Annotated in this window: 43 protein-coding genes and 2 tRNA genes (1 of these 45 running past the window's edge); 23 read left to right on the forward strand and 22 right to left on the reverse strand. The window is 71.4% G+C overall.

Annotated features, from left to right (window positions below; translation table 11 throughout):
• Nucleotides 1–471 precede the first annotated feature (471 nt).
• The 5 genes from BCD49_RS06545 to BCD49_RS06565 form a co-directional block, all read right to left on the reverse strand.
• The gene (locus BCD49_RS06545) at nt 472–1,116 is read right to left on the reverse strand and encodes a hypothetical protein (RefSeq protein WP_071041277.1); all 645 of its coding nucleotides are present in this window, start codon (nt 1,114–1,116) and stop codon (nt 472–474) included.
• Nucleotides 1,117–1,543: 427 nt separating this feature from the next.
• Nucleotides 1,544–1,780 (reverse strand): hypothetical protein, encoded by a 237-nt coding sequence (locus tag BCD49_RS06550; RefSeq protein ID WP_007510984.1) that lies wholly within the window; start codon nt 1,778–1,780, stop codon nt 1,544–1,546.
• Between the two features lie 297 nt (nt 1,781–2,077).
• Nucleotides 2,078–2,164, reverse strand: a tRNA-Ser gene (locus tag BCD49_RS06555).
• Nucleotides 2,165–2,427: 263 nt separating this feature from the next.
• On the reverse strand, nt 2,428–3,243 hold the full coding sequence (locus tag BCD49_RS06560; protein ID WP_241832271.1) for a hypothetical protein: 816 nt from the start codon (nt 3,241–3,243) through the stop codon (nt 2,428–2,430).
• 281 nt (nt 3,244–3,524) lie between these two features.
• Nucleotides 3,525–4,451, reverse strand: coding sequence for a class II glutamine amidotransferase (locus BCD49_RS06565; RefSeq protein WP_007510988.1), 927 nt, complete (start codon nt 4,449–4,451; stop codon nt 3,525–3,527).
• Between the two features lie 403 nt (nt 4,452–4,854).
• Between BCD49_RS06565 and BCD49_RS06570 the strand changes: the two genes are divergently transcribed.
• From BCD49_RS06570 to BCD49_RS06595, 6 genes are all read left to right on the forward strand, one after another.
• Nucleotides 4,855–5,835 (forward strand): AfsR/SARP family transcriptional regulator, encoded by a 981-nt coding sequence (locus tag BCD49_RS06570; RefSeq protein WP_007510989.1) that lies wholly within the window; start codon nt 4,855–4,857, stop codon nt 5,833–5,835.
• A 514-nt stretch (nt 5,836–6,349) separates the two neighbouring features.
• Nucleotides 6,350–6,535 carry a lasso RiPP family leader peptide-containing protein gene (locus BCD49_RS06575; RefSeq protein WP_007510990.1) on the forward strand — a complete coding sequence of 62 codons (186 nt, stop codon included), beginning with the start codon at nt 6,350–6,352 and terminating at the stop codon, nt 6,533–6,535.
• A gap of 369 nt (nt 6,536–6,904) precedes the next feature.
• Nucleotides 6,905–9,004 (forward strand): asparagine synthase-related protein, encoded by a 2,100-nt coding sequence (locus BCD49_RS06580; RefSeq protein ID WP_007510991.1) that lies wholly within the window; start codon nt 6,905–6,907, stop codon nt 9,002–9,004.
• Between the two features lie 43 nt (nt 9,005–9,047).
• Complete coding sequence (locus BCD49_RS06585; RefSeq protein WP_083401336.1) at nt 9,048–9,521, forward strand: lasso peptide biosynthesis PqqD family chaperone; 474 nt, start codon at nt 9,048–9,050, stop codon at nt 9,519–9,521.
• Nucleotides 9,518–10,132 carry a lasso peptide biosynthesis B2 protein gene (locus tag BCD49_RS06590; RefSeq protein WP_007510993.1) on the forward strand — a complete coding sequence of 205 codons (615 nt, stop codon included), beginning with the start codon at nt 9,518–9,520 and terminating at the stop codon, nt 10,130–10,132. Before BCD49_RS06585 ends, BCD49_RS06590 begins: the two co-directional genes overlap by 4 nt.
• 281 nt (nt 10,133–10,413) lie before the next feature.
• Nucleotides 10,414–12,276: an ABC transporter ATP-binding protein gene (locus BCD49_RS06595; RefSeq protein ID WP_241832272.1), complete on the forward strand. Its 1,863-nt coding sequence runs from the start codon at nt 10,414–10,416 to the stop codon at nt 12,274–12,276.
• Between the two features lie 138 nt (nt 12,277–12,414).
• Here the strand turns inward: BCD49_RS06595 and BCD49_RS06600 are convergent, their stop codons facing one another.
• Nucleotides 12,415–13,056, reverse strand: a complete 642-nt coding sequence (locus BCD49_RS06600) for a DinB family protein (RefSeq protein ID WP_198939426.1) — start codon at nt 13,054–13,056, stop codon at nt 12,415–12,417.
• 241 nt (nt 13,057–13,297) lie between these two features.
• Between BCD49_RS06600 and BCD49_RS06605 the strand changes: the two genes are divergently transcribed.
• The 5 genes from BCD49_RS06605 to BCD49_RS06625 all read left to right on the forward strand — a co-directional run bounded on the left by BCD49_RS06605 (nt 13,298) and on the right by BCD49_RS06625 (nt 20,065).
• Nucleotides 13,298–16,192 carry a molybdopterin oxidoreductase family protein gene (locus BCD49_RS06605; RefSeq protein WP_007510996.1) on the forward strand — a complete coding sequence of 965 codons (2,895 nt, stop codon included), beginning with the start codon at nt 13,298–13,300 and terminating at the stop codon, nt 16,190–16,192.
• A gap of 174 nt (nt 16,193–16,366) precedes the next feature.
• Nucleotides 16,367–18,886, forward strand: coding sequence for an FAD-dependent oxidoreductase (locus BCD49_RS06610; RefSeq protein WP_027140350.1), 2,520 nt, complete (start codon nt 16,367–16,369; stop codon nt 18,884–18,886).
• Nucleotides 18,883–19,311, forward strand: coding sequence for a Rieske (2Fe-2S) protein (locus BCD49_RS06615; RefSeq protein WP_007510998.1), 429 nt, complete (start codon nt 18,883–18,885; stop codon nt 19,309–19,311). Before BCD49_RS06610 ends, BCD49_RS06615 begins: the two co-directional genes overlap by 4 nt.
• 159 nt (nt 19,312–19,470) lie before the next feature.
• Nucleotides 19,471–19,878, forward strand: a complete 408-nt coding sequence (locus BCD49_RS06620; protein ID WP_007511000.1) for an MmcQ/YjbR family DNA-binding protein — start codon at nt 19,471–19,473, stop codon at nt 19,876–19,878.
• Between the two features lie 116 nt (nt 19,879–19,994).
• Nucleotides 19,995–20,065 (forward strand) — tRNA-Gly (locus BCD49_RS06625).
• 262 nt (nt 20,066–20,327) lie between these two features.
• On the opposite strand, the gene BCD49_RS06630 is transcribed toward BCD49_RS06625, so the two are convergent.
• Nucleotides 20,328–21,446 carry a DUF692 domain-containing protein gene (locus BCD49_RS06630; protein WP_157845187.1) on the reverse strand — a complete coding sequence of 373 codons (1,119 nt, stop codon included), beginning with the start codon at nt 21,444–21,446 and terminating at the stop codon, nt 20,328–20,330.
• A 58-nt stretch (nt 21,447–21,504) separates the two neighbouring features.
• Nucleotides 21,505–22,779 (reverse strand): hypothetical protein, encoded by a 1,275-nt coding sequence (locus BCD49_RS06635; protein WP_157845186.1) that lies wholly within the window; start codon nt 22,777–22,779, stop codon nt 21,505–21,507.
• 434 nt (nt 22,780–23,213) lie between these two features.
• Between BCD49_RS06635 and BCD49_RS06640 the strand changes: the two genes are divergently transcribed.
• Together BCD49_RS06640 and BCD49_RS06645 are read left to right on the forward strand one after the other, a co-directional pair.
• Nucleotides 23,214–24,926, forward strand: coding sequence for an amidohydrolase (locus tag BCD49_RS06640; RefSeq protein WP_071041278.1), 1,713 nt, complete (start codon nt 23,214–23,216; stop codon nt 24,924–24,926).
• A 155-nt stretch (nt 24,927–25,081) separates the two neighbouring features.
• Nucleotides 25,082–25,834, forward strand: coding sequence for an SDR family NAD(P)-dependent oxidoreductase (locus BCD49_RS06645; protein ID WP_007511005.1), 753 nt, complete (start codon nt 25,082–25,084; stop codon nt 25,832–25,834).
• Between the two features lie 10 nt (nt 25,835–25,844).
• On the opposite strand, the gene BCD49_RS06650 is transcribed toward BCD49_RS06645, so the two are convergent.
• The 6 genes from BCD49_RS06650 to dcd all read right to left on the reverse strand — a co-directional run bounded on the left by BCD49_RS06650 (nt 25,845) and on the right by dcd (nt 32,725).
• Nucleotides 25,845–26,717 (reverse strand): FG-GAP repeat domain-containing protein, encoded by an 873-nt coding sequence (locus BCD49_RS06650; RefSeq protein ID WP_027140346.1) that lies wholly within the window; start codon nt 26,715–26,717, stop codon nt 25,845–25,847.
• A gap of 161 nt (nt 26,718–26,878) precedes the next feature.
• Nucleotides 26,879–27,229 carry a cupin domain-containing protein gene (locus tag BCD49_RS06655; protein WP_007511007.1) on the reverse strand — a complete coding sequence of 117 codons (351 nt, stop codon included), beginning with the start codon at nt 27,227–27,229 and terminating at the stop codon, nt 26,879–26,881.
• Nucleotides 27,230–27,421: 192 nt separating this feature from the next.
• Nucleotides 27,422–27,712: a hypothetical protein gene (locus tag BCD49_RS06660; protein WP_007511008.1), complete on the reverse strand. Its 291-nt coding sequence runs from the start codon at nt 27,710–27,712 to the stop codon at nt 27,422–27,424.
• Between the two features lie 138 nt (nt 27,713–27,850).
• Nucleotides 27,851–30,922: a helix-turn-helix transcriptional regulator gene (locus tag BCD49_RS06665; protein WP_007511009.1), complete on the reverse strand. Its 3,072-nt coding sequence runs from the start codon at nt 30,920–30,922 to the stop codon at nt 27,851–27,853.
• A 301-nt stretch (nt 30,923–31,223) separates the two neighbouring features.
• Nucleotides 31,224–31,985, reverse strand: a complete 762-nt coding sequence (locus BCD49_RS06670) for a hypothetical protein (RefSeq protein ID WP_007511010.1) — start codon at nt 31,983–31,985, stop codon at nt 31,224–31,226.
• Between the two features lie 131 nt (nt 31,986–32,116).
• Nucleotides 32,117–32,725, reverse strand: a complete 609-nt coding sequence (dcd, locus tag BCD49_RS06675; RefSeq protein WP_027140345.1) for a dCTP deaminase — start codon at nt 32,723–32,725, stop codon at nt 32,117–32,119.
• Nucleotides 32,726–32,883: 158 nt separating this feature from the next.
• Between dcd and BCD49_RS06680 the strand changes: the two genes are divergently transcribed.
• Both BCD49_RS06680 and BCD49_RS06685 read left to right on the forward strand, forming a co-directional pair.
• Nucleotides 32,884–33,801, forward strand: coding sequence for a beta-phosphoglucomutase family hydrolase (locus BCD49_RS06680; protein ID WP_071041279.1), 918 nt, complete (start codon nt 32,884–32,886; stop codon nt 33,799–33,801).
• Nucleotides 33,798–36,167 (forward strand): glycoside hydrolase family 65 protein, encoded by a 2,370-nt coding sequence (locus BCD49_RS06685; protein WP_007511015.1) that lies wholly within the window; start codon nt 33,798–33,800, stop codon nt 36,165–36,167. The genes BCD49_RS06680 and BCD49_RS06685 overlap by 4 nt, the downstream gene beginning before the upstream one ends.
• Nucleotides 36,168–36,361: 194 nt before the next feature.
• Here the strand turns inward: BCD49_RS06685 and BCD49_RS06690 are convergent, their stop codons facing one another.
• The 5 genes from BCD49_RS06690 to BCD49_RS06710 all read right to left on the reverse strand — a co-directional run bounded on the left by BCD49_RS06690 (nt 36,362) and on the right by BCD49_RS06710 (nt 43,062).
• Nucleotides 36,362–37,264 (reverse strand): IclR family transcriptional regulator, encoded by a 903-nt coding sequence (locus tag BCD49_RS06690; RefSeq protein ID WP_007511016.1) that lies wholly within the window; start codon nt 37,262–37,264, stop codon nt 36,362–36,364.
• A 186-nt stretch (nt 37,265–37,450) separates the two neighbouring features.
• Nucleotides 37,451–38,596: an ABC transporter substrate-binding protein gene (locus BCD49_RS06695; RefSeq protein WP_007511017.1), complete on the reverse strand. Its 1,146-nt coding sequence runs from the start codon at nt 38,594–38,596 to the stop codon at nt 37,451–37,453.
• 195 nt (nt 38,597–38,791) lie between these two features.
• On the reverse strand, nt 38,792–39,655 hold the full coding sequence (locus tag BCD49_RS06700) for an ABC transporter permease (RefSeq protein ID WP_007511019.1): 864 nt from the start codon (nt 39,653–39,655) through the stop codon (nt 38,792–38,794).
• Nucleotides 39,656–39,657: 2 nt separating this feature from the next.
• Nucleotides 39,658–40,557 carry an ABC transporter ATP-binding protein gene (locus BCD49_RS06705; protein WP_007511021.1) on the reverse strand — a complete coding sequence of 300 codons (900 nt, stop codon included), beginning with the start codon at nt 40,555–40,557 and terminating at the stop codon, nt 39,658–39,660.
• Nucleotides 40,558–40,830: 273 nt separating this feature from the next.
• Nucleotides 40,831–43,062 (reverse strand): (Fe-S)-binding protein, encoded by a 2,232-nt coding sequence (locus BCD49_RS06710; RefSeq protein WP_007511023.1) that lies wholly within the window; start codon nt 43,060–43,062, stop codon nt 40,831–40,833.
• A 981-nt stretch (nt 43,063–44,043) separates the two neighbouring features.
• Between BCD49_RS06710 and BCD49_RS06715 the strand changes: the two genes are divergently transcribed.
• The 6 genes from BCD49_RS06715 to clpB all read left to right on the forward strand — a co-directional run bounded on the left by BCD49_RS06715 (nt 44,044) and on the right by clpB (nt 53,083).
• Nucleotides 44,044–45,294, forward strand: a complete 1,251-nt coding sequence (locus tag BCD49_RS06715; protein WP_007511024.1) for a nuclease-related domain-containing protein — start codon at nt 44,044–44,046, stop codon at nt 45,292–45,294.
• 518 nt (nt 45,295–45,812) lie between these two features.
• Nucleotides 45,813–47,645 carry a molecular chaperone DnaK gene (dnaK, locus tag BCD49_RS06720; RefSeq protein ID WP_007511025.1) on the forward strand — a complete coding sequence of 611 codons (1,833 nt, stop codon included), beginning with the start codon at nt 45,813–45,815 and terminating at the stop codon, nt 47,643–47,645.
• A gap of 53 nt (nt 47,646–47,698) precedes the next feature.
• Complete coding sequence (grpE, locus tag BCD49_RS06725; RefSeq protein ID WP_083401304.1) at nt 47,699–48,370, forward strand: nucleotide exchange factor GrpE; 672 nt, start codon at nt 47,699–47,701, stop codon at nt 48,368–48,370.
• Nucleotides 48,371–48,400: 30 nt separating this feature from the next.
• Entirely contained in the window at nt 48,401–49,567 is a 1,167-nt protein-coding gene (gene dnaJ, locus BCD49_RS06730; RefSeq protein WP_007511027.1) for a molecular chaperone DnaJ, read from the forward strand.
• Nucleotides 49,568–49,704: 137 nt separating this feature from the next.
• On the forward strand, nt 49,705–50,310 hold the full coding sequence (locus BCD49_RS06735; RefSeq protein WP_007511028.1) for a heat shock protein transcriptional repressor HspR: 606 nt from the start codon (nt 49,705–49,707) through the stop codon (nt 50,308–50,310).
• Between the two features lie 127 nt (nt 50,311–50,437).
• Nucleotides 50,438–53,083: an ATP-dependent chaperone ClpB gene (clpB, locus tag BCD49_RS06740; protein WP_007511029.1), complete on the forward strand. Its 2,646-nt coding sequence runs from the start codon at nt 50,438–50,440 to the stop codon at nt 53,081–53,083.
• A 151-nt stretch (nt 53,084–53,234) separates the two neighbouring features.
• Here clpB and BCD49_RS06745 read toward each other — a convergent pair whose 3' ends face one another.
• Nucleotides 53,235–53,987, reverse strand: coding sequence for a hypothetical protein (locus BCD49_RS06745; RefSeq protein WP_007511030.1), 753 nt, complete (start codon nt 53,985–53,987; stop codon nt 53,235–53,237).
• A 375-nt stretch (nt 53,988–54,362) separates the two neighbouring features.
• On the opposite strand from BCD49_RS06745, the gene BCD49_RS06750 reads away from it, so the two are divergent.
• A complete protein-coding gene (locus BCD49_RS06750) occupies nt 54,363–55,349 on the forward strand; it encodes a pseudouridine-5'-phosphate glycosidase (protein ID WP_007511031.1) in 987 nt (328 codons plus the stop codon).
• Nucleotides 55,350–55,401: 52 nt separating this feature from the next.
• On the opposite strand, the gene BCD49_RS06755 is transcribed toward BCD49_RS06750, so the two are convergent.
• Nucleotides 55,402–56,268 carry a hypothetical protein gene (locus BCD49_RS06755; RefSeq protein ID WP_007511032.1) on the reverse strand — a complete coding sequence of 289 codons (867 nt, stop codon included), beginning with the start codon at nt 56,266–56,268 and terminating at the stop codon, nt 55,402–55,404.
• 15 nt (nt 56,269–56,283) lie between these two features.
• Nucleotides 56,284–57,078: a hypothetical protein gene (locus BCD49_RS06760; RefSeq protein ID WP_007511033.1), complete on the reverse strand. Its 795-nt coding sequence runs from the start codon at nt 57,076–57,078 to the stop codon at nt 56,284–56,286.
• Nucleotides 57,079–57,333: 255 nt separating this feature from the next.
• On the opposite strand from BCD49_RS06760, the gene BCD49_RS06765 reads away from it, so the two are divergent.
• Nucleotides 57,334–57,671, forward strand: partial view of an MMPL family transporter gene (locus BCD49_RS06765; protein ID WP_083401305.1) — the 5' end (the start) only. It continues 1,933 nt past the right edge of the window; 338 of the gene's 2,271 nt are visible here — the first part of the coding sequence; the start codon lies at nt 57,334–57,336; the stop codon falls past the right edge of the window.

A 57,671-nucleotide genomic window follows, 5' to 3' on the forward strand; every position in this document is an offset into this window, starting at 1 on the left:
GGTTTCACCTTCTAGAACTGGCCCCGGCTATCACCAGGATCGGGAGGGTTGGCAAGGTATGTGCGTCCTGTGGGCCCACACTCGGTCAGCAGCCGGCCTTGCCGCCAGGAGCCGCGCGGGTCGACCTGCCCGTGCCACCAGGTCCAGCCGGGAAGCGGTGCGCGTCCGACTGCCGGTGAGCGCGCCGCCCGCCGACCTTTCCGATCTTCGTTCCCTCCACGGCGCAGTTTCCTTCGCCGTCCGGGTCGCCGTAGTCGCCGGATTGCGCGGCAACGGACGGGAGGGGAATTCCTGAGCGCTTGTGGCTTCGCCACAAGCGCCATGTGTGCCGGAATAGATGGGCCTGGACACCCGGCAAGCGACAACCGATCACTGTGTCTTGCCTCGGCAAACGTAAGTGGTCAGCGCACCAGCGGGACACCAACCTATTGGAGAGGCTGTCGACGCGAGTCCGCTGGCTGTCCGCAACGGTCAGAGATCGTCCCCGTCACCGGTCGGCCGTCCGAGGTGACGGTCCGGATCCTGGAGAGCGAGTAGCGAGGGCGTGATCCCGAGGGCGTAGAAGCCGTATTCCAGCTGCTGGTACCAGGTGCGTTCCCGCTCGAGTTCCCTCGACACCTGGACGGGAACACCGAACCGCTGGTCCCCTGTCGACACCATGACCACGAAGGATTTCCCCGTGTCGGCCGGGTCGGACGGTCTGGAGAGTGCGCTGAACTCCCAGGCCGCCGCGCCTGGAACGTCCTGGCCGGAGTGGAGATCGCGCAGGACGAACGTCGGCTGTCGTAGCAGCACCACGGACTGGACGCGGATCGCGAACGCTCGCCGTTCGACGACGCGCCAAGGCGGCTCCGGACGGGCGTGGTGGAGGTCGGAAAACAGCTGTTCACGCAGCTCGGAGTAATCGGCCGCCRCCCTGGCCACTCCTCTGCTGTCCGCGGCCAGCTCACGGCTTGTGTCACAGCTCGCGAAAACCCCGGCGAGCCGGTCGAACCTGCTCCGGATCCACGGCTTGAGGAAACCGTCCAAGGCACCCAGCCGGTAGGCGTCCTCAGCGGACTCGGCGACCAGCGTCGCGCCGTGCATCAGGGCCTGGTAACGCTCCGCGAGGTCCATGGGTTCCTTCCGGATTGGCACCTGGCCCAGCATCGCCGACACGCCGCGGGCGTGAGTGCCTTTCTCACAAGGATTCAAGGAGGCTGCTGATGGTGAGGGCACGGTCGGCGGTCTGGGTCGCTAGCCGGGCCAGGACGTGTTCGTCCTGCTGCCGGCGAGGTCATCAGCGGTGAGGCCGACCAGCTCGCGACCGATCGGGCGACGCTGGCCGGTCGGGACACTCCAGCTGAAGGTTGCCCTCGTCCATGAGACGGCGATCAGGCGGCGGTGATGTCCGGCGGCGGAACTCGACGATGCGGCGGTGTGCGGTGCCTCCGTGGATTTCGGCGGCCGGTGCCTGGCCGCCGGTAGCTGGTCACCCTGAACAGGCTCTCGCCCGGCGGTCAGCCGGGCTCGGCCCGCCGGGACTGACAGCATCGGCTCGGCCTCAAGGGGACGACGCCCCGGTCGAGGGGTGGGTGCGGGCGGGACTCACCGTACGGATCTCGTGCACCACGCTGGTGAGCCACTCGTCGGACGGCACCCCGGCGGCCGGCCCGGTGGGCAGGTGCGACAGGTCGGGGATCATGAGCAGCGCGTTCGGGTGAAGGGTGATCGCGTCGACAGTGAGGGCCAGGCCGTGCCTGTCGCTTTGGCTAGCGGTCGTGTCGCGGTCGACGAACACCTCGACCAGGTCGAGGCCGGTCCGGTGTGCGTGGGCGGCGAGCTGGCCGTCCAGACCGTTGCCCCCGGTTCGCAGGCCTGCCCCGTTGTCGACCTATCTGGCGACCCACGGGGGATGGTGGTGGCGGTACGCGCAGCTCAGGTCATGGTGGTCGGTCAGATGATGGGCGACGCGCCACCCTCGCCGTGGCGAACGCAATCCCGCGTTCGACGCACACTCCCACGCCCACCTGACACCCACAACGATCTTCAGGGCGCCGAGCCGGCCTCGCAAGAACGCAAACGTGCAGGTCACGAGCGGAGGGCGTGGGATTCGAACCCACGATGAGGTTGCCCCCATAGCGGTTTTCAAGACCGCCGCCATCGGCCACTAGGCGAGCCCTCCCGACCGGCGGTCCGACGGTACCGGCGCCGAGCAAGCTCGGGCATGGCCGCCTTCGTCCCGCGACACCGTCGGCACGGCGGCCGACGGCTGGTCGTCCACCAGTATTCCAGTCAGCGTTCCGGTTCGTCCGCCGGCCTCGGCGCGGTCCCGTACGCGTTCCGGTTCACGCCGCCGCGCCAGCCGCCCTCCCGACGCCGGTGGCGGCACCCAGGGGCCGCCACCGGCGCTTCGCTCGGGAGTCATCTGAAGATCAGGGAGCCGGATCAGGGAGCCGGGCAGACAGCTCCCAGCAGGCTCGCCACCGAGCAGTACGTGGCCCGGCTGACCTTCCAGTGGCCGTCGGAGATCACCGCAGTGCCGGTGCTGCCGAGGCCGCCGCCCTGGTAGCTGATGTGGTAGCGAACCCACGCATGCCACGGATCGGTGAAAACGATGTCGCTTGTGGTCACCGTGGACGAGGCGACGATGTCGGGATAGTTCTGGGCCGCCTGTGCCAGTGTTCCGGCCAGCCCCTGGCCGCCCTCGATCGCCGCGAGCACGACCGCCGGGTCCTGGCCGCCGGTGAACGCCTGCGCGTAGGCCTGCCGGATGGCGTTCTGTGCCGCGGCCGGATTCAGCGGCGGAAGTCCAGCCCTGGGCGGGCAGGTGGCGCCGGCCCAGCCCATCACGGTGCAGTACGTTTCCCGACTGACCTTCCACTTGAGGTTGACGAACACGGCGGTGCCGTCCCGCTCGCCGAAGTCGGCGCCACCCTGGTAGGTGATGTGGAAACGCACTTTCGCGTTGAACAGGTTATTGAAGGTGACGTTGCTGACGGTCACCTGCGCGGTCTCGACAGCCTGCGGGAAGTTCTGCGCCGCCAGTGCCAGGGTGCCGGCCAGCGCCGGGCCGTCATCCACCGCGGCGAGGGCGTGCGCCTGGTCCCCACCACCGGTGAACGCCTGCGCGTACGCCGCCCTGATTGCGGACTCCGCTCCCGGGAGTGTCGGCTGGAATGCATTGTCGGCTGCCAGCGCCCCCTCCATCGGAACCAGGGCCACGGCGCCGACGATCAGCAGAACAAGCCCGGTCAGGCGCATTCTCCAGCGGGTTCGAGCGGTTCGGATGGTTCGACCGTTGGCCGACTGTCGCCCCGGTAGGTCGGACATCGTCATTGCGTCCTCCTCTGCGGCACGGTTGCCACACTCGTATCAACGCGCCATTCGTCTGGGGACGTTGAGACGAAACAGGAGAAACTCGGAAGAAACTTCTGAGCGCGCGCCGACGGCCGGTCCGAGCAGGCTCGGACCGGCGGCGGGGCGGCGACGGGACGGCGGGCGGCAGGCGACGCGCGGCGGGGCGGGGCGGCGGCGGGTATCCGCTATGCCGTCGCCGCCGACTCGACCTCGACCTCGACGTCGGCGTCGACGTCGGCCGGCGAGACGTTGATGGTCTGGGACAAGGCGGCCTCGGGGCGCAGGTCGTCGAGGGAGAGCTGGTGGGCCGGCGGGATCGCCAGGACCACCCGGGAGGTGACCGTCAGGTCGGGGGCGACGTGGAGCAGCTCGCCGGACGCCATCAGGCGCCAGGAAGGGTCCTCGTCCATCCGCTCGCTTTCCACCGCCACCGCCGGCCGGTCGGCCAGGTCGAAGGACCGGGCCCTGATCTCGCTGAACGGGCTCGCGTGGTCGAGGTGGCGCTGGTGGCGACCGCCCGGCTCACGGCACAGCGCGTAGAGCCGGTTCGTGTCCGGGTAACGCAGCGCCCAGAGCTCGTCCGCGGTGGCCATCACCATGTTGATCGAGTAGAGCGGCAGGTTCGCCGCGATCCACCGGGCGGCGGCGACGATGCCCGATCCGACGTCGCCGTCCGCGGCCGCGATCTCCCGGTTGATCAGCGCGAAGTATCGCTCCGAGTCGGTGTCGCCCTGGACCAGCGCACGGTCGTTGCCGAGGTGAGCGTCCAGTCGGCCCAGGTCCTCGATCACCCCGTTGTGGGCGAAGACCCGGTTCCCGTACTGAAAAGGGTGGGTGTTGGCCAGGTTGGCGCGTCCTGTGGACGCGTGCCGCACGTGGGCGATGAACGTCGACGAGACGACGGTTCGCGGCTGGTGGGCGAACTCCGCGCCGGCGCGCTCGGTGATCGGTTGTTTGATGACGCGGGGGGTGCCATCCGGCGCGAACGTCGCGATGCCGGCGCCGTCAGGGGATCGCGACGTTCGCGCCCGCTCGCTGTCCGGAGCGTCGAGCAGCCAGAACGTTGCTTCGATCGGCTGCGCTCCGCTGGTCAGCGCGAACATCTGGCACATCTTGCCTCCACCACCCGCCGTTACCGTCATGGCCCGCCGCCACCTGTCACCACCCGCCGAGGCGCCTGACGGCGCGGGGCGGAACGGGGCCTAGTGGGGCGGAGCGGGGCGAACTCCGCCCACCGGCGACCCGCCCCGCGCGGTGCCCGCCTAGCGAACCGCCGCTCACCCACCAGCATGCAACCTCTGACGGCTCGGGCGCCTGGCAGTCGATGTGCCCGGACCTGTCCGGTGTCACCCACCCTGTTACCGGGACCACTTGGTCACCCTCTGCGGGGGATGGTCGTTTCGAGCCGAGGCGGCCGTCTGGCGGAGATAGGAGCGGGTAGACAGCGCAACATGGCCACAGTGCGTGACCAGTCGTGTGCGCGCCATCATCGGTGCGGGTTGGGGGACAGCGTCGATGCATACAGCCGCGACCGCAGCCGCTGTCATCGCCGGCGATCATCGCGATGACGGCGGCGCGGAGGTGGGTCTGGACGTGGCCCGGTTCGGCGCCCTGGGGCCGCTGGAGGTCTCGGCGGCCGACGGAACGCCCGTGTTCATCGGCCAGCGCAAGAGACGTCGCCTGTTGTCCCTGCTCCTGTTGCACGCGGGCTCCTGGGTGGGCACCGAGCAGATCGGCGTGGCGCTGTGGGAGGACGACCCCCCACGCTCCGCGCTCGGCAACATCAAGACGTACGTCTCCGAGCTGCGCCATGCGTTGCCCTCACCGCCGCCGACGGCGAGCACGTCGGCGGGTCACGATCCGCCGACCGCGGCGCACAGGCCCGGCCGCATAGCCAGCCGGGACGGCGAGTACGCCATCCGGCTGGCACCTGGCGAGCTGGACGTCGACCTGTTCGACGCGGGGGCCCGTGCTGGCGACGATGCCCTCGCCGAAGGAGATCCGGCCCGGGCCGTCCGGCTGCTCGAGCAGGCGCTGAAGCTCTGGCGTGGCCGGCCGTATGACGACCTGCCCGCCGACCTCGCGGTCGCCGAGACCGCCCGGCTCGAGGAGCTGCGCTGGAACGCCTGGGAGAACCTGGCCGACGCCCGCCTGCGGCTCGGCCAACACGGACTGGTGCTGCCGGCGCTGCGCGCGCTGACCATCGAGCACCCGACCAGGGAGCGGCTGTGGGGCCAGCTCCTGGTCGCGCTCGACCAGGACGGCCGGCGGGCCGAGGCGTTGCGCGCCTACCAGGCGGTCTACCGGACCCTCACCGAGCGGCTCGGCATCGAGCCGGGCGAGGACCTGCGTGCCCTGCACCAGCGCATCCTGCGCGGCACCGGCGGGCCGGCCGCCACGGAGCTGTCCGGCCCGCGGCCCGCCCACGCCGACGCGCGGCCCGCCCACGCCGGCCCGCCGCCGGCCAGGCGGCACCGCCGCGGATCGCCACGGTGAGCGATGAACCGGGGCTGAACCGATGCTGGGCAGTGCCTAGCTAGGCCGCCGACGTGGCGATCTGGACGCGGAACTCACGAGAGATTCTGGAGGCAAGGGCGCAGGAAGGGCACGGCGAGCGCCGCTGATGCCCCGGGGCTGCCGGAGAGGCGAGCGGAAAGCCCACTCGCCGACATCGGGGCCAGGGCGCGGCGGACGCGGCGGGCATCGACGCCCACGCCGAGCCGGACCGTCGCCGCCGGTTCAGTGACCGGCGTTCTGGCGAACGGCCCGGGCGAACGGCCCTTCGAGCCAGCGGGCGCAGGCCCACCGCTCCGGTGAACCCGCCCGGCGGCCCCGAATATGCGACTCACGAACAAGCGGCTCACGGCTCACGAACATGTCGACGAAGCACCGACCAGGCTTTGGCCGCCCACCGCGGCCATGCCACCGGCGCGGCCCGGACACCACTGGGTACAGCCCGGACGACATGCGCCCGATGGGCCCCGACAGCGACCGATGGGAGTTTTGCCCTATGAAGGCTCGTTACGAGATGCCCGAACTGGACGGTGCCGGCTCGTTCGCCGAGGTGACCGGTGGCCGGTTTGGCTGGGGTCGTGACTGGCTTTGGCGCAGCTTCTGGGGTGGCTACCCCCGCGGCCCCGGCGGCGGTGGAGGCGGCGGTGTGATCATCATCGGCGGAGGCGGAGGCGGCTGGTGACGGACCTCGTCGACGCCATCGACGCCTGAACCCTGGCATCGGGCATCTGGCGCCTGACACCTGACACCTGACACACCACGGAACCTGCCACGAACTGGCGGGCCGGCCATCGCGGCCGGCCCGCCAGTTCTTTTCACGCCGATTCCACCGAAACCAGGATTCGTCCTCAGGGCCCGAAGGCCCCTTCCTCCATGGAACGGAAGATTCCAGCGGGCCACGCGAGCTCTCCGTTGAACTAAGGGGAAAGAAGGAGTTGGCACCAAGAACGCGAAGAAGAGGACGGACAGGAGTACGAGCTGTTAGCGACCCGGGGACAACAGCCTCCGGCCCTCTAGGCACCTGGCCCGGAAAGGATCGGCTGACGAGCAGATGACGACTCTGACCCGCGCGATGCCGCGGACGCCTCGGGTGCTCGCGCCGGGCGCGCCGTGGTTCGCCGTCCTTCCGGACACGCCCGCCGGCGGCGCCCTCGGCGCCGCCGTGCTGGCCGCGGACGACACCGTCGCGGCAGTGCGACGTGGCTCCGGCCGACCCTGGCTGATCGGCCGATGGGCCGCCAGCGCGACCACCACGGCCGACAGCGCCACCGCGGCCACCGGCACCGGCACCGCTGCTGGCACCCGCGCCGGCAGTGTCACCGCTGCTCGCACCGGCGCCGCCGCCAGCACCGCTGCTGGCATCGTGCACGCGGCCGTCGGCCGGTCGCGGCTCGCACTGATCGGCGACGTTCCGATCGGCCCCGGTGAGCTCGCGGACCGGCTCGCGCGCGTCAGGGACGTCGCCGACCTCGACCAGCTGGCGAACGAGCTGCCCGGCAGTTTTCACCTGGTCGCGGAGATCGACGGCCACGGCCGGGTCCAGGGCACGGCCTCCGGCCTGCGCCGCGTCTTCCATGCCGGGCTGAGCGCCTCCCCCGTCCCAGGCTGCCCCGGCGGAAACCGTCTCGACGGCAGCCGTCTCGACGGCGCGGTCGTCGCGGGAGACCGCGCGGACGTCGTCATGGCCCTCAGTGGGGATCGCCCTGATCTCGATCTCACCGCGCTCGCGCTCTGCCTGGTCGATCCGGTCGCCCCGCACCCGCTCGACGACCGGCCGCTGTGGCTGGGCCTGACCGCCGTCCCGCCCGACCACTGGCTACGCGTCGACCCGCCGGGCACCGCCGGGCCGGCCGCGACCCATCGGCGCTGGTGGCACGCGCCGAAACCGGAGCTCGACGGCCGCGTGGGCGCGGCGGCGCTGCGCCGTGCCCTGGTCGAGGCCGTGGGTTTCCGTACGGCGGCTGGCGGCACCGTCACCGCCGACCTGTCCGGCGGGCTGGACTCCACCGCCCTGTGTTTCCTCGCCGCCGCCGGGGCGGCGACGGTCGTCCCCTACACCGGGGTGGGACGTGACCCGGCGGACGAGGACGCCGCCTGGGCCGCCCTCGCGCGCGCGGCGTTGCCCGGCGCCGCCGACGGCTCGCCAGGCGCCTTCGAGCTGCTCCCCCGCGAGCGCGTCCCGCTGGTCTACGACGGGATCGGCCTGGCCGGCGAGCCGCTCGACCGCCCGTTCATCGGGGTGATCGACCGCGCGAAGCTGCTCGCCGGGCTCCGCCTCGCCGGCCGCCACCGACCCAGGCTGCACCTGTGCGGCCTCGGCGGCGACGAGGTGGCGCAGGGATCGCCGAACTGCCTGGCCGGCCTCGCTCTCGGCCACCCACTGGCCGCGTACGCGCGGCTGCGCGCCCTGCGCGCGCAGGGCCGCTGGCCACTCGCCGCCAGCGTCTGGACGCTGCGCCCGCGTTCCTACCGGACCTGGCTCGCCGACCTGCTCGCCCCCGCGTCCCGCCCGGACCGCCGCCGCGCCCGCGCCCATCCCCGCCGGCGTCTTCGGCGCCTGTCGCCGCGGCCGGTCGCCGAGCTCGACTGGTCGATTCCGCCGCGGATTCCGGCCTGGCTTACCCCCAGGGCCGTGGAGCTGCTGCGCGCCGCGCTCACCGAAGCGGTCGAGGAGGCCGAGCCGCTCGGTCCCACCCGGGACAGGCACGCCGATCTGTTCGCGATCCGCGCCGGCGCGGCCGTGGCACGTGGCTTCGCGCAGCTCGCCGCCCCTACCGGACCACCGCTGACCACACCGTTCTACGACGACCGGGTGGTCGAGGCGGCGCTCGCCGTGCGGACGGCCGAACGATGCACGCCCTGGGAGTACAAGCCGCTCCTGAAGGCGGCGATGCGCTTCCACGTGCCGGCGGACTGTCTGCGGCGGCAGACGAAGGCGGAAGGCTCGGTCGAGGAGGAGGCGGGGCTGCGCACCAACCAGGACGCCCTGCGCGCCCTGTTCACCGGGTCGCGGCTGGCCGCGCTCGGGCTCGTGGACGAGGAGGCGCTGCTGCGGGCCTGCCGATACACCCCGGCGCCCGACCTGCCGCACCTGGCGCTGCAGCAGACCGCCGCCGCCGAGGTCTGGTTACGCGCCTGGGACATCCCGTAGCCGTCGGACTGCCCATCGGTGGGGAAGGAGCGCTGGAGTGGACATGTTGACGTTGAGCCGGTCGGTCGTCTCGACCGACACCGACTACGGGACGGCGCTGTTGGATCAGCGTTCCGGCCGGTACTGGACGCTGAACCCTACGGCCACTCTCATCCTGCGCGTGCTGCTCGACGGCGGAGACCGGCCGAGCGCCACGCGTGCCCTGCTCGACCACTTCGACGTCGAGCCGGACACAGCACGCGCCGACGTCGACCGGCTGGTCGAGCAACTGTGCTCGGCGGGCCTGCTGACCGACTCCGCGTCGGCTGCCGAGCCGGTCACCGGCCAGGAGGCCGTTCGACGGGCCAGCCGGCGGGCCAGCGCCCCACGAGGGGTCCGACTGCCGTTCCGCCGTCGTCCAGGCGAGGCCCCAGCCGGCCGGCACAGCAGACGAAACGGCGGCCCGCGGGGCAACCAGCAGCTGGACGACCGGCGGCCGATCGACCGGCGCGACGACCGCCGCGAGGGAGGTCGATGACAGTGCCGATGCCGACACCGATGTCGATACCGATGTCAGCGCGCCGACGACCGCCGCCACCGCCACCGCTGCCTCGCCGCCTGCGCGCGCACCTCGCGGTCGCGGCCGCCCGGGCACTCGCCACCCAGCCGCCGGCCAGGATCCGCGCCTTCCTCTCCGCGGCGAGCCACGGCGCCGAGGCGGCCAGCCGGCGCCGAGCTCAGATGGCCAGGGACGACGTGACCACCGTCAGCCTGGTCTGTCGCGGGTCCCGCGGCTGCGTCCCCCGGTCGGTGGCGACGGCGCTGCTGTGCCGGATGTCAGGCACGTGGCCAACGTGGTGCGTGGGCGTGCGCACCATCGCGCCGTTCGCCGCGCATGCCTGGGTCGAGGCGGACGGGCTGATGGTGGGCGAGGACGAGCCCGCGGGCTACTTCCGCCCACTGCTGGCGGTGGAGCCGCGCCGAACGGCGCGGTCGGCGGCCAGGGTGACGACGGTGACCAGCAGGCCGGCCTCGCCGGCCGCCGTTCCCACCGCGAGCACGGCCAGGCCGGCTACGGACGCGCCGGCGACACCGACCGGATCAGCGGCGGGACCGTCCGCCGGCGACCTCCCGGCGGCCACGCGATGACCGGCATGGTGTGGGGGCGGCCTCGACCGGGCGGCACGCCCGAGCCGCCGGGACCGCCAGGATCGCCGGACCTGTTTGGACCGCCTGGACCGCAGGGCTCACCGAGACCCCCGAGACCCCCGGGGCCGCTGGGGCCTCCAGGACCACTGGGGCCCGCGGGACCGCTCGGGCCGCCAGGATCGCTGGGACCGCCAGGACCGCTGGGACCGCCAGGACCGCCGCCGCCCGGTACCGGCGGCCGGCGGCCGGGCGGCCTCGGGCTCGGGCGGCTGTGGCAGCTGATGCGCGGGCACAGCCGGACCGTCATGATCGGCGTCGCCCTCACCGCCCTCGGCACGCTGTTCGGGGTCGTCCAGCCGCTGCTGGTCAAGCGGGTGATCGACGGCGCCCAGCACGGCGGGATCTCCGCCTGGTTGCTGTGCACCCTGCTGGGGCTGTTCGTCGGCCAGGCCTTCGTCGACACGCTTGGCCACTACCTGCTGGAGCGCACCGGCCAGGGCATCATCCTCGGCCTGCGCACCCGGCTGGTCGGCCACCTGCTGCGGCTGCGGGTCAGCGTCTACGACGAGCGAAGGATGGGCGATCTCATCTCCCGGGCGAACACCGACACGGTGGTCGTCCGAGAGGCCGTCGCCTACAGCTTCGCCGCGTTCCTGACCAGCCTGATCGGCGCCGCCGGCGCGATCGCGCTGATGATCTACATCGACGTCCGGCTCTTCCTGCTGGTCGTCGTCGCCGTGCTGGTCGCGAGCGTCGGCGTGCTGTCGGCCCTGCGCCGGATCCGGGGAACCTCGGAGGAGGGCCAKGCGAGCGTCGGGCGGATGACCGCCGACCTGGAACGCTCGCTGTCCGCGATCCGCACCGTCCGGGCGAGCCGTGCCGAGGAGCGCGAGGCCGAGCGGATCGCCGTGCACGCGCGCGACGCCTACCGGCTCGGGGTGCGAATGGCGCGGCTGAACTCCGTCATCGCGCCGGCGATGGAGCTGGCCGTGCAGGGATCGGTGCTCGTCGTCCTGCTGGTCGGCGGCGTGCTCGTCGCGCACGGCGTGACGTCGTTGGGCTCGCTGGTCGCGTTCCTGCTCTATGCGACCTACCTGGTCGTGCCGCTCTCGCAGCTGATCGAGGCCTCCGGGATCATGCAGCGCGGGATGGGCGCGCTGGACCGCGTCGACGCCGTCTTCGACCTGCCGTGTGAGGCCGACCTCGATACCGCCCTCGACACCGACCGCGGCGCCGACCTCGACGCCGGCCTTGCCGACGAGGCGACCAGGCCGCTGGTCCGCGTCATCCCGGCGGTCGAGACACCCGCGACGGCGCGGGTCACGGATCCGGAGACGCCGGCGAGCACACCCGACGCCGAGCAGGCGGAGGGCCACGCCGAAGCGCCGGCCGTCGAGTTCCGCGACGTGTGGTTCGGTTACACGCCGGACCGGCCAGTGCTGCGCGATGTCTCATTCACGATCCCGTCGCGCGGACACGTCGCGCTGGTCGGGCCGTCCGGCGCGGGCAAGTCGACGACGTTCGAGCTGCTGGAACGGTTCTACGACGCCGACCGCGGCGAGATCCTGTTGCGCGGCGTCGACGTGCGGGCGATGTCGCGGGACGCGGCGCGCGGCTGGGTGAACCTCGTCGAGCAGAACGCGCCGGTGTTGCAGGGCTCGCTGCGCGACAACATCACCTATGCCGCCCCGGACGCCACCGAGGCCGAGATCGACGAAGCCGTCGAGACCGCGCGTCTGGGCGACCTGGTCACGCGGATGTCACACGGCGTGTGGACCGACGTGGGCGATCACGGGGTGCTGCTGTCCGGTGGGGAACGCCAGCGGGTGGCGATCGCGCGGGCGATGCTCGCGCGGCCGGCGGTGCTGCTGCTCGACGAGCCGACGTCGCAGATGGACAGCGTCAACGAGCGCGCCCTGACCCAGGTCATGCATGACATCGCCACGCGGCACGCCCTGCTGGTGATCGCGCACCGGATGTCCACCGTGCGGGCCGCGGACCGGATCATCGTGCTCGACGAGGGCCGGGTGCTGGCGACCGGCACCCACGAGGAGCTGCGGGAGACCTGCCCCCTCTACCGCCGCCTGTCCGCCACGGACCTCGGTTCGGCCGCCCCGGCCCGCGCCGCCGAACCGGCGACCTGACCGAACCAGCGACCTGACCGCGGGGGTGGGGTAGCCGGCGTCCGTGCCGGCTACCCCACGGCAGCCGTTACCTCACAGCAGCCGTTACCCACAACGGCCGTTGCCCCACACCAGCCGTCGGCCGCGTCAGCCGGCGGCTCAGTCCTTGGCGGGAGCGACGTCCTCGGCTGGACCGACGCCGCCCAGAGGCAGCCCGGTCACGTCGTACAGGTGATGCACCGGATCATGCGCAAAGTAGCGGGCGAAGGTGTCGATGGTGAAGCTGGCGCCGTCGGAACGCCTACCGGTCCGTTGCCACTGGGCACCGGAGACGGTCGCGAACCGGGCGGCGATCTTGGCTGCCGCGCCCGCGAGGTCGCCGGCGACCCGGGCCGGGTCCTGCTCGCCGTAGCGGTCGGCCACGGCGGTGTCGTCCTGGTCCCAGTTCGGATACAGCGGGTTGTCCCGCGTGAGCATCAACTGGAGCCGCTCGTCGTAAAGGCGCAGGACATCGCGCACATGGCAGGCGTACTCCAGCGTCGACCAGCGCTCAGGTGACGGCCGGCCCCGCACCTCGTCGTCCGGCTTGTCCGCGAGCACCGCCAGCCAGGCAGAGGCGACGCGCAGCACGAGGCCGGAGACGTCGGTGGCCGGGAAGGTCGCCGCGTCGAACCCACACTCCGGGCAGGCCCGCTCCAGGACCCAGGTCCAGTCCTTGTCGTCGGGCACGAYGGCGTCGGCCTGTCCGGCCGCGCCGGCGGAGGCGTCGATGGCGGGAGCACTCTGGCTCTCGGTCGTCACGGTCTCACCCTAGCCCTGACCGCGAGGCGGCTTCTCCGGTTGGTCCGGCCCCCCTGTACCGTCCGGCCCGTCCGTACCCGGTTGCCTGCCCGACTGCCATCGCGCCCGAACGATACGAGACGATCCGCACGTCGCCCACGCTCAGACCTCACAGAGTGGCGTTTCTCGGGGTGAGTACCTAGTAACCGACTGAATGCGTCAAGAGGCGCCTGGCGAAACACGAAGATCCCAGGATGGGCTTGTGTCCCCCGACCAAGCCCAGGCCGCGGCTGCCGCCACCGCCGGGGCTGCCGCTTCCGGCACAGGCGACACCGTCGCGACGGCGAGCCGCGCCTTCACGCCGTCACACTGCCCGTACTGCGCGCTGCAGTGCGGCATCGAGCTACGCCCACGGCCGGGCGTGGTCGACCTCATCCCCCAGGACGACTTCCCGACGAACCGCGGAGGCCTGTGCTCCAAGGGCTGGACGGCCGCCGGGCTGCTTGACCACCCCGACAGGCTGACCACTCCGCTGCTGCGCGACCGGTCTGCCGGGGGCGCCCGCGGCGAGCTTCGGCCGGCGACCTGGGACGAGGCGCTGGAGCGGATCGTCACCAGCTGGCGTGACTGCCAGCGCCGGTATGGCCGGGACAGCGTCGGCGTGTTCGGCGGCGGCGGACTGACCAACGAGAAGGCGTACGCGCTCGGCAAGTTCGTCCGGGTCGCGCTGCGCAGCCGATCCATCGACTACAACGGCCGCTTCTGCATGTCGTCGGCCGCCGCGGCCGGCAATCGCGCGTTCGGAATCGACCGCGGGCTGCCGTTCCCGGTGAGCGACATCGCCGAAGCCGACGTCGTCCTGCTGGTCGGAAGCAACCCGGCCGACACGATGCCGCCGATCATGCAGTGGTTCGACGCGGGCAGGGCGAAGGGCGCGCGGCATATCGTCGTCGACCCGCGCGCGACCCCGACCGCCCGCGGAGCGCACCTGCACCTGCAGCCCACCCCGGGCACCGACCTCGCGCTCGCCGCCGGCCTGCTGCACATCGCGATCCGCGACGGGCTGGTGGACACCGACTTCGTCGCCAGTCGCACGACCGGGTTCGACGCTGTCCGCCGGGCGGTCACGGCCTACTGGCCCGGCCGGGTCGAGCGGATCACCGGGGTGCCCGAGACGAACCTGCGCGAGGCCGTCCGGCTGCTCGCCGAGGCGGAACGCGCCATGGTGCTGACCGCTCGCGGGGCCGAACAGCACGCGTCCGGCACCGACACCACGCAGGCGTTCATCAACCTGGCGCTCGCGCTCGGCCTCCCCGGGCGCTCGTTCTCCGGCTACGGCACGATCACCGGCCAGGGCAACGGCCAGGGTGGCCGGGAGCACGGGCAGAAGGCTGATCAGCTGCCCGGATACCGCAAGCTCGCCGACCCGGCCGACCGCGCGCACATCGCCGCGATCTGGGGTGTCTCGCCGGACGAGCTGCCGCCGCCCGGTGTGTCCGCCTTCGAGATGCTCGACGCGTTGGGCACCGAAGGCGGTGTGCGGGCCATGTGGGTGCTCGGCTCCAACCCGATCGTGTCCGGCCCGGACGCGAACCGGATCGCCGACCGGCTCGCGGCCCTGGACCTTTTGGTCGTCTCCGACTTCTTCCTCTCCGAGACGGCGGCCCTCGCCGACGTCGTGCTGCCGGTCGCGCAGTGGGCGGAGGAGGAGGGCACGATGACCAACCTCGAAGGCCGGGTGCTGCGCCGCCGCCGGGCGCTCGCTCCGCCACCCGGGGTGCGTACCGACCTGGAGGTCATCTCCGAGCTCGCCATCCGTCTCGGGCGTTCCGCCGAGGCGTTCCCCGTCGAGCCGCGGGCGGTGTTCGAGGAACTGCGGCGGGCGAGCGCCGGCGGGCTCGCCGACTACTCCGGCATCAGCTACGAGCGGATCGAGGCCGAGAAGGGCGTCTTCTGGCCCTGCCCGGCCCCCGCCGCCGCTGGCGAGGACAGCGCGAACGCCGTCGGCGAGCTGGGCGAGGCCGGCGAGGCGGTTCACCCGGGCACRCCGCGGCTGTTCGCCGAACGTTTCGCCACGCCGGACGGGCGGGCGCGGTTCGTCGCGGTACATCACCGGGGCGCGGCGGAGACGCCCGACCGTGACTACCCCTACTACCTGACTACCGGCCGCACGATGCGCCAGTACCAGTCGGGAACGCAGACCCGGCGGGTCCGGGCGCTCGTCGCCGACGATCCCGACCCGGTTGTCGAGCTGCACCCGGTTCTGGCGACCAAGTATGAGATCACCGCAGGGGATCTGGTCGAACTGAGCTCCCGTCGCGGACGGGCGGTGTTCCGGGCCCGCGTGACCGACACCATCCGCCAGGACACGTTGTTCGCGCCGTTCCACTGGGGCGGCTACTCGACCGTCAACCTGCTGACCAATCCAGCACTCGACCCAACCTCGCGGATGCCCGAGTTCAAGGCGTGCGCGGTGGCGCTGCGCCGGATCGATCACCTTCCCGACGGAGGCGCCGCCCTGCCGACCGAGGCAACCGTCCCGGTGGCCACCGAATGGTCCCGCCCACGCACCACGTCGCCATCCACCGCCGCCAACACCGGCACCGCAGGCACCAACGTCGCCGGCGGCGGCGGTGCCGGTGGCGCCCCCTCAGCCGGTCTCGCCGACCTTGCCGACCTTGCCGACCTCGCCGGGCCGGTGGCGACCGCCCCGGCCTCCGTCCGCACGTTCCCGGGCACCGGCTCCGCCCGGACTGGCTCCGACAGCGCACAGGACACCGCGCCCGTGTCACACCGGAAGGACCGTCGCATGCACAGCACACCCCGCTTCTTGCAGGGCGTCTTCTCGTTCGAGGGGCAGGGGCTGACCAAGCCGGCATTCCTCGACCCGTCGCTGACCTACACGGTCCCGCCCGGAGCGACCGCGCAGCCGGTGTACTTCCGCGGCGGCAACGCCTCGGACGAGCTGGTCTACGTGCTGCTCGTCCGGGACGGCGCGCCGATGCGCTACTTCCCGATCGGCGCCCGTGCCGATGTGCACGTCCCGCTGCGGGTGGTCGAGGACCTGCTCGGCGACACCCGCATCGAGCTGCATCTCGCCGCCCCGGAGGGCATCGAGGGCACCGTGGTCATCGATCTCGGCCTGATCGAGTTCTGAGCGGGTGCGACCATGACCATCACCGAGAACGCCCCAGGCACATCCAACGCCGCCAACGCCACCGCGTCTGCCGCCTCCACCGTGCCCACCTCCGCCGACGTCGTTCCGGCGCAGCGGGCCCATGGCCGAACGCCCGCCGGCGGGCGCGAGCGCCTCGTCGTCGTCGGCAACGGCATGGCCGGCATACGCGCCGTCGAGGAGATCCTCGCCCGGCATGGCGGCGACCTGTTCGACATCACCGTGTTCGGCGACGAGCCGTACGGCAACTACAACCGGATCCTGCTGTCCAACGTGCTGGCCGGCGCCGACACCGAGGACGAGATCTTCCTCAACACGCCGGAGTGGTACTCGGACAACGGCATCCGCCTGCGCGCCGGCGTCCGGGTCACCGGGCTCGACCGGTACGCCCGCGTCGTCACGGTCGAGGACGGCACCGTCGCCCCCTACGACAAACTGATCATCGCCACCGGCAGCCGCTCGTTCATCCCGCCCATCAAGGGCCTCGCCGGACCCGATGGCCGGCTTCCGGGCGGTGTCTTCGCGTTCCGCACGATCGACGACTGCCGCGCCATGATCGGATTCGCCGAGGGGCGGCGGACCGCGGCCGTCATCGGCGGCGGTCTGCTCGGTCTGGAGGCCGCCCGCGGCCTGCAGACCTACGGGCTCGAGGTGCACATCATCGATGCCGCACCGACGCTGATGAACCAGCAGCTGTGCGCCGAGGCTGGTGCCATCCTGCGGCGCGGCGTCGAGGAGCTCGGGATCACCGTGCATCCGGGAGCGCGCACCGCGCGGATCCTGCTCGCCGACGACGAGACCGGCCGCGAAACCGACGATCAGACCAGTGGCGAGGCCGGCGGGGGTACGGGCGAGAGCACGGGCGAGAACGCCGGCCTTGGCAGGGCGATCGGGCTGGAGTTCACCGACGGGGCACGGCTCGACGTCGACATGATCGTGGTGGCGGCCGGGATCCGGCCCAACGTCGAGATCGGGCTGCGCGGCGGGCTGACCGTCGAGCGCGGCATCGTCACCGACGACCAGCTGCGCTCGGTCGACGATCCCGACATCTACGTGGTCGGCGAGTGCGCGCAGCACCGTGGCCAGGTCTACGGCCTGGTCGCGCCGCTGTGGGAGCAGGCGACGGTACTCGCCGAGCACATCACCGGCGCCGACCCGGACGCCGCCTACCACGGCTCGAAGACCGCCACGAAGCTCAAGGTCGCCGGTGTGGCCGTCGCCGCGATGGGCCTCAAGGACGCGGAGCACCCCGACGACGAGGTGGTCCGGTTCGTCGAGCCGCGCCGGGGCGTCTACAAGAGCGTCATCATTCGCGACGGAAAGCTCGTCGGCGCCACCCTGCTCGGCGACACGGCCAAGTCGGCCTCGCTCATCCAGGCGTTCGACAACGGCCTGCCACTGCCGGACGAGCGGCTCCAGCTGCTGTTCGACATCGGCCTGCCCGCGGCCGAGGTCGGGGCGGCGGAGATGGCCGACGACGCCCAGGTCTGCAACTGCAACGGCGTGAGCAAGGGGAAGATCGTCGCCTGCGTCAAGGGCGGGATGAAGACCGTCCCCGGCGTCATGAACGCGACCCGCGCCGGCAAGGGCTGCGGCTCGTGCAAGCTGCTCGTCAAGGAGATCGTCGAGTGGGCGGCCGACGGAGAGGTGGAGGAGGACCTCTCGGCGAACTGGTACGTCCCCGGTGTTCCGCTGGACAAGCCGGCGCTGATGGCGGCCGTGCGTGAGCGGAACCTGCGGTCGGTGTCCGCGGTCTTCGCCGCCCTGGCGCCCGAGGGCAAGGAGGACGCGGCCAGCAAGATGGCGTTGACGTCGCTGCTGCGCATCGTCTGGGGCAACGACTTCATCGACGAACGCGACGGCCGGTTCATCAACGACCGTGTCCACGCCAACATCCAGAAGGACGGCACCTTCTCGGTCGTCCCGATGATCGCCGGCGGCGTCACCAGCCCGGACGAGCTGCGCCGGATCGCCGACGTCGCCGAGAAGTACGACGTCCCGATGGTGAAGATCACCGGCGGCCAGCGCATCGACCTGCTGGGCGTGCGCAAGGAGGACCTGCCGAAGGTCTGGGCCGATCTGGACATGCCGAGCGGCCACGCGTACGGCAAGAGCTTCCGCACGGTGAAGACCTGCGTCGGCAAGGACTTCTGCCGCTTCGGGGTCGGCGACTCGACCGCCCTCGGTGTCGCGATCGAGCAGCGTTATCACGGCCTGGAAAGCCCCGGGAAGCTCAAGCTGGCGGTCAACGGCTGCCCGCGCAACTGCGCCGAGGGCCTGATCAAGGACGTCGGCGTCGTCGCGATCGACGGTGGTCGTTGGGAGATCTACATCGGCGGAGCGGGCGGCGCGCACGTCCGCAAGGGCGACCTGCTGGCCACCGTCGGCAGCCCCGAGGAGGTCATGACGCTGACGGGCCGCTTCCTGCAGTACTACCGCGAGAACGCGAAATGGCTGGAGCGGACGTACACGTTCGTCCCGAGAATCGGCATCGAGAAGATCCGGGCCGTCATCGTGGACGACGCGGAGGGCATCGCCGCGGATCTGGACGCCCGCATCCAGGAGTCGATCGACGCCTACGTCGACCCCTGGCTGGAGCGCGAGAAGCCGGCCACCTCCGGCCAGTTCCTCACCTCCCTGCCGCTCGTCGCCCTGCCCCAGGTCCCGGTCCGATGAGCGCGCAGAGCGCCGTCGCCATGACCGCCATTCCTGCCGACGCCGCCGGATCCGGCCCGGACAAGGGCGGTCCGGTCGGAACCGAGGCGAAATCAGCCCAGCTGGCGGCGACGGGAACCGGCGCCGTGCACCGGCTCGGCCTCCTCAACGAGATTCCGATCGGCGAGGCGCGGGCGTACGCCGTCGGCGACGCGCAGATCGCCGTCTTCCGGCTACGCGGCGACATCCTGCGGGCCGTCGACGCGGTCTGCCCGCACGCGGGCGGGCCGCTCGCCGACGGCCAGGCCGACGCGGGCGTCGTCATCTGCCCGTTGCACTCCCACGTCTTCAACCTGGCCACCGGCGAGTCCTCCTCGGGGGCACCGCCGATCGGCTGTTACCCGGTCCGGCTCGCCGCCGACGGCACGATCGAGCTCACCTTGTGACGGACCGCGGCCCAGACCAGCGGCATGGCGGCGTGTTCCCGGGTCCCGACGACCGCCCCGTCCCTGGTCTGGGCCAGGTCCTGTGTCAGTCCAGGTCCATCGGCCCAGGCATCGACTCGACATCCTCGGTTCGGTCCGAGCCTGAGAGCCGCGCATGACATGTCGGATCTCCATGCGACGCTTAAGGGCATGGATGGCCAACGGGACCACCCGAACCTGCGGCGRCTCGAATCCATCGCGCTGGCGCTGCCCGAGGCGCAGCGGGTCGACGTCGAGGCCTGGGACGGCGAGCCGACCTTCCGCGTCCGCGGCAAGACCTTCGTGTTCGCCCACCCCGAAGGCGCCGGCATCACGGTCAAGCTGCCCAAGGACGAGGCCGCGGCCGTATGCGCCTCCGACCCGGCCGCCAAGCCCGCCGGCTACGGCCTGGGCCGCCACGGCTGGGTCGCGCTCACCCTCACCTCCGACGAGGCCGAGGACCGCTGGGACCAGGTCGAGGAATGGATCCGCATCTCCTACACCCTGGTCGCCCCCCGAACCCTCGCCCGCCTCGTCATCCCCGGCTGAGCCCCGAGCTGACGCCGCCCTCGACGATCTGCCCAGCTGGCCTAGGCGCTCCAGCGCCGGACGATGTCTCCCCCACCCCACCCGAGCGATCCGCTAGGATGCGAAGGCAGCACCACGCGGGTGTAGTTCAGAGGCAGAACACGAGCTTCCCAAGCTTGCAACGCGGGTTCGATTCCCGTCACCCGCTCTCACGATCACAGCGCCTGACCTGGATCGGAACGCCGGGCAGCACACCACAGGTTGCACAGATCGTGGTCACTGGGTTGCACGCATGATCGCCCGGGGTGACCCGATGGGCGCGACGGTCATCGACACCACCGACCAGACCATCGCCGCAACCGCCGCCCGCATCCTCGACGTCTGGCTGAATCGGCCCAGCGGCCAGGGATGACCGACACCATTCGGATAGGCATACCGGGTAGGACGCCGCACGCGCAGCAGGTCCGCACTCAGCTATCCGCCTGCCCATCGGAGTCAAGGTCGTCCGCGACATCTGGCAGGAGCGGGCTGACCAACCTCGCTCTCCGCTCTGCCAGGGCCTGGGTCTGGACGGCGAGCCGATGGGCGTCGAATCCGGCCGGTACCGGGCCGTGCCCGACCAAGGCGGCGAGTAGATCATGCTGCGCATGCCCCAGGCGCTGCCGTACGGCGTCCGGAACGGGACGGCTGAGAGGTCGGCGCGTCGGAAGACGGCGGCGCCCATCCGCGCGGGCGCGCTGGTCGCGCGAGTCACCCGGTCCGGTAGCCGGGCGGGAGTCGCGCGCCTCCTCGACGGTCTTGCGGATCAGCGCCAGCTCGTCGGCGATCTCCGCCGCGGGCGGATAGTCACGGTCACGCTCGAGGAGCACTCCCGGCGGGTCGCAGCGGGCCGTCAGTTCCGCGAGCAGTCGCAACGTGGGATCCGGCACCGGACGGTTGTGGGTGTCATGCCACAGCCCGTCTCGTAGTTCGCCGCCGGCGACGTGTACGTAGGCGACTCGGTCCAACGGCAGGTCCCGCAGCGCGGAGATCGGATCGTGGTCGAGGTTGATCCAGGCGGTGCGCAGGTTCGCGACGTCCAGCAGAAGGTCGACGTCGGCACGCTCGACGAGCTCGGCCAGGAAACGCGCCTGGGACATCTTGTCGTCCGGCCATCCGAACAGGGGCGCGACATTCTCGACCGCGAGTGGCACCGGCAGGGCGGACCGCGCGATGCGCGCGTTCTCAGCCGTCACGATCAGCGATGTCCGGGTCAGTGGCACTGGGAGGAGATGCCCGCTGTTCAGGTCGCCGGACCGGCACAGGGCCACGTGCTCGCTGACGAGGGGCGCATCGAGCGCCCGCGCGACCGCCGCGAGGTGCGCCAGCCGCCCCGGATCGGGGGGTCCGGCCCCGCCCAGGTTGAGGGTCGTCCCGTGCGGGATGATCGTCACGCCGTGTGCGCGCAGCTCCATCAACCCGTCGGGAACACGGCGCGGATCGATTCCTTCGGCGATCACCTCGATGAAATCAAGGCCGGGAAGGCTGGAGACGACCTCGTCGATCGCCGGTCGCCAGCCGATTCCGTAGCCCAATGGCCGCGGTTTCACGCCCACTCGGCCTGGCATTCCGCCTCGATATCGAGGCTGCGTGGTGACGACCGCCCGGTCACCCGCACGACGGCACGTCATAGGAGGACCGGGAGGCCGCGGACCGTCGCCTCTCCTCCCGGTCCGCGACCCGCCGTCGCCAATCGGCGTCGTCCGCCGCGATGACGGCGCTCAGCCCGTCGACGACCTGGCGCGCCTGCGGGCTGATGGAAAGATCGGCGGGGAACGCGTTGACGCGTGGAGCGCCGGCGGTGGACCGCGCCTCGACAGGCTTCGCCAGTTCAGCGACGAGCCATTTCACGAAATCTCGGATACTCGTCTGCCAGTCCAGAGAAACCGAATGGTATGCCGCGCGGAGGTTCACACCTCCAGGGTCCACGGACGCGACGAGGTCGAGATCGCCGTGCTGAAAGAGATCGAGCAGCAAATACGCCTCGCTTGGGCGAAAGAAGCCCATTTCCATGATCAGGCGAGTAGTCTTGTTACTTCTCCGCGGACCCCTCAAAAGCTTGGCACGGAGAGAATCCAACGCGGCGCCGGATTCCAATCCATGCAGAATTCGCCAGCAGCTGTCAGACAGCGCGCCAGAGGCGGACAGACCGTCGAGCAGGGTCTCTACAGCATCCCCGGCCGTGCGGTCGGACCGGAGAAGTTCCTCGACGACATCGTCACGACCTTTGATGATCGCAATCAAGATGTCGCCCGGTTCGGGCTGCGGCCCACCCCGCGGGAGATGGTCGTTGGCCATGACTACAGGCGTCAACACCTCGGACGGCTCCTGCCAGGAGACGCCGGCCGTCCAGGCGCGGGCGAGCGCGTTCAGGACCGCCCGGTTGTCGGTCTCCCGAAGAAACGTCGCGATCTCGGCCGGTGGAGTCGCGTCCTGCGTCAGCAGGTCGACCAGCATTCTCGGCAGGCCGTTGTACACCTCAAAGAAGCGATAGCGTTCCCGCCGAGGGAACCGCGACTCGTCGACGGTAAGGATCTTGGTGAGGTGCACGGGCGGAACGCCCTCCACGGGTCCCTTCGCGGGGCTCGTCAGCACCGAGGCGAAAAGCGGGAGATCCTCGTGCCTCGAGCCCTTTCGCAAGCCATACGCGAGCCAGACCGAGATGCGTGGATCACCTGCCGCCGCGGCAAGCAGGTCGCGGGCCTTCGTGAATGCCCGCTCGTTCGACCGGCCGATGAGGACCACGGCGCCGAGCGCCGCGTCGTCTCGGCGCCTGATAGCCCGCCGGAGCCGCGCCATGGCCGACCACACGCGCCATCGGGGTGAATCTCCCTGTGTACCCAGCGCCCGCTCGGCCAGTAAGACGCTTCGTTCGTGCGACATGCGGCGAGCCACGTTTCACCTCCGCCGTCCAGGTATTTGCGGTCTGGGCACTCGCGGTCTGGTATTTGCGGTCTGGGCACTCGCGGTCTGGTACTTGCGGTCCAGCACTCGCGGCGAGACCCAGCCACCATCTCGATGATATTGACCAAGGGGCGCGGAGCGGGCCGAAATCCACGGTCCCGCGCGCTCGGTCTGGCGGCCGCAATGCCCGGTCGTCCTCGTCATCACCGACGGCAGCACCCGGCCGCCTCGCGGGGTCCGCCCGCCGGCCTGGCCCGGCACCAGGGACACCGGGGCAATACCGGCGCGGTATCTCGGCAGGTGGGGGGCCCGCGGGGGTCGCCGCGGCCAGGATGAGGGTGTCATCCTGTCGTGCTGGAGCGGCATTGCGATCGCCGCTGCGCCAACGAGGGTGCCGAGGGTGGGGACAACCGATGACCGACGCGGAACTGGTCTTCACCGGTGGGCCGGTGTTCACCGCCGACGCGGCCCGCACGCGTACGCACGCGGTGGCGGTGCGCGGGGGGCGGATCGTTGCCGTCGGGCGCGGTGCCGAGGCGCTGGTCGGGCCGTCGACGGAGGTCGTCGACCTTTCGGGGAAGCTGCTCGTTCCGGGGTTCCAGGACGCCCACGTGCACCCGGTATGGGGCGGGCTCGACCTGTTGCGGTGCGACCTGCGGTCCGCGACCGACCGGGCCGGCTATCTGGCCCTGGTCGCCGAATATGCCCGGATCCACGCCGACGCCGCGTGGATCGTCGGCAGTGGCTGGAGCATGCCCGCGTTCCCCGGTGGCACTCCGCTCGCGGCGGATCTCGACGCGGTCGTGCCGGACCGGCCCGTGATGCTGATGAACCGGGATGGCCATGGGGCGTGGGTGAACTCGCGGGCGCTCGAACTCGCGGGCGTCGACACGCGCACACCCGACCCGGCCGACGGGCGGATCGAGCGCGACGCGAACGGGGCGCCGACCGGGACGCTGCACGAAGGCGCGATCTCCCTGGTCAACGGGCTGCTGCCGCCGGTGACCGCCGAGACGATGGCCCGGGCGCTGCTGCGGGGGCAGGAGTATCTGCACTCGTTCGGCGTCACCGCCTGGCAGGACGCCATCGTCGGGACCTACGGCAACGCGGACGACCCCGCACCGGCATACCTCGCGTGCGCGACGTCGGGCCAGCTCACCGCGCGGGTGATCGGGTCGCTGTGGTTCGAGCGCGACCGGGGCGTCGAACAGCTCGACGATCTACGCCACCGGCGTGAGACCTTCACCCACGGCCGGTTCCGCGCGACCAGCGTGAAGATCATGCAGGACGGCATACYGGAGAACTTCACCGCGGCGATGTTGGACCCTTACCTGTCGCCCTGCGGATGCGRCAAACGCGGCAACGACGGTGCAGGCGGAGACAGCAACGGCGGCAAGGGCGACGGCATCACGTTCTTCCCCCGCGAGCTGCTGCTCGAAGCCGTTCCAGCGCTCGACGCCGCGGGCTTCCAGACGCATTTTCACGCCATCGGCGACCGGGCCGTCCGTGACTGCCTCGACGCGGTGGCGGCGGCGATCACCGCGAACGGCCGTGGCGATCTGCGTCATCACATCGCCCATCTGCAGGTCGTCCATCCCGATGACGTCCCGCGGTTCGGACGGCTCGGGGTCGCGGCGAACCTGCAGTTCCTGTGGGCGGTGCTGGAGGCGCAGATGATCGAGCTGAACCTGCCCTTCCTCGGCCCCGAGCGGGGCTCGTGGCAGTACCCGTTCCGGCGGCTTCAGGAGACCGGGGCGGTGCTGGTGGCCGGCAGTGACTGGCCGGTCTCGACGCCCAACCCGCTCGCCGCGATCCACGTGGCCGTCAACCGGACTCCCTCACCGAGCGAGGTCGCGCCGGGTGGCGAGCACGAGGCCTTCGAGCACGAGGTCTTCCTGCCGGAGCAGCGCCTCGACCTGGCGAGCGCGCTGGCCGCCTACACGTCAGGGTCGGCGTGGGTGAACCACCTCGACGACGTCACGGGCACGGTCTCCGTCGGCAAGGACGCGGACCTCGTCGTGCTGGACCGGGATCCGTTCGCCGGCCCGCCAACCGACATCGGCAACACCCGGGTGCTGCAGACGTTCGTCGCCGGGGCCCGGGTGTACGCCGCGCCGGACGCATAGCCGGGCACGCGGTAGCCCGCCAGGCGGTAGCTCGGCGTGCGCCGGCAGGCGACGCGTCCCTGGCCTCGGTCGTTCGTTGACCTCGGCAGTTCGTTGAAAGCGAACGCTCACCCACATAGGCTGCCAGGCCACAGGCGGCCGACGAAGGGAAGATCATGGAGCGTCTCGCGGGCAAGGTCGCGATTGTCACCGGCGCTGGGATCGGACAGGGCAAGTCGACGGCGTTACGGCTGGCCAGCGAGGGCGCGACGGTCATCGCCGCCGATCTCAGCGGAGCGGAGAAGGAGACCGCCGCCGAGTCGGACGCGATCGTGCCGTTCCAGGTGGACGTCACCCGGTCGGCGGACGTCGAGGCGCTCGTCCGCGAGGCGACGGAGCGGTTCGGCCGGCTGGACATCATGTGCAACGTCGTCGGGGTCGCCGGGGTGGCGCAGGCGCTGATCCCGGACGTCGACGAGGACGACTTCGACCGCCTGCTGACCATCAACCTCAAGAGCATCTTTCTGGGCATGAAGTACGCGATCCCCGCGATGGTCGCGGGCGGCGGAGGCTCCGTCATCAACTGGTCTTCAGTCGGCGCCTTGGCAGCATCGCCAACCTCGGGTGCCTATGGCGCCAGCAAGGCCGCGATCCTCTCGTTGACCCGGACCGCCGCCCGCGAGTGGGGTCAGCAGAACGTCCGGGTCAACGCGATCTGCCCCGGCTTCATCTATCCCACCGGTATGACCCTCATGGGCGAGGAGAAGTTTCCGGATCTCGCGCGGCACGCGGCCTCGAGGTCCGCGATGAACCGCCCCGGCCATCCGGACGAGGTCGCTGCCGTCGCCGCGTTCCTGGCCTCCGACGACGCCTCCTACATGACCGGCTCCTACCTCGTCGTCGACGGCGGCTGGACCGCGGGCAGCTGACGTCGCGCCGTCAGTACCAATTGAGCCGCACCCGCGGCTGACCGCTGTACCCGCGGACGCCCTCACCCGGGTACAGCCACAGGTAATGGACCGGCTCACTGTTGAAGTCTCTGGCCACGATGTCCTGGTGGAGGTCGCGGTCCCAGTCCCCGATTCCGACGAAGGTGTACCCGTTCCACCCGTTACCGATCAGCACCCTCTGCTGGCTGCTGTACCCGCGGACGCCCTCGCCCGGGTACAGCCACAGGTAACCGTTCCTGTCTCTGGCCACGATGTCCTGGTTGCCGTCGCTGTCCCAGTCCGCGACCCCGGCGAAGGTGTACCCGTTCCACCCGTTACCGATCTGCATCCTCCGCTGGCTGCTGTACCCGCGGACGCTGTCACCGGGGTACAGCCAAAGGTAACCCCAGTAGTCTTTGGCCACGATGTCCTGATTGCCGTCACGGTCCCAGTCCGCGACCCCGGCGAAGGTGTACCCGTTCCACCCGTCACCGATCTGCACCCGTGGCTGAGTGAATCCGCGGGCGCCTTCACAGGGGTACAGCCACAGGTCACCGTTCGGGTCTCTGGCCACGACGTCCAGGTAGCCGTCGCTGTCCCAGTCCCCAAACCCGGCAATGGTGTATCCGTCCCACCCGCTACCAATCTGATACCTTCCGCCAAAACCATCACCATCGCGGGTACAGCTGCCGACGTCCAACCACAACTGGCCCTCTTGGGGATGGGGCGAGTCCGAGTGGATTCTCCACACGATGTCCTGGCAGCCGTCGCCGTTGAAGTCCGCCAGTCCTTCATAGTTGGAGAGCCAGGCGGCCGACGCGGGTGGCGCCGACACCAGGGTGAGCCCGGTGGCGGCGACGACTACCGCGACGCCGACGGCCATCCGCCCACGCAGCCCCACCCGCCTGCTCGCCATCCTGTTCACAGGATTTTCCTTCCCGTCGGGATATGCACGGTCGTCGATCGCGAATGTTCAGCCTGGAGCCGCGGCCGAAACGGCCGGGCCCGGTACGGGCAACGGTCGCCGGGCGGTGCGACGGCCGGTCAGCCGGCGCTGGGGCCCAAAGGGTCGGTGGCGGTGGCGAGAGCGACGGCGCGCGGCTCCTTCAGCTCGACGAAGATCGAGTGAGTGTCGGTGTCGCCGATGTTCTCGCCGCTGTGCTCCTGGGCGTCGAGCCAGCGGGCCTGGCCGGCGGGGAGATCGACCTCGACCGCGCGGCCGCCGACRCTGACCCGGCGGCGGAAGGCGCTGAGCGTGACCATCACGCTGTCCGGGTGACGGTGCGGGTTGGTCCTGTCGCCCGGAACGTCCCGGTACTCCAGGACACGGACGCGGTCGTTCTCAAATATCAACCGGTAAAGACTCGGGTCCGTGACCGCCGGGTCCATGCACATGGTCGCCTCATCTCATTGCGGCGGATCTGGAGAGCAGTCGCTGGAGCCGGCCCGCATCGGACCGAACCCCAGCGCCCGGCCAGCCCGAGCGGGCACCCCGTCAGGCCGGGTGAGCGGTCAGAGTGAGCGGCGGGCCGTGGCCGGCGCGGCGATGGCGAAGCCTGGCGCGGCCGGGCCGTCAGCCGATACAGGTCAGGCGACCGGCTCTCGGAGGTAGGACCGGACGACATCGAAGCCGATGACCTCGGGCATGCCGGCGGGTTCGGGGCCCAGGGCGCGGGCCAGCGCGGGGCCGAGCGACGTGGCAAAGAAACGCTCGGCGTGCGCCTTGGACTCCCACAGGGCGACGATGCGCAGCTTGCCGTCGGCCGTGCCGACGTAGCGCGCCACGAGCCCGTCAGGCGGCGGTTCCTGCTGGGCGAACACCGCGTCGGCCTGCTCGACCGTGCCGAAGGGCGGAACGGCGACCGTGATCCACTGCATTTCTCTTCCTCCAGGTTCCCTTTCGCCTGGCGGCCCCGAAGCCGGGGCCGACGACGAAGGGAACGTTAGGAGGCCGCGGCCGGCACGCCATCCGCCGAACTACTCACCGCGCATACTCATCCGCCACCACGGCGGCCGTCAGCCGGAGGCACGCACGACCCAGGCGGCGATCTGGCTGCGCGCGCTGAAACCGAGCTTGGTGAGGATGTGCTGGACGTGGTTCTGCGCGGTGCGCTCGGAGATGACGAGCCGCGCCGCGATCTGGCGATTGGTCAGGCCCTGCGCGACCAGCCGGGCGACCTCGTCCTCCCGCGGGCTGAGCGCGGCGTCACCGAGCCCCGGGGTCCGCGCGGCGGCGAGCTCGGCGGCGCCGGCGAGCTCGGCGGCGCCGTCGAGTTCGACGACGAGCGCCGCGGCGCGGTCGGTGTACGCCGTCATGCCGAGTGCCCGGGCGACTCGACGCGCGTCGCGGGCGGCGACGACGGCCAGGTCCCGGTCACCGGGCGCGGAACGGGCCACCAACGCGGTCGCCAGGTGGTAGCGCGCCTCGGCCGCGAAGCCCGGCGCGCCGGCTCGGCCAGCGCTCTCGGCCGCGGCGGCCAGGTCGTCGACGGCCTGGCCGAGCCGGCCGAGGGCGAGCGCGCCGCGCCCCAGCGTCAGCTCCGTCGGCCCCATGTACGCGACCCCGCCGCCGACCGCGTGCTCGCCGCGGAATACCGAGAGCCGGTCGAGCAGGTCGGTGAGCTCGTCGGGCCGGCCGAGCCCGGCGGTGACGAGGGCAGCGACCACGAGCACGGCGTACACGTGCCCGGGTACGACGAAGAACGCCGGCAGCGACCACGAGTCGCGCGGCCCAGCCAGCTGGTACGTCGCCGCCGCCTCGTCCAGCCGTCCGGCGGCGACGTGCATGACCGCCCGGGTCAGCGGAGCCATCGTCCGGAAGCGCGGTGGTGACTCAAACGTCTGCCGCAGGAACATCTCGGCGTCAGCACCGGCGCCGACACCCAGATGGCAGGCGAGCGCGCAGGTGAGCGCCAGGTAGGCGCCGCCGGCCGGAGCGGGCTCGATCACCCGCATCCGGTCGAACCCACGCCGCCCGGCCGCTCGTGCCTCGGCGTAGCGCCCCTGTGCCTGGGCGACGCACGCGGTCGCCCGGTCTAGGTGCCAGGCGCTGACCGGCCCGCCAACCCGTTCGACCGCCACCCGCAACCCCGCGAGCTCCTCGGCCGCCGCCGGGATCCGGCCGCTCTCGACCAGTGCCTCGATCCGCCACAGCTCGCCCCACATGGCCGCTCTGGCGCCCGGGTAGCCGTCTGATCGGCTACGTCGACTTCGAGGCTCCTCCTGCGGGCCAGCCGTCCGCCGAGCGAGGTCCAGCATCTCGGTCGCCAGTTCCAGCCGCTCGGCCCGGCCGGCCGGGCCGGGACAGGCCTCCTGCCTGGCGCGCAGGGCTTCGCCCAGCGCATGGTCGTCACCAGACGCGCGGGCAAGCGCGAGCGCCTCGGCGCTCTGGCTCGCCAACCGCTCCTGCTCCCCGCCGTAGAACGCCAAATGGGCACGCTGTGCCACCAGTCGGGCGCGCAGCGCTATTCTCCGGCGCGCCGTGTCCTGGGCCAACCCATCCGCGACCACCCGGCCACCCGAACCCGCAAGACCGGCTGGCGGCGAGGCGTTCGAATGCTCACCGGCGGAACCCAGGCCGGCGAGGGCCTCCTCGCACAACTGGTCGGCGACCGCGTTGACGCCCTGCCCCGGCGCGGCCTCGAGCACCAGCGCGGCCTCGGCTACCAGCTCAGGGTTGCCGGCCGCCCGCCCTGCCTCGGCCGCGCGCACCGCGGCGTCCACGCAGCCTGCCAGATCGCCGGCGAAGTAGGCGGCCCGACCAAGCGCGACCAGCAGCCGGCACCTTTCGGCGTCGGTCACCGAGCCTTGGTCGAACGTGAGCGCGGCCCGGTACAGCCGCGCGCCCTCCTCGTAGGCGAGGCGGCGAACCGCCTCCTCGGCGGCGCGCGCCGACCAGGCCCGCGCCGTGGCCGCCTCGGTCACGCCAAGAGGCGCGAGGTGCGCCCAGTGCCGCGCGATGTCCGCGAGGTGTTCGGAGAGGTCGTCCGCGAACCGGTCCGCGAGGACGGTGGCGACCGCGCGGTGCAGCACGGTGACCGCGGCACCGGCGAGCGAGGCCTCGACGGCGTCCCTGGTCAGTGCGTGCGCGAACTGGAACTCACCGGAGTTCAGCCGATCGAGCAGGCCGTGCTCGGCCGCCTCGTCGGCCAGGGTGAGGCACTCCTCGACAGGCTCGCCGAGCACCGCCGCGACGAGCGCGATCCCGAACCGCCGGCCGATGATGGCGGCGGCCTGCACCAGCCGGCGACAGTCCGGCCCGACCCGTTCAAGCCGGGCACCGACGACGTCGAGCACACTGCGCGGCGGCCGGTCGGGCCGCCAGGTCCCGTCGGCCACCGCCCGCCCGATCTCCCGGACGAACAGGGGATTACCGGCGGTGACGCCTAGCACCAACCGCGCTGTCGCCTCCGCGCCGGCGGACGCGAGATCCCCGACGTCACCAGCGGACTCGCCGTCTCGGGCGGGCGAATCCGCTGGCAACTCCGAGGCCGCCGATTCCGTCATGCGCCGTAGTTGCTCGCGGACCTCCGCCAGGTCGAAACCCCGCAGGTCCAGTCGCACGGCGGCCGGTGAACGCAACAGGTCGGGCAGCACCCGGGCCAGGACGCCGGAAGGTTCGCGGTCACGAAATGCGGCGAAAACGATCAGAGGCACATCGGCCACCTGATCGGCGAGATGGCGCAGGACCAGCAGCGACGGCTCGTCGGCCCGGTGGATGTCGTCGAGGACGACGGTCAGGCCATTCCGAGAGGCGACGGCGCCCACCACGTCGGCCAAGCCGTCGAACACCGGGAACCGGTCCTCAGGCGACTGGGCCTCGCCTCGTCCCAGCACGCTGTCGGGGTCGACACCGAGCGACCGCAGCGCCTGCCGCCACGGCCAGAACGCGGGCGCACCCTCCACCTCGGAGCAACGCCCCCACGCGACCGCGCACCCACCGGCCAACGCCATCCCGGCCAGTTCCCGCGCCAGCCTCGTCTTCCCGATCCCCGCGTCGCCCCCGCACAGCACCAACCGCCCGACCCCGCTCCGTGTCTGGTCGAGCCACCCCCGCAGCGCCGCGATCTCCCGCCCCCGCCCGACCATCGCGTCAGCCAGGAACGGGCCACCAGCGGCGCCACCTCGCGTTCCCGCCTGACCACCCACACCGCAAGCATCCCGCGCACCCACCACGCCAGGAAAGAACCACCAACGCGACACGCCTCCCGAATGCCCCCGGCCCGGGCGCGGAATTCAGCGCGGGTGTCTGAACGCCGCCGCACGCTCCGATCCTCCGATTCGAGAGCGGCGCTGCCGGGCCGGGGCTGGTGGCCGATTGCCAGAGTCGGGTTCAGGCCGGTCGGTCAGGCCGGTCGGTCAGGCCGGTCGGTCAGGCCGGTCGGTCACGTCACTGCTTGGCGAGTGTGGCCACCACCTGGCCGGTCAGGCCGTTCAGCTCGCTGTCGTCGATCGGTCCCGCCGGGCTGACGATGAGAATCACGGACTCGACGCGACCGGTGAAGATGCTGACCAGGTCGACGTTGACATCAATGTTCTGGCCGTCGGAGCTGACCGCGAGGTCGAGCCGCGTCAGGGCAGTGGAGCCGGTCGGCGGCGTGCCGGCCTGAGCGCTCTGGACCGTCACGGTCGTCTTCTCCCTGTCCCTGTTGGACAGCTGGCTGACGATCGCCTCGGCCACGCAGCCGGGAAAGTCCGGGCGCTGGGTGAGCGCGCGGTGCGCCGCGACCGTGTCCGCGCTCGCGAACACCCGTGCGCCGGACTGGATCGAGGTGCCCTCGTCGTCGTCGTTGAAGACCGGGCCGTTGGCGTGGTCGGTGGACGCCGGTCCCAGATCGGAGCTGGACAGGTGCATGCAGCTGGGTACCGGGTCCTCGAAGACGGAACTCTCGGTGGTGTCGGTGTTGTCCTCCATCGAGTAGCCGCTGGTCGCGGGCCCGGCGACGAGGACATAGTCGGCGGGGCGCAGCGGCGGCGCAGCGGGCGCCGACGCGGTCGTGGCGCCGTCGCCAACGCTCGCCGGGTCCGACGAGTCGCCGTTCCCGCACGCGGCCAGCGCCGTGACGAGCGCCACCGTCGCGGTCGCGGCCAGGGCCGCCCGGAGAACGCGCCGTCCATTCCGGCGGGGTTCGATTTCGTTCCTTGTGGTCATGGAAAAGAAGGTTAGAAACCCGACATAAATTCCACCACAAAGACCGCTGTCGGGTGCCCGACCGACTCTTTACCAATAATTTGAAACCAGTCGGCGACCGCTCTCGTCGCCGCGGTTCTCGTCGCCGCGGTTCAGGCCTGTCCGTTGACCGGCGGAACCACCGGGGGGACCGGGGCGCGGGTGAAGTCGCGGTAGGCGCGGGACGGGGTCGGGCCGCGCTGGCCCTGGTAGCGGGAGCCGTAGACGGCGGCGCCGTAGGGATGCTCGGCCGGGGACGAGAGGCGGAACAGGCAGAGCTGACCGATCTTCATGCCGGGCCAGAGCTTGATCGGCAGCGTCGCGACGTTGGAGAGCTCCAACGTGACGTGGCCGGAGAAGCCGGGATCGATGAAGCCGGCCGTCGAGTGGGTGAGCAGGCCAAGCCGGCCAAGGCTGGACTTGCCCTCGAGCCTGCCTGCCAGGTCATCCGGCAGCGTGATGACCTCGAGGGTGGAGCCGAGCACGAACTCGCCCGGGTGCAGCACGAACGGCTCATCCCCCTCGGGGGCGACGAGCTCGGTCAGGTCCTCCTGCTCGACAGCCGGATCGATGTGGCTGTACCGATGGTTCTGGAATACCCGGAACGCCCGGTCGAGGCGCAGATCGATGCTGCTCGGCTGGATCAGGCCAGGGTCGTAGGGATCGAGGCACACGCGTCCGGAGGTGATCTCGGCCCGGATGTCCCGGTCGGACAACAACACGTCCTGCAAACTACCGCCCCGCGCAAACCGCCTGCCGCGCGCCGCCTGCCCCGCGGCGCCCGCTCGTAGCCACCCGGCGCGGGTGAGCCCGCCGTCGCGGGCCAGGTTCGTCCGGATTGACGTGGTAGTGACCCGCGCCGGCGGGGTAGACGGCAGGCATGCGTTTGCCGTTCGCGCGGCTGCGGCGCCGCGAAGCCGGGGCCGGTGCCGAAGCCACGCTTGGACTACCGGCCCACATCGATGCGTGCCTCTTCGACCTCGACGGCGTGCTCACGAGCACGGCGGAGGTCCACGCACGGGCCTGGAAGGAGATGTTCGACGGCTTCCTGGAGAACTGGGCCTCGCGGTCCGGCGACCCGGAGAAGCCGTTCGACATCGAGGGGGACTACGAGCGGTACGTGGACGGGCTGCCAAGGCTCGACGGCGTCCGCTCGTTCCTGGCTTCCCGCGACATCCATCTGCCCGAGGGCACCGATGGCGATCCGCCGTCCGCCCTTACGGTCCACGCCCTGGGGAACCGCAAGAACATCCTCGTCCTGAACAAGATCGCCGATGATGGCGTCCAGCCATACCCGGGGTCAAGGCCCTACCTGGAGGCCTGCGCCAGCGCGGGGAAGGCGCGGGCGCTCGTCTCGTCCAGCGCGAACGCCGGCGAGGTGGCGCGGGCCGCCGGGCTCGCCGACCTGCTCCAGGTGCGCGTCGACGGCGAGACCATCGCGCAGCGCGGGCTCGCCGGCAAGCCGGCTCCGGACACGTTCCTCGCCGCGGCGCGGGAGCTGGGCGTGCCGCCCGAGCGGGCGGCGGTCTTCGAGGACGCGGAGGCCGGCGTCGCGGCCGGACGGGCCGGCGGCTTCGGCTACGTCGTCGGACTCGACCGGATCGGGCACGGGCACGCGGACGCGCTGCGGGCGCATGGCGCCGACGTGGTGGTCACCGACCTGGGCGACCTGCTCGCCGACGCCTACCCACCGCCGACGCCAGGCGCGGCGGGTGCGCCAGGCACGGYGGGTGCGGCGGGTGCGGCGGGTGGCCGCGCCCGAGGTGAGGCCAAGCCGCGGGCCGGGCACGGTCGATGAGCGGGGAAGCCCGCTACACGGTCGACCCGTGGGGCCTGCGCGAGACCGGCCTCAACATGGACGACCCCGCGCGCGCCGAGTCGTTGTTCGCGCTCTCCAACGGCCACATCGGCCTGCGCGCCAACCTCGACGAAGGCGAGCCGCACGGCCTGCCCGGTACCTACCTGAACTCGGTGCACGAGTTGCGCCCGCTGCCGTACGCGGAGGCCGGCTACGGCTATCCCGAGTCGGGACAGACGGTCATCAACGTCACCAACGGCAAACTGATCCGGCTGATGGTCGACGATGAGCCGCTCGACGTCCGTTACGGCGAGCTGCGCTCGCACCGGCGTTCCATCGACTTCCGCGACGGGGTGCTGGTTCGCGAGGCCGAGTGGGAGTCACCCGCAGGCCAGGTGGTGCGGGTGGTCTCGCGACGGCTGGTCTCGTTCTCCCAGCGAGCGATCGCGGCGATCTGCTACGAGGTCGAGTCGATCACCGACGCTCCGCGGGTGGTCGTCCAGTCCGAGYTGGTGGCCAACGAGACGCTCCCGATACGCACAGGCGACCCACGGGCCGCCGCGGTGCTCGAGTCCCCGCTGATGCCGGAGCTGCACTTCGCCCGGGACTGCTCCGTCGAGCTGGTGCACATCACCCAGCACAGCAAGCTCCGCGTCGCCGTGGCGATGGATCACGTCATCGACGGTCCAGGCGCGTTGGGCGTGCTCTCGGAGAGCGAGCCGAACTCGGGGCGGGTGACCGTCACCGGCCTGTTGAAACCCGGGCAGAAGCTGCGGATCATCAAGTTCTTGGCGTATGGCTGGTCGCAGCAGCGGTCGCTGCCGGCCATGCGTGACCAGGCCGCGGCGGCGCTCGTCGCGGCGAAGGAGACCGGTTGGGATGGCCTGCTCGACGAGCAACGCGCCTACCTGGCCGAGTTCTGGCGGCGCTCGGACGTGGAGGTGGAGGGCGACCCCGAGGTTCAGCAGGCCGTCCGGTTCGCGCTGTTCCACGTGCTACAGGCCGGCGCGCGCTCCGAACGCCGCGCTATCTCGGCGAAGGGGCTGACGGGGCCGGGTTATGACGGTCATGCGTTCTGGGACACCGAAAGCTACGTGCTGCCGGTGCTGACCTACACGCAGCCGTCGGCCGCGGCCGACGCGCTGCGCTGGCGGCACTCCACCCTGAAGCTGGCGCAGGAACGCGCCCAGCAGCTCAACCTGCGCGGTGCTTGCTTCCCGTGGCGCACCATCAACGGGGAGGAGTGCTCCGGGTACTGGCCGGCCGGCACCGCCGCCTTCCACGTCAACGCCGACATCGCCGACGCCGCCATCCGCTACGTCAACGTCACCGAGGACTACGACTTCGAGAATTCCGTCGGGCTGGAGCTGCTGGTCGAGACCGCCCGGCTATGGCGTTCGCTCGGCCACCACGACCTCGACGGCCGATTCCGGATCGACGGGGTGACCGGGCCCGACGAGTACTCGGCGATCGCGGACAACAACGTCTACACGAACCTGATGGCGCAGCGGAACCTGCGCGCGGCGGCGGACGCGGCAAAACGGCACCCCGACCGGGCGTACGAGTTCGGCGTCGACGCCGAGGAGACCGCCTCCTGGCGGGACGCCGCCGAGGACATGTACATCCCGTACGACCACCACCTGGGCGTCCACCCACAGTCGGACGGATTCACCGGCCACGAGATCTGGAACTTCCAGAACACCGCGCAGGACCAGTACCCCTTGCTGCTGCACTTCCCGTATTTCGACCTGTACCGCAAGCAGGTCGTCAAGCAGGCGGACCTGGTGCTGGCGATGCAGCGGCGCGGCGACGCGTTCACCCGTGAGGAGAAGCTGCGCAACTTCGCCTACTACGAGGCGCTGACCGTTCGGGACTCGTCGCTGTCCGCCAGCGTGCAGGGCGTGCTCGCGGCGGAGTGCGGGCATCTGGCGCTCGCGCACGCCTACCTGCGCGAGGCAGCGCTGATGGACCTGCACGACATCGAGCACAACACGTCCGACGGCCTGCACATAGCCTCGCTGGCGGGCACCTGGATAGTCCTGGTCGAGGGGTTCGGCGGCCTGCGGGACCAGGGCGACGTCCTCAGCTTCGCCCCGCGCCTGTCCGAGGGCCTTTCCCGGTTGTCCTTCGGCCTCTGCGTGCGCGGCCGCCACCTGCGCGTCGAGGTTCACCGCGCGTCGGCGACCTACTCCATCGAGGACGGTGAGGCGATCACCCTCACCCACCACGGCGAGCCATTCCGCCTGGAACCGGACACCCCGGCCACTTTCCCGATCTCGCCCATCGCCCCCACCGAACAACCCCACCAGCCCGCCGGCCGCGAGCCGCTCTTCTACCACCACCCGGGCACTTCGGAGGAGGAATAGCTCTGGCGGCCCGCGCTGTCGAGGCGCGTCCGGCCCCAGCGGGGCAGCGGCTCATACGGTTCTCGTCGCCGCCCGGCCGTTGATCGTCGCCACCGTGTTGCCAGCGTCGCGATTTCGCCACATCCACGACGACAGCAACACGGTCGCGACGATCTCCCTACTCGAATGATGGCTGAGCCACCAGCGCGGTGCGTTCAGAAATGTTCCGGCGCTGTTCGGTGATGCGAGACGCGGGCGACGACGTCGGCGGCGACGTCGATCAGGCGGGTTCCGATGCGCTGGACCTCCTCGCCGGTGACGTGCCGGCCGAACATCGTGGCAAGCAGACTCGCGACGACCCGGCCGTCCGGGCCGATGAGCGGGACCGCGATGTGGTTCACCTGGTATGTCGCCGCCGCGTCCAGATCGTCGATGAAATAGCCGATCTCGGACAGGCGGGCGGCGGCGAGCCGGCGTAGCGCGGCGAGGTCCACGGCTCCCGCGGTGGCTCGGATGCGATGAAGGTCGACGGCCGCAGGATGAGTCGGCGGGATCTCCCTGGTGGCGATGAAACCGAGGCGGCGACCGGCCTGCAGCGCCCGGCGCAGCGCACTCCTGGTCTCCTCCGACAAGGGAACGAGACTCCGGTCCAGCCAGCCGTCGATGTCCGTCGGCCGGCCCCAGGCGACGAACGGCGCCCCCCACGGCGGCGCGAACGGCATCCGGGCGCCGACCTGGCTCAGGCCGTAGGTCGGGTCGGGGTTGCCGACGCGTTCCAGGACGACGAGCTGGTCGTTGTCGACCGCGAGCACCGAGCACGAGACGTCGAACTCGGCGGTCACCCGGGCCAGCGCCCCGAGTGCGGGCCGCAGGTCGACGAAACCGCTGAGAACCGCCTGGCCCGCGGTGATCAGCGCCGGGCCGAGCCGGTAGGCGCGCGTCTTCGCGTGCTGGACGAGGAAGCCGTGCTCGACGAGGGTGTCGGCGATCGCCAGGCAGGTTCCCTTGCTGATGCCGACCTCGCGCGCGAGCTCGGAAAGGCCAAATCCTCGGTGCGGATAGCGGATCAGCACGTCAAGGAGTCCAACCACCCGCAGGGTCGGATTCGACGTCGCCATCGAGGCCTCACCTTTCTTCGATGACCAGCCCGACCGGGCCAGGCACCGCCAGCGGGGCGGGCCAGCGGCCCGGGGGCGCGGGGCCGGATGCCGGTCCGGTGAGCTCGGCGAGCCCACCGGACCGGATGGCGGAGGCGGTTTCTATGCCGGGAGGCGGTTTCTATGCCTGGGAGGCGATTTCGACTTCTATGCCTTGTGACCGACGGCCGCCTCGTAGAACGACCGGTCGACGACCTTGGACTCGTCCAGGGGCGCCTTGTAGCTGAGCGCACCGCTCTTGATCATCGCATCCTGCAGCCGGGTCGACGTGCCCGAGCGGATCTCCCAGTCCGTCGTGAGCGAGGGCGTCGCCGTGAGCTGGCTGGCCGGCAGCTCGACCACCTTGGCGAGGTCGTCCACGAAGGTCGGGTCCGACTTGTAGTCGCCGGCGAACGCCGTGTTGATCGTCCGGACCACCGCGCGGGTGAACGCGACGCCCGCGGCGCGCTTGTCGCCGAGGACGTTCGGGCCGAACAGCACGCCGCCGAGCGGCTCGCCGGGCGGCTGCCCACCCAGGTAGGTCAGCCCTGGCTTGCCGACCAGCTGGATCCACAGCGGGTCGAGAACCCAGGCGGCGTCGATCCCGCCGTTCTGCAGCGCGGTCACCAGGTCGGCCGCGGGCAGCGTCTTGAACTTCAGGTCACTGAAGGCGAGGCCCGCCTTCTCGGCCTGCTGGACGATCGGGTACATCACCGGGCTGCCGCTGCCCAGGACGCTCGCGAACGTCTTGCCCTTCAGGTCCGCGAAGGTCGCCGGCCGGCCGTCCACGTCGCGTGCCCAGACGCCGGTCCTGCTCGCGGCCGGCGCCGAGAAGTTGCCCATCACCCAGCGGATCCCAAACCCCTGGTTGACCGCGTTGAAGAAGGCGCCGTCGGGCGACCCGACCATGACGTCGGTCTGCCCCTGCGCGAGCAGGTTGAGGCCGTCGGCCGCCGGCACCTGGCGCAGCTCGACGTCCAGGTTCTCCTTGGCGAACTCGCCCTTGTCGATCGCCCACCGGATCGGCGCGATGAACTCCGCCTTCGGCGTCGCCGCGGTGATGACGATCTTGGTCTTGGTTGGCAGCGGGTCCGGCGCCGGCGCGTTCGCCGCGCAGCGCGCCGGCTTGCGGCCGGCGGAAAGGTCGGTCGGGTTGGTCCAGCCGTTCTCGCAGCCGGCCACCGCCACGATGGGGGCGGCCGACGCCGGCGTGAAGGTCGTGTTCTTGCCGCCGCTGTCACCACACGCGGTCAGGGCGACGCCGGCGGACAACACGGGTAAGAGCAGCAGGGACACACGGCGCCTGAATCTCATCGAGGTTCCTCCTCAGAGCTGGCGAGTCGGACTGGCGAATCAAGGTGGGCGACAGCCGGCCCACCCGGCCGCGGGCAAGATCAGTCAGACGCCACGCGTCATCGGCGGCGCGCAGGGTCTGACTGATCTCGGCGGGGACTTGTCTCGACGGGGACTCGCGGAGCGGCGACCGCGTCGGCGCGGCGCCGGTGGGGGTCAGCCGCGGGCGCGTTCCTGGTCCGCGGGCGCCCACCTGGTCACCCGGCGGCCGACCAGCCGGACCAGCTCGGCGAAGAGCACGCCCTCCAGCGCGACGACCACGATGCCCACGAACATCTGGTCGTTGATGAACAGCGTCCGCGACTGGAAGATCAGATAGCCGAGGCCGTCGTCACCGACGATGAACTCGGCCGCGATGATGACGAGGAACGCCACGCCCGCCGCGACGCGCATCGCGACGAACATCTGCGGCAGCGCGGCCGGGACCAGCACATGGCGGAACATCTGCCACCTGTTCGCGCCGAAACAGCGGCCCGCCTCGCGATAGCCGTCCTCCACGGCGATGATCGCCGACATCGTCGAGATCCAGACGAAGAAGAAGACCGTCACCGCCACGAGCGCGATCTTCGGGCCCTCACCGAGGCCGAACATCGTCAGGAAGATGGGCAGCAGCGCGAGCTTTGGCACGACGTACAACGCGTCCAGGGTGGGCTCGAGCGCGACCTGGATGAGCCGGACCGAGCCCATGGCCAGCCCGAACAGCACGCCGGCCAGCGTGCCGAGGGCGAAGCCGGCGAGCACGCGAAAGGTGGTGTGCCAGATGTCGTCCCACAGCTGGCCGTGGCCGAGCATTCGGCCGCCGGTCCGGACGATGTCGGTGGGCGACGGATAGAGCCGCGAGTCGATCCAGCCAAGGCCGCTGGCCGCCTGCCAGAGGCCAAGCAGGACCACCGGCACGCCGACGGCGAGGCCGATCTCGAGGACTGCGCGGCGGTGGGCCGTGCCGCTCGGGTCCCGCTCGGCCCGTCCCGGTGCCCGGATGAGTACCTCTTCGGCCGCGAAGGCCCGCGTCCCCGCCATCGTCAGGCTCCCTTCGGCGTGGCCGGTGGCCCGGCCACGCCGGCCCACGAGGTGGCGGCGGTGGTGGCGGTGGCGGCGATGGCCGCGGGCGCACCGGTTTCCACCTCGCCGCGCAGCAACGTCCACAGCTCGCCGCGGAACGCGGCGAACTCGGCGGACTCGCGGACCTCGGCGGACCTCGGCCGCGGGAACGGCGGTACCCGTTCGGCGAGGATCCGGCCCGGCCGCGCGCTCATGACGACGACCCGGTCGCCCAGCACGATCGCTTCTTCCAGGCTGTGGGTCACGAAGAGCACCGTGCGCCGTTCCGCCTGGCAGATGGCGAGCAGCTCGTCCTGCAGGATGGTGCGCAGCTGTGCGTCCAGCGCCGCGAACGGCTCGTCCATCAGCAGGATCTCGGGCTCGACGGCGAGGGCCCGGGCAATCGACACCCGCTGGCGCATGCCGCCCGAGAGCTGGTGTGGGTAGGCGTACGCGAACTCCGCGAGCCCCATCCGCTCGAGCCAGGTTCGCGCCCGATCCCGGGCTTCCCCGCGCGGCACGCCGCGCACGTCGAGACCGAACCGGACGTTCGCCTCGACCGTCTTCCACGGGTAGATGCCGTAGTCCTGGAAGATCATCGCGGCCGGGTTCGGGGAGCTGGCCCGCACCTCGACGGTTCCCCCGGTCGGGCGGACCAGGCCGGCGACGATCCGCAGGAAGGTCGACTTCCCGCAGCCGGAGGGCCCGACGACGCAGACGAACTCGCCGTCACCGACCGCCAGGTCGAGCGGGCCGAGCGCATGGACCGTCCTGGCCCCGCGGCCGAACTTCCGCTCCGTGCCGACGGCCCGGATCTTTGGTCGCGGGCCCAGGCCGGCTAAGGCAGGCCCACCCGCCTCCGACGACGCTTGAACAGTCATGGAACACCGCCCTGTCAGCGTGGCGGCCAGACGATCCGTTCACTGACTTGAACCGTCGGTTCAGTACTTCGACCGCCTGGTCAGAATGCTGAACCGACTGTAAGCCGATCATCCACTCACATCAACCCCTGTATGAAAGTTCGCGAGCGGTCCGGGACTGGGCGGGGAGCGAGTGGCTCACCCGCCGAACGCGGACGGGCCCGGCGCGAGAAGCTCGCGCCGGGCCCGTCCGTTCGGTTTCGCCGCCGGGTTCACCGGCCGCCGGTCAGCCGGTCAGCCGGTGGTGGCCGCCTGGGCTCCGGCGCCGTCGGTGGACGGCGCGAGGGAACGGGCGAGGAGCTGGGAGACGTCGAGGACCTCGACGGTCTCCTTCGCCTTGCCCGCGAGCTTCTGCTCCGTCACCGCGTCGGACAGCATGACGATGCAGAACGGGCACGCGGTCGACACGACGTCCGGGTCGAGGCCGAGGGCCTCCTCCACCCGGTTCGTGTTGACCCGGGTGCCGATCTTCTCCTCCATCCACATCCGCGCGCCGCCGGCGCCGCAGCAGAAGCCGCGCTCCTTGCACCGGTGCATCTCCTGGCCACGGAGGCCCGGAATGGCCTCGAGGATCTCGCGCGGCGGGGTGTAGACCTTGTTGTGCCGGCCGAGGAAGCACGGGTCGTGGTAGGTCACCGACGACTCGATCGGCGTGAGCGGCACCAGCTTCTTCTCCTCGACGAGCCTGCCGAGCAGCTGGGTGTGGTGGATGACCTCCCAGGTGCCGCCGAGCGCCGAGTACTCCTTCGACAGGCTGTTGAAGCAGTGCGGGCAGGTCGCGACGATCTTCTTGACGCCCGTGGAGTTCAGCAGCTCGATGTTGGCCTTGGCCATCTCCTGGAACAGGTACTCGTTGCCGAGGCGGCGCGCCGGGTCGCCGGTGCAGGACTCCTGCGAGCCGAGGATGGCGAACGAGACGCCGGCCATGTCCAGCAGCTCGACGAAGGCACGGGAGACCTTCTTCGCCCGGTCCTCGATGGCACCGGCGCAGCCGACCCAGAAGAGGTACTCGACGTCGTCCGGGATCTGCTCGCCCTCGCCGATGATCTTGACCTCGAAGGGCAGGCCATCGGTCCACTCGGTGCGGCTGCGCGGCGAGACGCCCCACGGGTTGCCGTTGTTCTCCAGGTTGCGCAGCATCACGCCGGCTTCCGAGGGGAACGCCGACTCGATCATCACCTGGTAGCGGCGCATGTCGACGATGTGGTCGACGTGCTCGATGTCCACCGGGCACTGCTCGACGCAGGCGCCGCAGTTCGTGCACGACCACAGCACGTCGGGGTCGATGACCCCGCCCTCTTCCGCCGTGCCGACGAGCGGGCGCTCCGCCTGGGCCTTGCCCGGCTCGGGAACGCGGCCGAAGCCGGACTCGGGCACGTGGTGGACGGTGTGCTCCTCCGAGCCGTCCTCGGAAACGCCGGTGACGGCCTTCTTCTTCGCCAGCTTCTCCGCGGCCGCGTCGCGCTCCTCGGCGGTGCTCCCGGCCAGCAGGTACGGGGCCTTCGCGAACAGGTGGTCGCGCAGGTCCATGATGATCAGCTTCGGGGACAGCGGCTTCCCGGTGTTCCAGGCCGGGCACTGGCTCTGGCAGCGGCCGCACTCGGTGCAGGTGGAGAAGTCGAGCATCGCCTTCCAGGAGAAGTCCTCGACCTTGCCCGCGCCGATGATCGGCTCGTCCTCCTCCATCAGCGTCTCGATGTCAGGCGTGGTGCCCAGCGCGCCGAGCGCCTTCGGCTCCCGCTTGAGGATGACGTTGATCGGCGCCAGGAAGATGTGCAGGTGCTTGGAGTAGGCCACCAGCACCAGGAAGCCCATGACGATGGCCAGGTTGAGCAGCAGGAAGGCGGTCTCGATCGCCTCGTTGGCGTCGTGCGAGAGGCCGGAGAAGATCCTGCTGACGCCGTAGGAGGCGAAGGCCCACTTCGTCTGGCCCTGCGGCAGGTTGCCGGTGTTCCACTGGGCGCCCCGGGTGATCAGCAGCGTCACGATGACGGACGTGATCATGCCCAGGATGACCCAGGCCGGGCCGAGGTGTGAGCCATAGAAGCGCGACTTGCGCTCGAGGCGCGCCGGCGCCCGCTGGATACGGATGACGGTGAACGTCGCGAGGCCCACCAGCACGCCGACGGCGAAGAAGTCCTCGAGGAACCCGATGGCGGCCCAGTGCCCGAACAGCGGGATGTGGAAGTCGTCGTCGAACAGGCCACCGAAGGTCTCGATGATCGTCAGGATCAGGACCGTGAAGCCCCAGAACGTCAGCGCGTGCGCGATGCCGGGCACCGACCATTTGAGGAGCTTGCGCTGCCCGCCGACCTCGGAGATCTCGCTCCAGACCCGGGTCGGGAGGTCGTCGAGGCGCCCTTGGGCCGGCTGTCCGGTCCGGATCAGCGTGAACAGCCAGAAGAATCGCCTTCCGGCCACCGCAAGGGCGATCAGCGTGATCGCCCCACCGATCGCGATTCTCACTAGCTCCTCCTATGGCTCCGCGAACGGGCCGTAGCCTACTCGTACTGCTCGGTAACTTGTGGTCCAGAGTGTCCCGCGCCACCAGCACCGCACGACGCCGGACCAAACTCCGCCAGGATCCCGACCGCGAGTCGGGCCCGGCCTCGATCATCCACGGCTACCCCGTCAGGAGGTCCGTCAGGGCGCCCAGGCCCTGGCGCCCTCCTCGACGACCGCCGCATCCCCGACCCTGCCACGGCGTGGTCCGTCCGGCACGAATTCCTTCTCCCCAATCGAGACCGACTCAGACACATCGCCCGCCGCCCGGCCGCACGCACCCCGCCACCCCGGGCATCCGTCCGGCGGCGATCCGAGAGGATGACGCACCCGCCCGACCCGTTCCTGATCTCGTTGGCGGCCAGGTCAGCGGGCCGCGGGCCGGCACTCGCGGGGGCGTGGCCTCGKGGAGGACGGATCACCAGTTCGCCCACACCATCCCTCGGCGCGCTGCTACGCTCGGTGGCACAGAAGTCCCGAAATCAGCACTCTCCGCACCGTCCGCCCCACCCTGGCCACGTGGCGCGTCCGACCGCCAGCGGCACCGGGCCGTCGGCACGCGCGGGCCGCCAGGTCGTGGTCCGCCGTGAGCCGAGGCCAGTCGCCGGCGGTTCCGGCACGCGCAACGCCGCGCCCCCCAGGGCGGCAGCGATCCAGGGAGCGGCTGCGATACAGGGAGGGAACGGGGCTATGGCCGCTGACCGGCGCCTGCCTGCCGGCTACCAGCCGGCGCGACCACTGGCCCGCCCGACGATGGCCTTCGGCGCGACAACGCCCCAGCTCCTGGCGCAGCCTGTTCCTGGTCAGTCGAGGCTTGTGCGCACGCTTCCACGGGCCGCAAGATGAACCACGCCAGCGGCGTGCTGTCCGGGTCCGGCCGCGCGGTGCCGCGCCGACGCGGGCTCCGACCTCCGTTGAACACCCCTGCGAACCACGGTGGGCACGATGGCGACGATCACCAGGGCGGCGACGGCGAACAAGACCGGGCGCCCCGGTCAGTACCTCTACTCCGAATATCGGCGTGCCCGTGAACATCGGGCACTGGTGCGGCGCGACCGGCTCGGCCGGGTGCTGCCACGCTCGCTGGCCAAATCCGTGCCGGTCGCCCTGCTCGTCAGCCTGGTGCTGGCGTTCGGCGTCGGCCTGCCCGGTGGCTTCGCGGTCGGCATATTCGTACTGATCGTCGCTGGCTGGAGCGGCGTCATCGTCGTGTCCGCGTTCGGCGGCGACACAGAGATCGAGACCCTGCGCATAGGCGCCGAGGCGGAACGCAAGACGGCCCGCGCCCTCGCCCGCCTGCGCCGGCATGGCTGGGTGGTCATGCACGACATGCGGCTGCCGAGCGCCGACGCGGTCGTCGGCCACCTGCTCGTCGGCCCGGCCGGCGTACTGATCCTCAGCAGCGAGCCGGGCAAGGGCGTCGTCCGGTACACCAAGAAGGTCGCCAGCATCGACGGCGAGCCGCTCACGGGCGCGATCGAGCGGGCCGCCTTCCTCGCCGAGCAGATCAAGACCGAGCTGCGTGCCGAGGTCCCGCTGGTGAAGATTCCGGTGAGCCCGGTCCTGGTCATGGTCGAGGCGGACGTCCTGTGGAAGGACGGCGCCGTCAACGGGGTCACGATCATCAGCATCCGCGGGATCGTCGACTGGGCGCGTGGCCGGCCTCGCCGGCTCAACCCGGCCGAGGTCAAGCAGGTCGTGGCGGCGGCGCACACGTTGTTCCCCGCGTTCGTCGACAACCGGTCCATCGAGCAGGTCACGCTGCACCGCGACCAGTGGCTGATGCTGATGGAAACGCTGCACACCATCCGGGAACGCGACGGCGACGCCTCCGACCTGCTCGACCGGCTGGCGTCGTTGGAGGCTCAGCTGTCCCGCCAGGCAGACGGCTTCACCAGGACCGGCATCCCCGGTGGGGTGGACGAGATCGACGCCGATCTGGGCCTGCTCGACGACGTCGGCCTGGGCCTCGATGCCGACGACACCGGTATCCACGGCGGTGACGCCGCCGGGCCACCGCTGCCCCGCGCCACCGAGCCCCCCGAGTCCACCGGCGGGAACATCTCGTCACTGCGGTCCGCGGGGCGCCCCCGTGGCCGCCGGTCGAGCGGCGGCCGGCCGAGCCTCGCCGCTGTCCGTCCCGAGCAGGAGCCGCCCGCTCCCCCGAAGGGCTCAGACGGTCCCAAGAAGGCCTGAGGCACGACACTCCCGCCTCGGCCGGCCGGCCACCTCTCGGGCCGCGCCGGGTGTTTGGCGTGCCCGCTGTGCCGGGTAGCTGCCGGGAAGAGAAGTCGACTCCGATAGGTTGAGCCAACACGACTCAGGTTCGACGAGCTATCCTGGCTACGACGATCCTGAGCCATCCGCACTCAACCTACCCGACCCGAGCGGCTCACCGTGTTAGCTGGCACCCAGTCGGCTTCCGATGGCCGCGACTCCCACCGGGCGCGGCTCCGGGCCTCGCCGCGGAGCGGCCCGACCGCCCAGGCCCCGGCGTCGAGCTCCGCTCGGCCAGGGACTCGGCGGCCCGCGGGCCTCGCTCGGCGGTTGGCGAGTACGGGCGAGTACAACAGCACATTTAACGGCGGCTCCGCACACGGCGTGCCTCCAGATCGACGACCTCCCGGGTTGGCCTGGCCGATCCGACAGGGATCCGGTCGCTGATCCGACGGGACTCCGTGCGGCGGTGCCATCAGATCGAGAGGCACACAGACATGGCACGAGCGGTCGGCATCGACCTCGGCACCACGAACTCCGTCGTGAGCGTGCTTGAGGGTGGTGAGCCAACGGTCATCGCGAACGCCGAGGGCTCGCGCACGACCCCGTCGGTCGTGGCCTTCGCGAAGAACGGCGAGGTCCTGGTCGGCGAGGTCGCCAAGCGGCAGGCGGTCACGAACGTTGAGCGCACCATCCGGTCGGTCAAGCGCCACATGGGCACCAGCTGGAAGATGAAGGTCGACACCAAGGACTTCACGCCCCAGCAGATCAGCGCCTTCATCCTGCAGAAGCTCAAGCGGGACGCCGAGGCGTACCTCGGTGACACCATCACCGACGCGGTCATCACCGTTCCGGCGTACTTCGACGACGCCCAGCGGCAGGCGACCAAGGAGGCGGGCGAGATCGCCGGCCTCAACGTCATGCGGATCGTGAACGAGCCGACCGCGGCCGCGCTCGCCTACGGCCTGGACAAGGGCGAGAAGGAGCAGACGATCCTGGTCTTCGACCTCGGCGGTGGCACGTTCGACGTGTCCCTGCTGGAGATCGGCGACGGCGTGGTGGAGGTCAAGGCCACCCACGGCGACACCCACCTCGGTGGTGACGACTGGGACCAGCGGGTCACCGACCACCTGATCAAGACCTTCCAGGGTCAGCACGGGGTCGACCTCGGCAAGGACAAGATGGCCCTGCAGCGGCTGCGGGAGGCCGCCGAGAAGGCCAAGATCGAGCTGTCGCAGTCGAGCCAGACCTCGATCAACCTGCCCTACATCACCGCCTCGGCCGAGGGCCCGCTGCACCTGGACGTGACGCTGACGCGGGCCGAGTTCCAGCGGATGACGCAGGACCTGATCGACCGCTGCAAGATCCCGTTCCAGCAGGCCGTCAAGGACGCCGGGATCAAGGTCAGCCAGATCGACCACGTCGTGCTCGTAGGCGGTTCCACCCGGATGCCGGCCGTCGTCGACGTGGTCCGCGAGCTGACCGGCGGCAAGGAGCCGAACAAGGGCGTCAACCCGGACGAGGTCGTCGCCGTCGGCGCCAGCCTGCAGGCCGGCGTGCTCAAGGGCGAGGTCAAGGACGTCCTGCTGCTCGACGTCACCCCGCTGTCGCTTGGCATCGAGACCAAGGGCGGCATCATGACCAAGCTGATCGAGCGCAACACCACGATCCCGACGAAGCGCTCGGAGATCTTCACGACGGCCGAGGACAGCCAGCCGTCCGTGCAGATCCAGGTCTTCCAAGGCGAGCGCGAGATGGCGGTCTACAACAAGAAGCTCGGCATGTTCGAGCTCACGGGCCTGCCGCCGGCGCCGCGCAACGTGCCGCAGATCGAGGTCACCTTCGACATCGACGCGAACGGCATCGTGCACGTCTCGGCGAAGGACCTCGGCACCGGCAAGGAGCAGTCGATGACGATCACCGGCGGCTCCGCGCTGCCGAAGGACGACATCGAGACGATGATCCGCGACGCCGAGCAGTACGCGGAGGAGGACCGCACCCGCCGCGAGGAGGCCGAGACCCGCAACCAGGGCGAGTCGCTGGTCTACTCGACCGAGCGGTTCCTCGCCGAGAACGGTGACAAGATCGACGCCACCATCAAGACCGACGTCGAGGAGAAGCTGGCGACGCTGCGAGGCGCTGTGGCCGGCACCGACATCGCCGCCATCCGGACCGCCACCGAGGAGCTCGGCAAGGCCAGCACCGCGATGGGCCAGTCGATGTACGAGCAGGCACAGGCGAGCGGCGCGGCTGGCGGCCCGGCGGCCGGCAACCCGGCCGACGACGACGTGGTGGACGCCGAGATCGTCGACGAGGAGGGCAAGCAGTGAGCTCTGCCCACGACGCGGGCCGGGCGTCAGGCCGAGACGAGGAGCCTCCTGTCGTGGTCCGGGACCGTCGACGCATCGACCCCACCAGCGGGGAGGTCCGCGCCCACACGGGCGCGGGCACCGGTTCTCCGGCGGCGGCCTCCGCCGCCGGGGGCGCCGGCCCGGACGCCGAGACACTGGCGCTGATCGAGTCGCTGAACGCGGCGGTGCAGGAGCGCACCGCCGACCTGCAGCGGCTGAAGGCGGAATACGACAACTACCGCCGCCGTGTCGAGCGGGACCGCCAGCTGATCGCCGAGCAGGCGACCGGCCGGGTCCTCGGCGCGGTGCTGCCCACCCTCGACGACATCGGTCGCGCCCGTGACCACGGCGATCTGGAAGGCCCCTTCAAGGCGGTCGCCGAGTCGCTCGAGACCGCCCTGGAGGGGGTCGGGCTGGAGCGGTTCGGCACCGCCGGCGACGAGTTCGACCCGCTGCTGCACGAGGCGCTGATGCACTCGTACCGCGGCGACGTCAGCTCGACGACCTGCGTCGAGGTCTTCCGGGCCGGCTACTCGTACGGCGGCCGGGTCCTGYGGGTGGCGCAGGTCGCGGTGGCCGAGCCGGTCGACGAGCCGGAGGCACCGGCCGAGCCCGCGGACGAGAACGGCGCGGACGGGTCGGTTCCCGACGACACGGGCAGTGTTCCCGGCCCGGGGGGCGGCGGCCCCAGCGTTGACAGGTGAGCCCCGTCTCATGAAGAAAGGAGGGGCGCCGTGAGTGTTCGCGACATGGTCGAGAAGGACTACTACGCCGCTCTCGGCGTTCCCAAGGACGCGCCGGCCGCGGATATCAAGAAGGCGTACCGCAAGCTGGCCCGCGAGCTGCACCCGGACAAGAATCCCGGGGATGCCAAGGCCGAGGCCCGGTTCAAGGAGATCTCCGAGGCGTACGACGTCCTCTCCGACGAGCGCCGCCGACGCGAGTACGACGAAGCCAGGGCCTCGTTCCAGTCCGGCCGTTTCCCCGGGGGCCCAGGCGCCCCCGGGCACGGCGCCCCGGGCGCCGGCTACGGCGGTCCCGGGGGCTACGGCGGCTTCGGCAACCAGGGCGGGGTCAACCTCGACGACCTGCTCGGCGGCTTCGGTGACATCTTCCAGCGGTCCTCGCAGGGTCGGGGACCGCGCCGCGGCGGCGACATCGAGGCCGAGGTCACGATTCCGTTCGAGAAGTCGCTGACCGGCCTGGAGGCGACGGTCCGCATCCCGGGCGCCGCGACCTGCGCGACCTGCAACGGCGTCGGCTCCCGGCCGGGGACGATGCCGCGGACCTGCCCGGTCTGCCGCGGGCTCGGGGTCATCTCCCGCTCGCAGGGTGGGTTCGCGCTGTCCGAGCCGTGCCGGGAGTGCCGGGGCGTCGGTCAGATCATCGAGCACCCGTGCCCGGACTGCCAGGGCAGTGGACGCCGTGCCCGCGAGCAGCGGATCCGGATCCCGGCGGGGGTCGCCGACGGCCAGCGACTGAAGGTCCGCGGGCGCGGCAGCCCCGGCGAGCGCGGCGGCAGCCCGGGCGACCTCGAGGTCACCGTGCACGTCCAGCCGCATCCGGTGTTCGGCCGCGAGGGCCCGAACCTGACCATCACGGTGCCGATCACCTTCACCGAGGCGACGCTGGGCGCGTCGGTGCGGGTGCCCACTCTGGACGGCGCGCCGCTGACCGTGAAGGTTCCACCTGGCACCTCCAGCGGGCGGCGGCTGCGGGCCAAGGGGCGCGGCGTGCCGAAGACGGACGGCGGCCACGGCGACCTGATCGTCACCGTCGAGGTGGCGGTCCCGAAGCCCACCGACCTGTCCCCGAAGGCCAGGACCGCTCTGCAGGAGTTCGCGCTGGCACATCCCGGTGACCCGCGCGAGGCGCTCCTGGAGCAGTTCGGGCAGATCTGACCAACGGCGGCCCAGCAGGGCCGCGGCTCACGGGTGGTGCCCGCCATGGCGGGCACGATCCGCGGCGACTTTCGCCAGTCTCGGGGGAGGCACTTGGTCGGCGGCGTCCGTCGGCCCAGGGGGAATGAGGCAGGCAGATGAACCCACGAGCGCACCGTGTCTCCGACCCGCCGACGCCGGGTGCCACCGGGCACCGAGCCCCCGGCGGGGATGCCACCGGTATGGACGGCCCTGGCGCGGCCGGCCGCCGGGGCGGCCGGGCGGAGCCCGGTGACACACCGACCGCCAGCGGGGGCACTGCGCGGCCCGCATACCCGCTGCCGGGCCTTCCGGGGCCGGCGCATGACGACGACGCGCCGGTGTACGTGATCTCGATCGCGGCCGAGCTCGCCGGCATGCACCCGCAGACGCTGCGGTCCTACGACCGGCTCGGCCTGGTCACGCCGGGGCGGACCGCCGGGCGCGGCCGGCGGTACTCCGCGCGCGATGTCGCGCTGCTGCGCGAAGTCCAGCGCCTCTCCCAGGAGGAGGGCGTCAACCTGGAGGGCATCCGCCAGATCCTCCGGCTCGGCGCCCAGGTGCTCGCGCTGCAGGCCGAGGTTCGCCAGCTGCACGAGGAGCTGGTGAGGACCCGGCACGAGGCCGACCGCCGCGTCGCGGAGGCGCACGCCAGCCATCGACGCGACCTGGTCCCGGTCGACCGCGGCGCGATCGTCGTCTGGCGTCCCGGCCCGCGCCGCTGAGACAAAGGGGTGGACGTCGCGAGGCGACGTTCCACCCCTTTGGCCATGGGAACATCCGAGCTTCAACGAAAGTTGAGTGAGATAGACTCAGGATTGCTCAGCCCGTTCGACGACCGTGGGGAACCAGATGAACGCTGACCGGCTGACCGCCCGCTCCCATGAGGCGCTGTCCTCCGCCATCTCCCGCGCCACCGGCGACGGTTCGCCGCTCGTCGACCCGCTGCATCTGCTCACCGCTCTGCTGGCGCAGCAGGACGGCGTCGCGAGCGCGCTGGTCGCCGCGGCCGGGGCGTCGGTCGACGCGGTCCGCCAGCGGGCCGAGAGCGCGGTCAGCCGGCTGCCGCACGCGACCGGCGCGAGCGTCTCGCCCCCACAGCTGTCCCGTCAGCTGATCACCGTCCTCGACAACGCCGAGCGCCAGGCCGGCCGGCTGGGCGACGAGTACACCTCGGTCGAGCACCTGGTGATCGCGCTGGCCGAGGAGGGCGGCGAGGCGGGCCGCACCCTCGTCTCCGCCGGCGCCACGGCCGACACGCTGCGCGGCGCGATCGAGAAGGTCCGCGGCGGCGCCCGTCGGGTGACCAGCCGCGACCCGGAGGGCTCCTACCAGGCCCTGGAGAAGTACTCCCTGGACCTCACCGAGCGCGCCCGCGCCGGCAAGCTCGACCCGGTCGTCGGCCGGGACGCCGAGATCCGCCGGGTCATCCAGGTGCTCTCGCGGCGGACCAAGAACAACCCGGTGCTCATCGGCGAGCCGGGCGTCGGCAAGACCGCGATCGTCGAGGGCCTCGCGCTGCGTGTCGTCGACGGCGACGTGCCCGAGTCGCTGCGCGGCCGGCGGATCGTCTCGCTCGACCTGGGTTCGATGGTGGCCGGCTCCAAGCTGCGCGGCGAGTTCGAGGAGCGGCTGACGGCGGTCCTCAACGAGATCCGCGAGGCCGAGGGCCAGATCATCACCTTCATCGACGAGCTGCACACCGTCGTGGGCGCCGGCGCCGCCGAGGGCGCGATGGACGCCGGCAACATGCTCAAGCCCATGCTTGCCCGCGGCGAGCTGCGCATGATCGGCGCGACCACGCTCGACGAGTACCGCACCCGGATCGAGAAGGACCCGGCGCTGGAGCGCCGCTTCCAGCCGGTCCTGGTGGGTGAGCCGTCGGTTGAGGACACCATCGGCATCCTGCGCGGCCTCAAGGAGCGCTACGAGGTTCATCACGGCGTGCGGATCACGGACGCCGCCATCGTCGCCGCCGCCACCCTCTCCGACCGCTATGTCACCGCCCGGTTCCTGCCGGACAAGGCCATCGACCTGGTCGACGAGGCCGCGTCCCGGCTGCGGATGGAGCTCGACAGTCGGCCGGTCGCCATCGACGAGCTCGAGCGGGCGGTACGCCGCCTGGAGATCGAGGAACTCGCGCTGACCAAGGAGAGCGACGACGCCTCCAAGGCCCGGCTCGACCGGCTACGCCGCGAGCTGTCCGGCAAGAAGGAGGAGCTTTCCGCGTTGACCTCCCGCTGGCAGCGGGAGAAGAACGCCATTGGCGAGGTGCAGAAGGTCAAGGAGGAGCTGGAGAACGCCCGCCGGGAGACCGAGATCGCCGAGCGTGACCTCGACCTCGCGCGCGCCGGCGAGCTGCGGTACGGCACCATCCCGGCGCTGGAGAAGCGGCTCGCCGAGGCCACCGGGGCGCTGGGTGGAAAGGCGGACGGCGCTGGGGCCGGCGCGGCGGGCAGCGAGCCGATGCTCAACGAGGAGGTCGGGCCGGACGACGTCGCGGAGGTGGTCGCGAGCTGGACCGGAATCCCCGCCGGCCGGATGCTCGAGGGCGAGACGGCCAAGCTGCTGCGGATGGAGGACGAGCTGCACGCCCGGGTGATCGGGCAGGATGCCGCCGTGCGAGCCGTCTCGGACGCGGTGCGCCGGGCCCGCGCCGGCATCTCCGACCCGGACCGGCCGACCGGCTCGTTCCTGTTCCTCGGCCCGACGGGCGTCGGCAAGACCGAGCTCGCGAAGGCGCTCGCGGACTTCCTGTTCGACGACGACCGCGCGGTCGTGCGCATCGACATGTCGGAGTACGCCGAGAAGCACTCCGTGGCCCGGCTGATCGGCGCTCCGCCCGGCTACATCGGCTTCGAGTCCGGCGGCCAGCTGACCGAGGCGATCCGGCGCCGGCCGTACAGCGTCATCCTGCTCGACGAGGTCGAGAAGGCCCACCCGGATGTCTTCGACGTGCTGCTGCAGGTGCTCGACGACGGCCGGCTGACCGACGGCCAGGGACGGACCGTCGACTTCCGCAACACGATCCTGGTGCTGACGTCCAACCTGGGCTCGCAGTACATCGCCGACCCGATGCTGTCGCCGGAGGCCAGGGCGAGCATGGTCCAGGTCGCGGTGCGCGAGGCGTTCAAGCCGGAGTTCGTCAACCGGCTCGACGCGGTGCTCATCTTCGACCAGCTCGACAAGGAGAACCTGACCAGGATCGTCGACCTGCAGCTCGACCGGCTGCGCGGGCGGCTGACCGACCGGCGGATCACCCTGACGGTCAGGGACGCGGCCAAGGGCTGGCTCGCGGACGAGGGCAACGACCCGGTCTACGGCGCCCGTCCGCTGCGCCGGCTGGTGCAGACCGCGATCGGCGACCAGCTCGCGCGCGAGCTGCTGGGCGGCCAGGTGCACGACGGCGACGAGGTCATCGTCGACCTGGCCACCGACGGCCGCGGCCTGACGGTGCACCCGGCGGTGCCGACGGGAGCCGCCCAGAAGACGCTGTGACCCGGCGGGCCCGAGCGCGGGTGCCCCCCGGGCACGGGCCCACCCGATGCACGGCACACCCCGAGACGGCCACGGGCCGGTGGGACGACACTGTCCCACCGGCCCGTGCGCGTCGGCGCCGCTGCCGACGCGAGTCCGCCCATCGCCTGTGTTATTGCTGGGCGACCTTGTGTTCGACCTGGGACGTCAGGCTGGTCAGGGTGGCCTCGTCGATCGGCTCGAACGGGTTCACGACGAAGATCGCGGTCTCCACCCGGCCGGTAAAGATGATCACCATGTCGCAGTACATCATGATCTCCTGACCGTCCGAGTACGTGTCCAGCTCGATCTGGATACGGTCGGTCGCCCCGGGCGGAGGCGTGGCGGTCTGCGTGTGGGTCAGGGTCGCGGCGAAGTCGTCCGAGTCCGTCTCGTCGACGAGCGCCTTGCCCCAGCAGCCGGGGAACAGGTCGTCGCGGACGAGGCCGCGGTGCGCGGCGACGGTGTCGACCGACGCGAACACCGAGGCGAACGACCGGATGTTCGTGCCGACCTCGTCGTCGGTGAAGACCGGGCCGTTGGCGTGATCGGTGGCGACCGGGCCCAGGTCGGCCTGCGTCAGGTGCAGGCAGTCGGCGACCGGTCCGCCGAGGATCGAGTTCTCGCCCTGGTCGGGGTCCGGCTCCATCGAGTAACGACTGGTCTCCGGGCCCGCGTCGAGCGCGAAGTCGGCCGCGCGCAGCGGAGCCCGCGACGGGGTGACGGGGGTCGTCGGCGCCGCACTGGCGGACGGGATGGCGCTGGCCGGGGTGACGACGGATGCGCCGTCGCTCTGGCACGCGGCCAGCGTGGTCGCGAGCACCGCCGCGGCGGCGGTCAGCGCGACCGGGAGAAAACGCCGCCCCTTACGGTGGCGGCCACTCATAACCGCTGTGTTCATGTAATTCAGGCTAATGGCGCCGGCGCGAAAGGGAACGGTTTTCCGCTGTCACCCGTCCGACGCATCCGTCAGCACGCGGACATGTCACGCCCTCCTTTGGCGATGAATCCTGTGACCGTCGACACTCGGCAGGTCAGGACGCAGGTGGCGACCTTCCATCGACACCCAGAAGAAATATCGAGAAGGAACTCGACGACCCGACAATGGTGCTACCACGAATTCCCGGCACCGGCCACCATGAATTTCCGGCACCGGCCACCATGAATTTCCGGCACCGGCCACCACGGTTCGGCGCGGTCCCCCAGCCGAGATCCGCTGTCAAGGGCGCTTCCACCGCAACCCAGCCACTATGGTCGAGTCATGCCCGATATCAAGGTGTCCGCCGAAGTACAGGACGCGCTCGCCGACGGGCGGGCGGTGGTGGCGCTGGAGTCGACGCTGCTCGCGCACGGGCTGCCGGCACCGCGGAACCGGGAGGTCGGCGGCGAGCTGGAGCAGCTGGTCCGCGCGGGCGGGGCGGTACCGGCGACCGTGGCCGTCCTCGACGGCGTACCGACGGTCGGGCTCGACGCCGCCGACCTGGAACGGATCACCGCCGACGGGTCCGAGGTGCTGAAGCTATCGGTGCGCGACCTCGCCCCGGCGGGGGCGCTCGGACGCACCGGCGCCACCACGGTCGCCTCGACGGCCTGGCTCGCGGCCCGGGCCGGGATCAGGGTGTTCGCGACCGGCGGCCTCGGCGGCGTGCACCGCGCCGCCGGAGACGAGGCCGGGGCCGCGGCTGGGACCGGGGCCGGCGACCCGGCCGCGGGATCCGGCTCCGTCAGCTACGACGAGTCAGCGGACCTGCCGACGCTGGCCGCGACCCCGATCACCGTCGTCTGCGCCGGGGTGAAGTCCATCCTGGACGTCGGCGCGACCCTGGAGCGGCTGGAGACGCTCGGCGTCACCGTGCTCGGCTGGCGGACGGCCGACTTTCCCGGCTTCTACCTGCCGAGCACCGGTCACCGGCTGGACTGGCGGGTAGACGACGCGGAACAGGTGAGCGCCGTGATGACCGCCGCCGACCGGCTCGGCACGTCTAGCGCGGTCGTGGTCGCGAACCCGGTCGCCGAGCCCGAGGCGCTGGACCGGGAGCTGCACGACCGGGTGCTGGCCGACGCGCTCGCCGCGGCGGGACGCGCCGGGCTGCGCGGCAAGGCCGTCACCCCGTTCCTGCTGGCCGCGTTCCACCGCGAGACCGCGGGCCGCAGCCTCGAGGTCAACCTCGCCGTGGTCCGCGGCAACGTCAGGGTCGCCACCGAGATCGCGACGGCCTGGGCCACAGCGCGCGGGCGCGTGGCCTAGCACCGCGACCGTCAAGATCAGCCCGCTGGCGGGATCGGCGGCTCCGGCCGGGTCAGCCCTGCCGGGCGATCTTGCCGACGACCTGGGCGACGGCGGCAGCGATCCGGTTCTGGTCCGGTCGGTGGACGTAGCCCACCACGTGGACCATCGTCTCCACCCTGCTCTTACCGGCGTAGTACACGTCGTAGTAGATCTCGATGGTCAGCGGTGCGCGCTCGGCGGCGCCGGGCCAGGAGGCGGTGACGACGCCGCCTCCAGCCCCGCCCCCGGCGCGCGCCAGGTCGTCGACCTTCACCCGGAAGACCAGCGAGGTGCTGCCCAGGACGCCGGGCAGCACGGGCCCGGGGCCCGCCGAGACGATCTCCATGGAGGGGAGGTCGGCGCGCTGCTGTGCCAGGAACGACTCGGCGGTGCATCGGGGATAGCGCGGGTTGCGCAGGATCTTCACGTCCCGGTCGAGGGTGCCGGCCGGGACGATCGAGGCGACCGAGCTGACCGACAGGCCGGTGGCGGCGTCCGTGAGCTCGGGACCGTAGGCCGTGTCGGTGGACGTGTCCTGGAGGTCGGCGGCCGTGATCCCGAGGCACTTGGCGAAGTCGTCGTCCGGAGTCTCCCGGTAGTCGTCCTTCGAGCTGGGCTTCGAGGCGAAGCCAGGGGTGTCCGGCCCGGCGGTGAGCACGAAGTTGACGGCACGCAGGTCGAGGCGCGAGCCGGACCCGGTGGCCGCCGATGCGCTCGCGCTCGGCGACGCGGTCGGCGACAGCGGCGGCGCGGTGTCGCCGGCCTCGCGGGTGGAGACGCCACCGGACGGGCTCCCGTCCGTGCATCCGATCAGGACGAGCGGAACGATCAACGCGCCGATGAGGGCGCCGACGCGCCGGGCACGTCCCGATGGCCGCGTCCCCGCCGTTCCAACCACGGCGCCCTCCCCTGCCTACCTCTGGCCGAGCTTGGCCGCCAGCTGGGCCGCGGCCACGCTGACCAGATCCTCGCTCGGCGGATCTATCGAGCCGACCAGGTGCAGCTGCGCCTCTACCTGACCCGACCCCAGGTAGATGGTGTCGTAGAACAGCTGGGCCTGGCCACCATTGGCGGTACCGGCGAGCACGACCACCGAGGTACGAGCCAGCGCGCCCGCGGGCAGGGGCGCGCCGTCGCGGGTCACCGCCTCCGTGTCGAAGACGCCGCCCGCACCGTACTTGGCCGAAAGCGTGGCGACGGCGTCCTTCTTGGTCTGGGCGGCCACGCAGTCGGCGAAGCGGGGGTGACGCAGCAGGCCGGTGTCCCGGTCGAGCTGGCCGGCCGGCACTACCTGGGCGTCCGACCAGATGGTGGTACCGGTGCCGCTGTTGGTCAGGTGGCTGCTCTGGGCACGGTCGGTCGACTCGTCCGCCACGTCGGCGGCCGACACCCCGAGGCAGGACGCCAACTCGGCGAACGGCGTGGCCCCGGCATCGGCGCCGGTCGCGCCGCTCGCGGGCGTGAACCCCGTGAACCCCGAGTCGTTGGTGAGGATGAAATCCGCCGCGCGAAGCGGCGCGGCGGTCGCCGCCGTGGCCGCCGCCACCGGCGCCTCGCTCGTCGCCGGGGCGGACGGCTGGCCCGTCGTCGCCGCGTCATCCTCGGAGCCCGAGCCCAGCAGCCCGCAACCCGCCAACACCAGCACCAGGCCCGCCGCCGCCATGGCCGCCATGACCCGCGCCCGCACCCGTTCCCGACCCGCCCGCATCCGCGTTCCCCATCCCCATGCCCCGGCCGGCGAGACCAGCCGCTCCGTCAGGACCGCCCGTTCCCCAACAAAGCGGCCCCGGCCGAAGCGTAGGGAGCCGTCCCAGCTCGGGCTCGCCCGGGTTCCCACTGCCGCGATCGCGGCAACATCAGGCGGCGCGGACGGCTCAGTGCTGCGACGATCCTCCCTCGGAGCGGTGTGTCGCCGCGTGGCCGGCGACGGCTCGGTGGGGCGCTTCGAGTGGGGGGTCTTGGAATGCGCCAGTCGGGGGGCTCGGCTCGCTCCGAGGGCTCGCCGGCGACCGACGAGACGCCGGCGGAGTGCGGGGAGCGCCTGAAGCGCGGGGAGCGCCTGGCCGGATGTATGACCGGGCGGTGGGCTCGCTGGGGTGTCGTCCTGCTGTGGCTGGCGCTCGCGCTGGTGGCCACACCGCTGGCCGCGCGGCTCGACGACGCGCAGACCAACGACGCCGCGGCCTTCCTGCCGCCGAACGCCGAGTCCACCAAGGTGCTCGTCGCCCAGCGGAGCCTGCCCGGCGGGGACGCGATCCCCGCGGTGGTGGTGTTCGCCCGGGCGGGCGGACCGCTCACGGC

This window comes from Pseudofrankia sp. EUN1h, from assembly GCF_001854645.1.
GTDB classification, from domain to species: Bacteria; Actinomycetota; Actinomycetes; order Frankiales; family Frankiaceae; genus Pseudofrankia; species Pseudofrankia saprophytica.

Bases quoted from the DNA above. Each gene is read 5' to 3' on its own strand.
- BCD49_RS06560 (WP_241832271.1), bottom strand. From the start codon at position 3,243: ATGCGCCTGACCGGGCTTGTTCTGCTGATCGTCGGCGCCGTGGCCCTG.
- BCD49_RS06565 (WP_007510988.1), bottom strand. From the start codon at position 4,451: ATGTGCCAGATGTTCGCGCTGACCAGCGGAGCGCAGCCGATCGAAGCA.
- BCD49_RS06570 (WP_007510989.1), top strand. From the start codon at position 4,855: ATGCATACAGCCGCGACCGCAGCCGCTGTCATCGCCGGCGATCATCGC.
- BCD49_RS06575 (WP_007510990.1), top strand. From the start codon at position 6,350: ATGAAGGCTCGTTACGAGATGCCCGAACTGGACGGTGCCGGCTCGTTC.
- BCD49_RS06580 (WP_007510991.1), top strand. From the start codon at position 6,905: ATGACGACTCTGACCCGCGCGATGCCGCGGACGCCTCGGGTGCTCGCG.
- BCD49_RS06585 (WP_083401336.1), top strand. From the start codon at position 9,048: ATGTTGACGTTGAGCCGGTCGGTCGTCTCGACCGACACCGACTACGGG.
- BCD49_RS06590 (WP_007510993.1), top strand. From the start codon at position 9,518: ATGACAGTGCCGATGCCGACACCGATGTCGATACCGATGTCAGCGCGC.
- BCD49_RS06610 (WP_027140350.1), top strand. From the start codon at position 16,367: ATGGCCGGCATACGCGCCGTCGAGGAGATCCTCGCCCGGCATGGCGGC.
- BCD49_RS06615 (WP_007510998.1), top strand. From the start codon at position 18,883: ATGAGCGCGCAGAGCGCCGTCGCCATGACCGCCATTCCTGCCGACGCC.
- BCD49_RS06635 (WP_157845186.1), bottom strand. From the start codon at position 22,779: ATGTCGCACGAACGAAGCGTCTTACTGGCCGAGCGGGCGCTGGGTACA.
- BCD49_RS06645 (WP_007511005.1), top strand. From the start codon at position 25,082: ATGGAGCGTCTCGCGGGCAAGGTCGCGATTGTCACCGGCGCTGGGATC.
- BCD49_RS06650 (WP_027140346.1), bottom strand. From the start codon at position 26,717: ATGGCCGTCGGCGTCGCGGTAGTCGTCGCCGCCACCGGGCTCACCCTG.
- BCD49_RS06660 (WP_007511008.1), bottom strand. From the start codon at position 27,712: ATGCAGTGGATCACGGTCGCCGTTCCGCCCTTCGGCACGGTCGAGCAG.
- BCD49_RS06665 (WP_007511009.1), bottom strand. From the start codon at position 30,922: ATGGTCGGGCGGGGGCGGGAGATCGCGGCGCTGCGGGGGTGGCTCGAC.
- BCD49_RS06670 (WP_007511010.1), bottom strand. From the start codon at position 31,985: ATGACCACAAGGAACGAAATCGAACCCCGCCGGAATGGACGGCGCGTT.
- BCD49_RS06690 (WP_007511016.1), bottom strand. From the start codon at position 37,264: ATGGCGACGTCGAATCCGACCCTGCGGGTGGTTGGACTCCTTGACGTG.
- BCD49_RS06695 (WP_007511017.1), bottom strand. From the start codon at position 38,596: ATGAGATTCAGGCGCCGTGTGTCCCTGCTGCTCTTACCCGTGTTGTCC.
- BCD49_RS06700 (WP_007511019.1), bottom strand. From the start codon at position 39,655: ATGGCGGGGACGCGGGCCTTCGCGGCCGAAGAGGTACTCATCCGGGCA.
- BCD49_RS06705 (WP_007511021.1), bottom strand. From the start codon at position 40,557: ATGACTGTTCAAGCGTCGTCGGAGGCGGGTGGGCCTGCCTTAGCCGGC.
- BCD49_RS06715 (WP_007511024.1), top strand. From the start codon at position 44,044: ATGGCGACGATCACCAGGGCGGCGACGGCGAACAAGACCGGGCGCCCC.
- dnaK (WP_007511025.1), top strand. From the start codon at position 45,813: ATGGCACGAGCGGTCGGCATCGACCTCGGCACCACGAACTCCGTCGTG.
- BCD49_RS06735 (WP_007511028.1), top strand. From the start codon at position 49,705: ATGAACCCACGAGCGCACCGTGTCTCCGACCCGCCGACGCCGGGTGCC.
- clpB (WP_007511029.1), top strand. From the start codon at position 50,438: ATGAACGCTGACCGGCTGACCGCCCGCTCCCATGAGGCGCTGTCCTCC.
- BCD49_RS06745 (WP_007511030.1), bottom strand. From the start codon at position 53,987: ATGAGTGGCCGCCACCGTAAGGGGCGGCGTTTTCTCCCGGTCGCGCTG.
- BCD49_RS06750 (WP_007511031.1), top strand. From the start codon at position 54,363: ATGCCCGATATCAAGGTGTCCGCCGAAGTACAGGACGCGCTCGCCGAC.
- BCD49_RS06760 (WP_007511033.1), bottom strand. From the start codon at position 57,078: ATGCGGGCGGGTCGGGAACGGGTGCGGGCGCGGGTCATGGCGGCCATG.